General features: G+C 71.8%; 63 protein-coding genes, 1 pseudogene and 1 riboswitch (1 of these 65 only partly in view). Of the genes and pseudogenes, 28 read left to right on the top strand and 36 right to left on the bottom strand.

Translation table 11 applies throughout. The features are described 5' to 3' along the window. The 11 genes from cobA to OJ997_RS17160 form a co-directional block, all read left to right on the top strand. Window positions 1-817 (top strand): uroporphyrinogen-III C-methyltransferase (gene cobA, locus OJ997_RS17110; RefSeq protein ID WP_270026393.1); only part of this gene is annotated, 817 nt, incomplete at its 5' end. Beyond that, on the top strand, window positions 793-1,434 hold the full coding sequence (locus tag OJ997_RS17115) for an energy-coupling factor ABC transporter permease (RefSeq protein WP_270026394.1): 642 nt from the start codon (window positions 793-795) through the stop codon (window positions 1,432-1,434). The genes cobA and OJ997_RS17115, both read left to right, overlap by 25 nt. Continuing rightward, window positions 1,431-2,222 carry a precorrin-4 C(11)-methyltransferase gene (gene cobM / locus OJ997_RS17120; RefSeq protein ID WP_270026395.1) on the top strand — a complete coding sequence of 264 codons (792 nt, stop codon included), beginning with the start codon at window positions 1,431-1,433 and terminating at the stop codon, window positions 2,220-2,222. The genes OJ997_RS17115 and cobM overlap by 4 nt, the downstream gene beginning before the upstream one ends. Next, window positions 2,215-3,360, top strand: a complete 1,146-nt coding sequence (gene cbiE, locus OJ997_RS17125) for a precorrin-6y C5,15-methyltransferase (decarboxylating) subunit CbiE (protein WP_270026396.1) — start codon at window positions 2,215-2,217, stop codon at window positions 3,358-3,360. The genes cobM and cbiE overlap by 8 nt, the downstream gene beginning before the upstream one ends. Next, entirely contained in the window at window positions 3,357-3,764 is a 408-nt protein-coding gene (locus tag OJ997_RS17130; RefSeq protein ID WP_270026397.1) for a cobalamin biosynthesis protein, read from the top strand. Before cbiE ends, OJ997_RS17130 begins: the two co-directional genes overlap by 4 nt. Beyond that, entirely contained in the window at window positions 3,752-4,333 is a 582-nt protein-coding gene (locus tag OJ997_RS17135) for a precorrin-8X methylmutase (RefSeq protein WP_272599890.1), read from the top strand. The genes OJ997_RS17130 and OJ997_RS17135 overlap by 13 nt, the downstream gene beginning before the upstream one ends. Then, a complete protein-coding gene (locus OJ997_RS17140) occupies window positions 4,330-4,857 on the top strand; it encodes a bifunctional adenosylcobinamide kinase/adenosylcobinamide-phosphate guanylyltransferase (RefSeq protein ID WP_270026399.1) in 528 nt (175 codons plus the stop codon). Before OJ997_RS17135 ends, OJ997_RS17140 begins: the two co-directional genes overlap by 4 nt. Then, complete coding sequence (locus tag OJ997_RS17145; RefSeq protein ID WP_270026400.1) at window positions 4,854-5,810, top strand: aminotransferase class I/II-fold pyridoxal phosphate-dependent enzyme; 957 nt, start codon at window positions 4,854-4,856, stop codon at window positions 5,808-5,810. Before OJ997_RS17140 ends, OJ997_RS17145 begins: the two co-directional genes overlap by 4 nt. After that, window positions 5,807-6,520 carry an adenosylcobinamide-GDP ribazoletransferase gene (gene cobS, locus OJ997_RS17150; RefSeq protein WP_270026401.1) on the top strand — a complete coding sequence of 238 codons (714 nt, stop codon included), beginning with the start codon at window positions 5,807-5,809 and terminating at the stop codon, window positions 6,518-6,520. The genes OJ997_RS17145 and cobS overlap by 4 nt, the downstream gene beginning before the upstream one ends. Further along, window positions 6,504-6,645: riboswitch (cobalamin riboswitch) on the top strand. (Overlaps the previous gene by 17 nt.) 40 nt (window positions 6,646-6,685) lie before the next feature. Next, complete coding sequence (locus tag OJ997_RS17155) at window positions 6,686-6,904, top strand: CbtB domain-containing protein (protein ID WP_372517906.1); 219 nt, start codon at window positions 6,686-6,688, stop codon at window positions 6,902-6,904. Between the two features lie 8 nt (window positions 6,905-6,912). Beyond that, the gene (locus OJ997_RS17160; protein WP_270026403.1) at window positions 6,913-7,689 is read left to right on the top strand and encodes a CbtA family protein; all 777 of its coding nucleotides are present in this window, start codon (window positions 6,913-6,915) and stop codon (window positions 7,687-7,689) included. Here the strand turns inward: OJ997_RS17160 and cobF are convergent. After that, window positions 7,616-8,338 (bottom strand): precorrin-6A synthase (deacetylating), encoded by a 723-nt coding sequence (gene cobF / locus OJ997_RS17165; RefSeq protein ID WP_270026404.1) that lies wholly within the window; start codon window positions 8,336-8,338, stop codon window positions 7,616-7,618. The genes OJ997_RS17160 and cobF overlap by 74 nt on opposite strands. Here cobF and OJ997_RS17170 point away from each other — a divergent pair. From OJ997_RS17170 to OJ997_RS17185, 4 genes are read left to right on the top strand one after another with little or no spacing between them, the layout of a single operon-like run. Further along, on the top strand, window positions 8,337-8,984 hold the full coding sequence (locus tag OJ997_RS17170) for a precorrin-6A/cobalt-precorrin-6A reductase (protein WP_270026405.1): 648 nt from the start codon (window positions 8,337-8,339) through the stop codon (window positions 8,982-8,984). The two genes, cobF and OJ997_RS17170, sit on opposite strands and share 2 nt — an antisense overlap. Before the next feature lie 7 nt (window positions 8,985-8,991). Further along, a complete protein-coding gene (locus OJ997_RS17175; RefSeq protein ID WP_272599896.1) occupies window positions 8,992-9,723 on the top strand; it encodes a response regulator transcription factor in 732 nt (243 codons plus the stop codon). Then, on the top strand, window positions 9,720-10,007 hold the full coding sequence (locus tag OJ997_RS17180) for an Hpt domain-containing protein (RefSeq protein ID WP_270026406.1): 288 nt from the start codon (window positions 9,720-9,722) through the stop codon (window positions 10,005-10,007). Before OJ997_RS17175 ends, OJ997_RS17180 begins: the two co-directional genes overlap by 4 nt. Window positions 10,008-10,043: 36 nt before the next feature. Beyond that, window positions 10,044-11,561: a catalase gene (locus OJ997_RS17185; RefSeq protein ID WP_270026407.1), complete on the top strand. Its 1,518-nt coding sequence runs from the start codon at window positions 10,044-10,046 to the stop codon at window positions 11,559-11,561. Window positions 11,562-11,564: 3 nt separating this feature from the next. Here OJ997_RS17185 and OJ997_RS17190 read toward each other — a convergent pair whose 3' ends face one another. From OJ997_RS17190 to OJ997_RS17215, 6 genes are read right to left on the bottom strand one after another with little or no spacing between them, the layout of a single operon-like run. Further along, window positions 11,565-11,924 carry a response regulator gene (locus tag OJ997_RS17190; RefSeq protein WP_270026408.1) on the bottom strand — a complete coding sequence of 120 codons (360 nt, stop codon included), beginning with the start codon at window positions 11,922-11,924 and terminating at the stop codon, window positions 11,565-11,567. A 1-nt stretch (window position 11,925) separates the two neighbouring features. Further along, window positions 11,926-12,459, bottom strand: a complete 534-nt coding sequence (locus tag OJ997_RS17195; protein WP_270026409.1) for a chemotaxis protein CheD — start codon at window positions 12,457-12,459, stop codon at window positions 11,926-11,928. Beyond that, complete coding sequence (locus tag OJ997_RS17200) at window positions 12,456-13,046, bottom strand: chemotaxis protein CheC (RefSeq protein ID WP_270026410.1); 591 nt, start codon at window positions 13,044-13,046, stop codon at window positions 12,456-12,458. Before OJ997_RS17200 ends, OJ997_RS17195 begins: the two co-directional genes overlap by 4 nt. Continuing rightward, window positions 13,043-15,037: a chemotaxis protein CheA gene (locus OJ997_RS17205; protein ID WP_270026411.1), complete on the bottom strand. Its 1,995-nt coding sequence runs from the start codon at window positions 15,035-15,037 to the stop codon at window positions 13,043-13,045. Before OJ997_RS17205 ends, OJ997_RS17200 begins: the two co-directional genes overlap by 4 nt. A gap of 58 nt (window positions 15,038-15,095) precedes the next feature. Continuing rightward, complete coding sequence (locus OJ997_RS17210; RefSeq protein ID WP_270026412.1) at window positions 15,096-15,761, bottom strand: response regulator transcription factor; 666 nt, start codon at window positions 15,759-15,761, stop codon at window positions 15,096-15,098. Between the two features lie 9 nt (window positions 15,762-15,770). After that, the gene (locus OJ997_RS17215; protein WP_270026413.1) at window positions 15,771-16,331 is read right to left on the bottom strand and encodes a histidine kinase dimerization/phospho-acceptor domain-containing protein; all 561 of its coding nucleotides are present in this window, start codon (window positions 16,329-16,331) and stop codon (window positions 15,771-15,773) included. Window positions 16,332-16,348: 17 nt separating this feature from the next. Between OJ997_RS17215 and OJ997_RS17220 the strand changes: the two genes are divergently transcribed. Then, a complete protein-coding gene (locus OJ997_RS17220; RefSeq protein WP_270026414.1) occupies window positions 16,349-17,419 on the top strand; it encodes an ATP-binding protein in 1,071 nt (356 codons plus the stop codon). Here OJ997_RS17220 and OJ997_RS17225 read toward each other — a convergent pair. The 4 genes from OJ997_RS17225 to OJ997_RS17240 form a co-directional block, all read right to left on the bottom strand. Further along, complete coding sequence (locus OJ997_RS17225; protein ID WP_270026415.1) at window positions 17,370-20,174, bottom strand: EAL domain-containing protein; 2,805 nt, start codon at window positions 20,172-20,174, stop codon at window positions 17,370-17,372. The two genes, OJ997_RS17220 and OJ997_RS17225, sit on opposite strands and share 50 nt — an antisense overlap. A 71-nt stretch (window positions 20,175-20,245) precedes the next feature. After that, on the bottom strand, window positions 20,246-21,046 hold the full coding sequence (locus OJ997_RS17230; RefSeq protein ID WP_270026416.1) for a lytic transglycosylase domain-containing protein: 801 nt from the start codon (window positions 21,044-21,046) through the stop codon (window positions 20,246-20,248). Window positions 21,047-21,194: 148 nt separating this feature from the next. After that, a complete protein-coding gene (locus OJ997_RS17235; protein ID WP_270026417.1) occupies window positions 21,195-22,370 on the bottom strand; it encodes a glucose-1-phosphate adenylyltransferase family protein in 1,176 nt (391 codons plus the stop codon). Window positions 22,371-22,742: 372 nt separating this feature from the next. Continuing rightward, window positions 22,743-23,828: a GTP pyrophosphokinase gene (locus OJ997_RS17240; protein ID WP_270026418.1), complete on the bottom strand. Its 1,086-nt coding sequence runs from the start codon at window positions 23,826-23,828 to the stop codon at window positions 22,743-22,745. Between the two features lie 41 nt (window positions 23,829-23,869). Here OJ997_RS17240 and OJ997_RS17245 point away from each other — a divergent pair, with 41 nt between their 5' ends. Then, window positions 23,870-25,054 (top strand): low temperature requirement protein A, encoded by a 1,185-nt coding sequence (locus OJ997_RS17245; protein WP_270026419.1) that lies wholly within the window; start codon window positions 23,870-23,872, stop codon window positions 25,052-25,054. Between the two features lie 103 nt (window positions 25,055-25,157). Beyond that, a complete protein-coding gene (locus OJ997_RS17250; protein ID WP_270026420.1) occupies window positions 25,158-25,313 on the top strand; it encodes a hypothetical protein in 156 nt (51 codons plus the stop codon). Between the two features lie 4 nt (window positions 25,314-25,317). Here the strand turns inward: OJ997_RS17250 and OJ997_RS17255 are convergent, their stop codons facing one another. Both OJ997_RS17255 and OJ997_RS17260 read right to left on the bottom strand, forming a co-directional pair. Then, window positions 25,318-25,524, bottom strand: coding sequence for a DUF2188 domain-containing protein (locus tag OJ997_RS17255; RefSeq protein ID WP_270026421.1), 207 nt, complete (start codon window positions 25,522-25,524; stop codon window positions 25,318-25,320). Between the two features lie 41 nt (window positions 25,525-25,565). Beyond that, entirely contained in the window at window positions 25,566-26,405 is an 840-nt protein-coding gene (locus tag OJ997_RS17260; RefSeq protein ID WP_270026422.1) for a helix-turn-helix transcriptional regulator, read from the bottom strand. Between the two features lie 55 nt (window positions 26,406-26,460). Here OJ997_RS17260 and OJ997_RS17265 point away from each other — a divergent pair, with 55 nt between their 5' ends. Then, window positions 26,461-27,312, top strand: a complete 852-nt coding sequence (locus tag OJ997_RS17265; protein WP_270026423.1) for a VOC family protein — start codon at window positions 26,461-26,463, stop codon at window positions 27,310-27,312. Here OJ997_RS17265 and ypfJ read toward each other — a convergent pair. After that, window positions 27,296-28,147 carry a KPN_02809 family neutral zinc metallopeptidase gene (ypfJ, locus tag OJ997_RS17270; RefSeq protein WP_270026424.1) on the bottom strand — a complete coding sequence of 284 codons (852 nt, stop codon included), beginning with the start codon at window positions 28,145-28,147 and terminating at the stop codon, window positions 27,296-27,298. The genes OJ997_RS17265 and ypfJ overlap by 17 nt on opposite strands. Before the next feature lie 82 nt (window positions 28,148-28,229). Between ypfJ and OJ997_RS17275 the strand changes: the two genes are divergently transcribed. Beyond that, complete coding sequence (locus tag OJ997_RS17275; RefSeq protein WP_270026425.1) at window positions 28,230-28,448, top strand: CDGSH iron-sulfur domain-containing protein; 219 nt, start codon at window positions 28,230-28,232, stop codon at window positions 28,446-28,448. Here OJ997_RS17275 and OJ997_RS17280 read toward each other — a convergent pair. Both OJ997_RS17280 and OJ997_RS17285 read right to left on the bottom strand, forming a co-directional pair. Continuing rightward, window positions 28,402-29,481, bottom strand: a complete 1,080-nt coding sequence (locus OJ997_RS17280) for a carboxylate-amine ligase (protein WP_270026426.1) — start codon at window positions 29,479-29,481, stop codon at window positions 28,402-28,404. The two genes, OJ997_RS17275 and OJ997_RS17280, sit on opposite strands and share 47 nt — an antisense overlap. Beyond that, the gene (locus OJ997_RS17285; RefSeq protein ID WP_270026427.1) at window positions 29,478-30,473 is read right to left on the bottom strand and encodes an iron-containing redox enzyme family protein; all 996 of its coding nucleotides are present in this window, start codon (window positions 30,471-30,473) and stop codon (window positions 29,478-29,480) included. Before OJ997_RS17285 ends, OJ997_RS17280 begins: the two co-directional genes overlap by 4 nt. 106 nt (window positions 30,474-30,579) lie before the next feature. Here OJ997_RS17285 and OJ997_RS17290 point away from each other — a divergent pair, with 106 nt between their 5' ends. Continuing rightward, on the top strand, window positions 30,580-31,053 hold the full coding sequence (locus OJ997_RS17290) for an SIMPL domain-containing protein (RefSeq protein WP_270026428.1): 474 nt from the start codon (window positions 30,580-30,582) through the stop codon (window positions 31,051-31,053). A 27-nt stretch (window positions 31,054-31,080) separates the two neighbouring features. Here the strand turns inward: OJ997_RS17290 and OJ997_RS17295 are convergent, their stop codons facing one another. Beyond that, complete coding sequence (locus tag OJ997_RS17295; RefSeq protein WP_270026429.1) at window positions 31,081-31,479, bottom strand: hypothetical protein; 399 nt, start codon at window positions 31,477-31,479, stop codon at window positions 31,081-31,083. A 95-nt stretch (window positions 31,480-31,574) separates the two neighbouring features. Here OJ997_RS17295 and OJ997_RS17300 point away from each other — a divergent pair, with 95 nt between their 5' ends. After that, a complete protein-coding gene (locus OJ997_RS17300; RefSeq protein ID WP_270026430.1) occupies window positions 31,575-31,868 on the top strand; it encodes a low temperature requirement protein A in 294 nt (97 codons plus the stop codon). A 17-nt stretch (window positions 31,869-31,885) separates the two neighbouring features. Beyond that, entirely contained in the window at window positions 31,886-32,557 is a 672-nt protein-coding gene (locus tag OJ997_RS17305) for a low temperature requirement protein A (protein ID WP_270026431.1), read from the top strand. On the opposite strand, the pseudogene OJ997_RS38125 reads toward OJ997_RS17305, so the two are convergent. After that, window positions 32,475-32,879, bottom strand: a pseudogene (locus OJ997_RS38125) (NADAR domain-containing protein); the annotation flags it as partial. The gene OJ997_RS17305 and the pseudogene OJ997_RS38125 overlap by 83 nt on opposite strands. Then, window positions 32,879-33,904: an aldo/keto reductase gene (locus tag OJ997_RS17310; protein ID WP_270026432.1), complete on the bottom strand. Its 1,026-nt coding sequence runs from the start codon at window positions 33,902-33,904 to the stop codon at window positions 32,879-32,881. The gene OJ997_RS17310 and the pseudogene OJ997_RS38125, both read right to left, overlap by 1 nt. Before the next feature lie 94 nt (window positions 33,905-33,998). Between OJ997_RS17310 and OJ997_RS17315 the strand changes: the two genes are divergently transcribed. Continuing rightward, window positions 33,999-34,478 carry a hypothetical protein gene (locus OJ997_RS17315; RefSeq protein WP_270026433.1) on the top strand — a complete coding sequence of 160 codons (480 nt, stop codon included), beginning with the start codon at window positions 33,999-34,001 and terminating at the stop codon, window positions 34,476-34,478. A gap of 11 nt (window positions 34,479-34,489) precedes the next feature. Here OJ997_RS17315 and OJ997_RS17320 read toward each other — a convergent pair whose 3' ends face one another. Next, window positions 34,490-34,645 carry a hypothetical protein gene (locus OJ997_RS17320; RefSeq protein ID WP_270026434.1) on the bottom strand — a complete coding sequence of 52 codons (156 nt, stop codon included), beginning with the start codon at window positions 34,643-34,645 and terminating at the stop codon, window positions 34,490-34,492. A gap of 94 nt (window positions 34,646-34,739) precedes the next feature. Between OJ997_RS17320 and OJ997_RS17325 the strand changes: the two genes are divergently transcribed. Beyond that, window positions 34,740-35,498, top strand: a complete 759-nt coding sequence (locus OJ997_RS17325; RefSeq protein ID WP_270026435.1) for a 4-hydroxy-tetrahydrodipicolinate reductase — start codon at window positions 34,740-34,742, stop codon at window positions 35,496-35,498. Here OJ997_RS17325 and OJ997_RS17330 read toward each other — a convergent pair. Beyond that, complete coding sequence (locus tag OJ997_RS17330; protein ID WP_270026436.1) at window positions 35,464-35,946, bottom strand: hypothetical protein; 483 nt, start codon at window positions 35,944-35,946, stop codon at window positions 35,464-35,466. The two genes, OJ997_RS17325 and OJ997_RS17330, sit on opposite strands and share 35 nt — an antisense overlap. A gap of 118 nt (window positions 35,947-36,064) precedes the next feature. On the opposite strand from OJ997_RS17330, the gene OJ997_RS17335 reads away from it, so the two are divergent. After that, the gene (locus tag OJ997_RS17335) at window positions 36,065-36,640 is read left to right on the top strand and encodes a putative glycolipid-binding domain-containing protein (RefSeq protein ID WP_270026437.1); all 576 of its coding nucleotides are present in this window, start codon (window positions 36,065-36,067) and stop codon (window positions 36,638-36,640) included. 462 nt (window positions 36,641-37,102) lie between these two features. Here OJ997_RS17335 and OJ997_RS17340 read toward each other — a convergent pair whose 3' ends face one another. The 3 genes from OJ997_RS17340 to OJ997_RS17350 are packed head-to-tail and all read right to left on the bottom strand — an operon-like array spanning window position 37,103 to window position 39,386. Continuing rightward, the gene (locus OJ997_RS17340) at window positions 37,103-38,125 is read right to left on the bottom strand and encodes an ABC-2 membrane transporter-related protein (protein WP_270026438.1); all 1,023 of its coding nucleotides are present in this window, start codon (window positions 38,123-38,125) and stop codon (window positions 37,103-37,105) included. Continuing rightward, a complete protein-coding gene (locus tag OJ997_RS17345; RefSeq protein ID WP_270026439.1) occupies window positions 38,122-39,000 on the bottom strand; it encodes an ABC transporter ATP-binding protein in 879 nt (292 codons plus the stop codon). Before OJ997_RS17345 ends, OJ997_RS17340 begins: the two co-directional genes overlap by 4 nt. Then, the gene (locus OJ997_RS17350; RefSeq protein ID WP_270026440.1) at window positions 38,997-39,386 is read right to left on the bottom strand and encodes a GntR family transcriptional regulator; all 390 of its coding nucleotides are present in this window, start codon (window positions 39,384-39,386) and stop codon (window positions 38,997-38,999) included. Before OJ997_RS17350 ends, OJ997_RS17345 begins: the two co-directional genes overlap by 4 nt. A 109-nt stretch (window positions 39,387-39,495) precedes the next feature. Between OJ997_RS17350 and OJ997_RS17355 the strand changes: the two genes are divergently transcribed. After that, window positions 39,496-41,331, top strand: a complete 1,836-nt coding sequence (locus OJ997_RS17355; RefSeq protein ID WP_270026441.1) for a M1 family metallopeptidase — start codon at window positions 39,496-39,498, stop codon at window positions 41,329-41,331. On the opposite strand, the gene OJ997_RS17360 is transcribed toward OJ997_RS17355, so the two are convergent. The 5 genes from OJ997_RS17360 to OJ997_RS17380 are packed head-to-tail and all read right to left on the bottom strand — an operon-like array spanning window position 41,328 to window position 44,146. Next, window positions 41,328-41,696 (bottom strand): hypothetical protein, encoded by a 369-nt coding sequence (locus tag OJ997_RS17360; protein WP_270026442.1) that lies wholly within the window; start codon window positions 41,694-41,696, stop codon window positions 41,328-41,330. The genes OJ997_RS17355 and OJ997_RS17360 overlap by 4 nt on opposite strands. After that, window positions 41,693-42,010 (bottom strand): hypothetical protein, encoded by a 318-nt coding sequence (locus OJ997_RS17365; protein WP_270026443.1) that lies wholly within the window; start codon window positions 42,008-42,010, stop codon window positions 41,693-41,695. Before OJ997_RS17365 ends, OJ997_RS17360 begins: the two co-directional genes overlap by 4 nt. 23 nt (window positions 42,011-42,033) lie before the next feature. Then, window positions 42,034-42,540 carry a hypothetical protein gene (locus OJ997_RS17370; RefSeq protein WP_270026444.1) on the bottom strand — a complete coding sequence of 169 codons (507 nt, stop codon included), beginning with the start codon at window positions 42,538-42,540 and terminating at the stop codon, window positions 42,034-42,036. Further along, complete coding sequence (locus OJ997_RS17375) at window positions 42,537-43,028, bottom strand: methylated-DNA--[protein]-cysteine S-methyltransferase (RefSeq protein WP_270026445.1); 492 nt, start codon at window positions 43,026-43,028, stop codon at window positions 42,537-42,539. Before OJ997_RS17375 ends, OJ997_RS17370 begins: the two co-directional genes overlap by 4 nt. Window positions 43,029-43,042: 14 nt before the next feature. Continuing rightward, on the bottom strand, window positions 43,043-44,146 hold the full coding sequence (locus OJ997_RS17380) for a carboxylate-amine ligase (RefSeq protein WP_270026446.1): 1,104 nt from the start codon (window positions 44,144-44,146) through the stop codon (window positions 43,043-43,045). Window positions 44,147-44,218: 72 nt separating this feature from the next. On the opposite strand from OJ997_RS17380, the gene OJ997_RS17385 reads away from it, so the two are divergent. Further along, complete coding sequence (locus tag OJ997_RS17385) at window positions 44,219-45,352, top strand: AI-2E family transporter (RefSeq protein ID WP_270026447.1); 1,134 nt, start codon at window positions 44,219-44,221, stop codon at window positions 45,350-45,352. On the opposite strand, the gene OJ997_RS17390 is transcribed toward OJ997_RS17385, so the two are convergent. The 7 genes in view from OJ997_RS17390 to OJ997_RS17420 are tightly spaced (at most 37 nt apart) and all read right to left on the bottom strand, a layout consistent with a single transcriptional unit that may run on beyond the window. Then, window positions 45,333-46,433: a hypothetical protein gene (locus OJ997_RS17390; RefSeq protein ID WP_270026448.1), complete on the bottom strand. Its 1,101-nt coding sequence runs from the start codon at window positions 46,431-46,433 to the stop codon at window positions 45,333-45,335. The two genes, OJ997_RS17385 and OJ997_RS17390, sit on opposite strands and share 20 nt — an antisense overlap. After that, entirely contained in the window at window positions 46,430-46,960 is a 531-nt protein-coding gene (locus tag OJ997_RS17395) for an RNA polymerase sigma factor (protein ID WP_270026449.1), read from the bottom strand. The genes OJ997_RS17390 and OJ997_RS17395 overlap by 4 nt, the downstream gene beginning before the upstream one ends. Before the next feature lie 37 nt (window positions 46,961-46,997). Then, the gene (locus OJ997_RS17400) at window positions 46,998-47,978 is read right to left on the bottom strand and encodes a DUF4253 domain-containing protein (protein ID WP_270026450.1); all 981 of its coding nucleotides are present in this window, start codon (window positions 47,976-47,978) and stop codon (window positions 46,998-47,000) included. A 34-nt stretch (window positions 47,979-48,012) separates the two neighbouring features. Next, complete coding sequence (locus OJ997_RS17405) at window positions 48,013-49,170, bottom strand: FAD-binding protein (RefSeq protein WP_270026451.1); 1,158 nt, start codon at window positions 49,168-49,170, stop codon at window positions 48,013-48,015. Further along, entirely contained in the window at window positions 49,167-51,398 is a 2,232-nt protein-coding gene (locus tag OJ997_RS17410; RefSeq protein ID WP_270026452.1) for a glycoside hydrolase family 31 protein, read from the bottom strand. The genes OJ997_RS17405 and OJ997_RS17410 overlap by 4 nt, the downstream gene beginning before the upstream one ends. After that, window positions 51,395-53,395, bottom strand: a complete 2,001-nt coding sequence (locus tag OJ997_RS17415) for an NAD(+) synthase (RefSeq protein WP_270026453.1) — start codon at window positions 53,393-53,395, stop codon at window positions 51,395-51,397. The genes OJ997_RS17410 and OJ997_RS17415 overlap by 4 nt, the downstream gene beginning before the upstream one ends. Continuing rightward, window positions 53,396-53,895 carry the 3' portion of a haloacid dehalogenase type II gene (locus OJ997_RS17420; RefSeq protein ID WP_270026454.1) on the bottom strand. 202 nt of this gene lie beyond the right edge of the window, so the window shows 500 of its 702 coding nt (coding positions 203-702); the start codon falls outside the window, past its right edge; the stop codon is at window positions 53,396-53,398. It abuts the gene before it with no gap.

The following is a 53,895-nucleotide window of genomic DNA, read 5'->3' on the forward strand; positions in this document are numbered from 1 at the left end:
GGCCTCCGACTTCGCCAGCCGCCACGCCGCCCGCCGCCACGCCGCCCGCCGCCACGCCGCCCGCAGCCGGCCCGTCGCCCGAGGCGGCCGCGTGACCGTCCATCTCGTCGGCGCCGGTCCCGGCGATCCCTCGCTGCTCACGGTCGCGGCCGCGGAGCTCATCCGGCGCGCGCGCGTGGTCGTGTACGACCGGCCGTCGATGGACGCGATCGTGGCGCTCGCGCCCGCCGACGCCGAGCGGCACGTCGTCGGCCTCGCGCCCGGGCAGCGCGCGCTCTCGCAGCCCGAGGTCAACGCGCTGCTCGTGGAGCTCGGCCGCACCCATGACGAGGTCGTGCGGCTCAAGAGCGGCGACCCGTTCGTGGCGTCCCGCGGCGGCGAGGAGGCGCTCGCGCTGCAAACCGCGGGCGTGCCCGTCAACGTCATCCCCGGCGTGTCCTCCGCGCTCGCCGCGCCCGCCGCGGCCGGCATCCCGCTGATGATGCGGCAGAGCTCGGTGACGGCCACGTTCGTGTCCGGCGACGATGACGACGAGCACGCCGAGCCGCCCGACTGGCACGCCCTCGGCGCGCTCGGGGGCACGCTCGTGATCCTCACCGGCCGCGCGCGCATCCGGCGAATCGCGGCGAAGCTGATCGAGGGTGGCCGCGCGCCGGACACGCCGATCGCCGCCATCAGCGCCGCCTCACGTGACCGCCAGCGGATCCTGCGCGGCACGCTCACCGACCTACCCGCCCCGCTGCCGCCGCCGGTCACGTTCGTGGTCGGCCACGCGGCCGCCCTGGAGCTCACGTGCACATCCCCGAAGGCTTCCTGACCGGCGAGGCCGCCGCGCTCGGCTGGGCCACCGCGGTGGTCGGGGTCGGCGTGTGCCTGCGCGGCGCGTCCCGCACGGCCCGCGAGCGCGACCTGCCCGTCGCCGGCCTGGCGACGGCGTTCTTCGTCGTCGGCGAGGCGCCCGCGATCCCGATCACGATCGGCACCAACGCGCACCTGCTCGGCGGCGCGCTCGCGGTCGCCCTGCTCGGTCCGTGGCTCGGCGGGCTCACGATCACGACGGTCTGCATCCTGTCCGCGTTGCTGTTCGGCTCGGGCGGGATCACGACCCTCGGCGCCACGATCATGCTGCTCGCGCTCGTGCCCGCGTTCGTCGGCTACCCGCTGCTGGTCGCGCTGCGCAAGCCGCTGCCGCTGCCCGTCGCCGCCGGGATCACCGCGGTCGTGAGCGTGATGGTCAGCGCGGTGCTGTTCGTGGCGGTGATGACGCTCGGCGCCGACCACCAGATCGACCGCGGCACGCTCGCCGCGTCGATCCTCGGCCCGTACGCGGTCGTCGCGCTGATCGAAGGCGTGATCACGGCGCTGCTCGTCCGCGCCCTGCTGTCCATCCGTCCCGATCTCGTCCGTGCCCGCCGGAGGCCCGTTCCCGCATGAGCACTGTGTTCTTCGTCGGCGCCGGCCCAGGCGCGGCCGACCTCCTGACTCTGCGCGCCGCGCGCATCCTGGGCGAGGTCGACATCGTCATCTGGGCCCGTTCCCTGGTCGACCCCGAGGTGCTCACGCACGCGCCCCAGGCCGAGCAGATCCCGTCGGACGACAAGACGTTCGACGACGTGCTCGCGGTCTACAAGCGCGCCGCCGAGGAGGGCCTCGACGTCGCCCGCGTGCACTCCGGCGACCCGACGCTCTACGGCACCCTGCACGAGCAGCTCGGCGCCTGCCGCGCGCTCGGGCTGGACACCGTGATCGTCCCGGGCGTGTCATCGCTCTCGGCTGCCGCGGCGAGCCTCGGCCAGGAGCTGACGGTCCCCGACGTGAGCCAGTCGCTGATCATCACCCGCCGCGCGCAGCGCACGAACATGCCGGCCAACGAGCAGCTGCAGGCGATGGCCGCGCACGGCACGACGATGGCGCTGTTCCTCTCGGTGCGCCGCCCGCGCGAGCTCCAGCAGGACCTGCTCGACGGCGGCTACGCGCCCGACACGCCGACCGCCGTGGTCTACAAGGCGAGCTGGCCGGACGAGATCGTCTTCCGCTGCCGCCTGGACGAGCTCGGCGTGCGGATCCGCGAGGAGAAGATCACGACGCAGGCGCTCGTGCTGCTCGGCCCCGCCCTCGGCGACGGCGCGGGCGCGGGCCAGTCGCACGTCTACGACCCGGGGTATGGGCACCGCTACCGCCGCCTCGGCGCGCCGAGCCGGTACAAGAAGAAGCGTGCCTGAGCTCCACGTCCTGGGCGTGTCCGGCGGCGCCGTGCCGCCGGGTACCGAAGCGCTGCTCGCTGACGCCGCCGTCGTCGCGGGCGGCCGCGCCGTGCTGGAGCAGCTCGCGCCGGGCAAGGAGCACGTGGTGCTCGGCAAAGATCTCCTCCGCGCCCTGCCCGACCTGGTGACGCGCACCGGCGTGGTCGTGCTCGCGTCGGGTGATCCGGGCTTCTTCGGCATCGTCCGCACGCTTCGTAAGTTCACCCACGAGCTCGTCGTCCACCCCGCGCCGTCTTCCGTCGCGGTGGCGTTCGCGCGGCTCGGCCTCCCGTGGGACGACGCGCTCGTCGTCTCCGCCCACGGCCGTGACCCGCACCCGGCGATCAACGCCGCGCTGCGCCACCCGAAGGTCGCGATCCTCACCCAGCCCGGCAACACGGAGCTCGTCTTCGAAGCCCTAGCGGCGCGCAATCCGGTCGTGCTCGAGGCCCTCGGCACGCCGGACGAGCGGATCGCCACGGCGCCGCCGTTCAACGACCCGAACGTCGTGATCGTGCACGCGCCGACGGACGGCCGCCCGACGATCTGGCCGCCCCGCACCCCCACCCGCTGGGCGCTCCCCGAGGACGCCTTCGAGCACCGCGCGGGGATGATCACCAAGACCGAGGTGCGCGCGCTCGCCCTGGCCGCGCTCGGCCCGGGCACCGGCGACCACGTGTGGGACGTCGGCTGCGGCAGCGGCAGCGTCGCGGTCGAGTGCGCCCGTCTCGGCGCGGCCGTGACCGCGATCGACCATGACCCCGACGCCGTCGGCCTGACTGCCCGCAACGCCTTCGCCCACGGCGTCCCGATGACGACGGTCTGCGGAGCCGCTCCCGACGCGCTGCGCACCCTGCCCGAGCCCGACGCCGTCTTCGTCGGCGGCGGTGGCGCGGCGCTCCCGGACATCCTCGAGCTCGTGGCCGACACGGACTCCCGCGTGGTCGTCGTCACGCTCGCACTCGTGGACCGGATCGCGCCGACGCTCGCGCAGCTCGACGACGAGTTCGAGCACGTCAGCGCGACCACGCTCCAGGCCAACCGCGTCAAGCCGCTCGCGGGCGGCCACCGCCTCGCCGCCGAGAACCCGGTGACCGTGATCGTGGGCCGCCGATGACCGCGGCCGGGGAACCGCGGCCGCGCGCGGCCGACCGGCGCGGCGCCGCGCCGTGGCTCGTCGCCGGCGTCGGCTGCTCGCTCGGGTGCCCGCCTGAGGAGCTGCGCGCGCTGATCGAGACCACGCTGCCCGACGGGACGCTCCGCGCGCTCGCGACCGTCGACCGCCGCGCCGAGGAGCCCGCGATGCTCGAGGCGGCCGCGCACTTCGGCGTGCCGCTGCGCACGTTCCCCGCGCACGAGCTCGCGCGCGTCGACGTGCCCACGCCGAGCGCCGTCGTCGCGCGGCACGTCGGCACGCCGAGCGTCGCCGAGGCCGCGGCCCTGCTCTCCGGCACGCGGTTGCTCGTGCCCAAGACCCGTTCCGAACACGCAACTTGCGCGGTGGCCGAATGCCCAGAGTGATCCATCCGATCGAAGTCGAGAGCTACCGCATCCTGCGGTCGCGGATCGACCTCAGCCATCTCCCGCCGCTCTCGCGCGCGGTGGCTGAGCGCGTCATCCACGCGGCCGCCGACTTGAGCTTCGGCGACAGCCTCGTGCTGGACGAGGACGCGCTGGCCAAGGGCCGGGAAGCGCTGCTGAGCGGCGCGCCGATCTACTGCGACGCGCGCATGGCCGCCGCCGGGATCACGTCCCGGAAGCCGATCGTCCCGCTCGACGACCCGCGCGCGAAGACGCCCGAGCCCGGTCTCACACGCTCGGCGACCGCGATGCGCCTCGCCACGAAGGAAGCGCCCGCCGGCGCGATCTGGGTGATCGGCAACGCGCCCACCGCGCTGTTCGAGCTGCTCGAGCACCCGCCGACCGACCCGGCGCTGATCGTCGGCCTGCCGGTCGGCTTCGTCGGCGCGGCCGAGTCCAAGGCGGCGCTCGCCGCCACCGACCTGCCGTTCGTCACCAACCGGGGCGAGCGCGGCGGGTCGTCGGTGGCCGTGGCGGCCGTCAACGCGCTCCTGTATTACGAAGCATGAGCCTGACCCTCGTCCTGGGCGGCCGCCGCAGCGGCAAGAGCTCGTACGCGGAGTCGCTGATCCGCGGCGGAACCTACCTCGCCACGGCCGCCGCGAACGATGAGGAGATGCGCGAGCGCATCGCCGTGCACCAGGCGCGCCGCGGGCCCGAGTGGACCACGATCAACGTCGAGGACGACCTCGCCGGCGCCCTGGCGGAGGCCACGGGTCCGGTCCTGCTCGACGGCCTCGGCGTCTGGATCGCGGGCGTCATGTACCGTCACGGCGCGTTCGACGGCGGCGACTCGGACGCGATCGACCCGATCGTGAACGCCGGCATCGCGGCGCTCCAGGGCCACGCCGAGCCGGTGGTCGTCGTCGCCGAGGAGGCCGGGCTCGGCCCAGTCCCCCCGGACCCCACCACCCGCCGCTGGCTGGACCTGCTCGGTGACGCGAATCAGACGCTCGCCAAGACGGCCGACCGGGTGGTGCTTGTGGTCGCCGGACGAACCCTCAACCTAGATAAAGACCCAGGGCCTTTATGAAAGCGCCGCACGGGGACAAGATGGTCCGGCCGGGCGACGAGGACTTCGCGGTCAACGTCGTCGCCGGTCCGCCGCCGCGGTGGCTCACGGACGCCGTCCAGGCCGCGTGGGCCAACATCGGGCCGTATCCGGACGAGACGCACGCCCGGCAAGCCCTCGCGAACCGGCACGGCGTCACCCCCGAGCAGGTCCTCGTCCTCAACGGCGCCGCCGAGGGCTTCTGGCTGCTCGCGGCGACGGTCGAAGGCCGGGCCGGAATCGTCATGCCCGCGTTCGGGGAGCCGCGGGCGGCGCTCCGGGCCCACGGCCGCACGCCGACGTTGATCGACCGCCCGCCGCCGTTCACGCTGCCGGAGGTCGACGACGAGGTCGCGCTGGTGTTCGTCACCAACCCCTGCAACCCGACCGGAACGCTGCACCGCCGCGAAGCGATCCACTCGCTCGCCCGCCCCGACCGCACGCTCGTCGTCGACGAGAGCTTCATGGACTTCGTCGCGCACCCGCAACCAACTGTCGCCGGCGCGCCCCACACGGTCGTCCTGCGCAGCCTCACGAAGGCCTTCTCGATCGCCGGCCTGCGCGCGGGGTACCTGATCGCCGACCCCGACCTCGTAGAGCGCCTCGACGCGCGCCGCCAGGCCTGGCCCGTCAATGCGCTCGCGCTCGCCGCGATGACCGCCTGGGCCGAGCGCCCCCAGGACGACGGCGTGATCGAGCGCACCACGGCCCAGCGCGACCGGCTCACCCGCCAACTGCAAGCCGCCGGCCTGTACGTCCACCCCGGCGCCGCCAACTTCCTGCTCGTCAAGGTCCCGCCCGGCACGACCGAGCGCCTCCGCACGCACGGCATCGCCGTCCGCCCCACCGAGGACCTCGGCCTCGACGACGAGCACATCCGCGTCGCCGTCCGCGAGGACGCCGACCGCCTGATCGCCGCGCTCTCCAGCCCGTGAGGACCGCGCTCGCCTTCCTCACGCGGCTGCCGGTCCCGCTCCCCAGCGACCCGGACCTGAGCCGCGCCGCGTGGACGTTCCCGCTCGTCGGCCTCGTCGTCGGTGCCGCAGCGGCCGGCACGAGGGCCGTGGCCGACCAGGTCCTCCCGCCGCTCCCCGCGACCATCCTCGCGATCGCCGTCGCGGTGCTGATCACGGGCGCGCTGCACGAGGACGGCCTCGCCGACGTCGCCGACGCCACCGGCGCGCACGTGGACCGGACAAGACGCCTCGAGATCCTCAAGGACCCGCGCGTCGGCGCGTTCGGCGCCACGGCGCTGATCCTCGCCCTCCTGCTCACGGCAACCTCCGTCGCCGCGCTCGACACCACCGAAGCCGTCAAGACGCTGATCGTCGCCCACGTCCTGAGCCGCTGGGCGATCCTCCCCGTCGGCTTCCTCGAGCCCGCGAAGCCCGGCGGCGCCGGCAGCCTCCTGCGCCCCACCCCGACCCGCCTCGCCGCAGCGACCGTGATCGGCGCCGCGATCGCGCTCGGAGTGGCCGGCCCGGCCGCGGGCGCGGTCGCCTTGGCGGCGGCCGCGATCACCACCGCGGCGGTCGCGCTCTTCCTCCACCGGACCCTCGGCGGCATCACCGGCGACGGCTACGGGGCCAGCGCGAAGCTCACCGAAATCGTCGTGTGCGTGACCCTGGTCGCATTCTGGGTGTGACGTGCACTAGCATCCAGCCGTCAATAGCGAGGTGCGAGGAAAGCCGGTGCAAGTCCGGTGCGGTCGCGCCACTGTGACCGGGACCGCCCGGAAGCCAGGAACTTCACCGTCGCAACACGTCGCACTCTGCACCCGGGACGCACGATCCCGAGGGAGGACCACAACTTGTCGGACACCACTTTCACACCGGAACTCGAGGCCCCCAGCGTCCCGCTGATGCCGCTGAGCGACCTGATCCCCTACGCGCTGCTCACGGCGCTGCTGGCGATCATCCTCTTCTACTTCGTCGGCGCCGAAGAGGGCGCGACGTCGGTCTTCCCGGGCATGACCATGCACGAGTGGGTCCACGACGCCCGGCATCTGCTGGGCTTCCCCTGCCACTAGGCAGCCCCGTGGACAGCCAGAAGATCGTCCGCGGACTGCTGATCCGTGGGATGCTCGCCGGCCTCGCGGCCGGCGTGCTGATGTGGGCCTTCGGCTACCTGTTCGGGGAGCCGCACATCCGTGACGCGATCGCGTTCGAGGAGTCGATCAGCCCGCCCTCGAACGAGGCGCCGCTCGTCAGCCGCACGATGCAGGAGAGCCTCGGCCTCCTCACCGGCACGGTGGTCTACGCCATCGCCGCCGGCGGCGTGTTCGCGCTCGTCTTCGCCGCGGTCTTCGGCCGCGTCGGCCACGCCCGCCCGCGGGTCACCGCCGCGACGCTCGGCCTCGTCGCCTTCGTCGTGATCGTCTTCGTCCCGTTCCTGAAGTACCCGAGCAACCCGCCCGCGGTCAGCCTGGACGAGACGATCGGGTTCCGCACGCGGACCTACTTCGTGATGCTGCTGCTCTCGCTCGTGGCGGCGTTCGCCGCGCTGCGGATCGGTCGCGACGCGGTCAAGCGCCTCGGCACGTGGAACGGCACGCTGGTCGCCGTCGCGGGCTACGTCGTGCTGGCCGGCATCGCCTCGGTGCTGATGCCCGCCGTCAAGGAGATGCCCGAGGGCTTCAGCCCGGAGCTGCTCTACTCGTTCCGCCTCTCCACGCTCGGCACCCACGCGGTGCTCTACGCGACCCTCGGCCTGGGCTTCGGCGCCCTCGCCGAGCGCTGGATCAGCCAGGTGCGGCCCGCCGCAGCAGGTACGTATCGAACATCCAGCCTTTCCGCCGGCGCGCCTCACTCCTGACGCGCTCGATCTCGTCTGACACCTCGGCCACCACGCCGGACAGCAGCAGCTCGTCCGGCGTGCCGAGGTAGGCGCCCCAGTAGATCTCGGCCTCCGGGAAGCGCTTGAAGGTCAGGTCGGCGTCGAGCATCACGACGACGTCGCCCACACCGGTCGGCCAGCCCTCGGCCACCAGCCGCCGTCCGCTCGTGATCAGCACCGAGCCGCCGACGCGGTTCAGCGGGATCCCGAACTGCGCGCACAGCGCGGACACGGCCGAGATCCCCGGCACCACGCGCACGCCGAGCCCGGCCTCACGCAGCACGTCGATCAGCCCGTCGTACAGCGACGGATCGCCCCAGGCGAGGAACGCGGCCTCGCCCGCCTCCGCGGCGACGGCCTCCTGCACCAGCGCCACGCGCCGGGCCCGCCAGGCCGCGACCGCGGCCGCGCCCCGGCCCCGCGGCGGATCCTCGATGACCACCTCGCGCACGCCTTCCGGCAGCAGCGAGCGCCGCGCCAGCGCCAGCTCGTCGTCGTCACCCTTCTGGAAGACGAACACGACGTCCACCGTCTCCAGTGCCCGTACCGCGGCGAGCGTCATCCAGGCGGGATCCCCCGCCCCGATTCCGATCACCCAGACGCGTCGCGTGTCAGCATCGCCTTCCATGGCCGTGCTGATCTTAGGCGGGACGCAGGAAGCCCGGGAGCTGAAGGCGCTGCTGGGCGACGACGCGATCCTCGCGCTCGCCCGCACGACGCGCTTCGGCGGCGCGGAGGGCCTGGCCGCCTACGTCGAGCAACACGGCATCACGACGATCGTCGACGCCACCCACCCGTTCGCCACCCGCATCAGCGCCAACGCCCAGCACGCGGGCGTGCGCGTGATCCGGCTCGAGCGCCCCGGGTTCGTCCCGGAGCCCGGCGACGACTGGACCTACGTCGACACCCTCGCGCACGCCGAGCTGCCGGCCGACGCCCGCGTCTTCCTCACCACCGGCCACCACGAGGTCGAGGCGCTCGACGCGCATCCCGCGTTCTTCCTCGTCCGCGCCCTCAACCCACCGCCGACGCTCCCACCGCACCACGAGCTGATCCTCGCCAAGGGTCCGTTCGACCTCAGCACTGAGCTTGCCCTCATAGAACGTCACCAGCTGACCCATCTGGTGACCAAGGACAGCGGCGGCCCGGACGCGAAGCTGCAGGCCGCGCGCGCGAAGTCCCTGCGTGTGGTGTTGATTCGCCGACCGCTCAAGCCGCCCGTAGCGACCACCGCCGAAACGCCAGAAGCGGTCAGTCTCCTCCTATCGGACTAACGATTTCCTGACATCCGTCGATACTGGGGACGTGCCCGATCCGCGCCGTGCCCTTGTGGTGGAGGACACTCCCTCCGCCCGAATGCTGGTCACCGCCCTGCTGACCCAACAGGGTTTCGCCGTGGAGACGGCCGAGAACGGCGAGAGCGGGCTCGACGCCGCCCGGACGTTCGACCCCGAGCTGATCGTCCTCGACATCGGCCTGCCCGGCACCGACGGCTTCACCGCCTGCCGCTCCCTGCGCGAGTTCAGCGACGCCTACGTGCTGATGCTCACCGCCCAGGACTCCGAGCTCGACAAGGTGATCGGGTTCGACGCCGGCGCCGACGACTACATCACCAAGCCGTTCTCGACGCCGGAGTTCATCGCCCGCGTGCACGCGATGCTGCGCCGCCCACGGCGGATGCAGACCGAGCCGGCCCCGGAGCCCGAGCCGGTCCGCGCGTTCGGCGGGCTCGTCGTCGACCCGGGCGCCCGTGAAGCGCGGCTGGACGGCGCCGTGGTCAACCTCACGCGCCGCGAGTTCGACCTGCTCGACGTCCTCAGCGGCTCCCCGCGCGTCGCCTTCACCCGCTCCCAGCTGCTCGAGCGCGTCTGGGGCGAGAACTGGTTCGGCGACGACCACCTCGTCGGCGTCCACGTCTCCAACCTGCGGCGCAAGCTCGGCGACGACGGCCGCAACCCCCACTTCGTGCTCACCGTGCGCGGCATAGGCTTCCGGATGGGTCCGGGCCGGTGAACCTGGCCGACCTCGACGCCACGCTCGGCCGCGTCACCGTCGACGAGCTCCTCACCGTGTACCGCCAGGACCTCGCGACGCGCCTCGCCCAGCTGCGCGCCGCGACGACCCCCGACGAGGTCCGCCACCACGCGCACGGCCTGCGCTCGGGGGCGGCGAGCTTCGGCGCGATGGCGCTCGCCGACGCCGCACGCGACGTCGAGCGGGGCGACGGCTCGCTGGCCGCCGTCGAGCACGCCGCGTCCGCGCTGGACGCCGCCCTCGCCACGCGACTGCACCACTGAGGTTTGACCACCGGCCCGGCCGGTGACAGACCCTGCATGAGCGACGAGCGACGGCCCACGACGACCACCGACTCCGGCATCCCGGCGCCGAGCGACGAGTTCTCGCTCACCGTCGGCCCGCAGGGCCCGACCGTCCTTCACGACCACTACACGGTCCAGAAGATCCAGCACTTCAACCGTGAGCGCGTGCCCGAGCGGGTCGTGCACGCGAAGGGCAGCGGCGCGCACGGGTTCTTCGAGGTCACCAACGACGTCAGCCAGTTCACCAAGGCCGACCTGTTCCAGCCGGGCAAGCGCACGCCGATGTTCGCGCGCTTCTCGACCGTGGCCGGCGAGCAGGGCTTCGCCGACACCGTCCGCGACCCGCGCGGCTTCGCGCTGAAGTTCTACACCGAGCAGGGCAACTACGACCTGGTCGGCAACAACACGCCGGTGTTCTTCGTCCGCGACGCGTCCAAGTTCCAGGACTTCATCCACTCCCAGAAGCGCCTGCCCGACACCGGCATGCGCTCCAACGACATGCAGTGGGACTTCTGGACCCTGTCCCCGGAGTCGGCGCATCAGGTCCTGATCCTGATGAGCGACCGCGGCATCCCGCGCACCTACCGGCACATGCACGGCTTCGGCAGCCACACGTTCAGCTGGATGAACGCGGGCGGCGAGAAGTTCTTCATCAAGTACCACTTCAAGACGGCCCAGGGCATCGAGAACTTCACGCAGGCCGAGGGCGACGCCATGTCCGCCGAGGATCCGGACTTCCACCGCCGCGACCTGCGCACCGCGATCGACAGCGGCAACGCCCCTGAGTGGCGGCTCGAGGTCCAGGTCATGCCGTTCGAGGAGGCGGAGAACTACCGCTTCAACCCGTTCGACCTCACGAAGGTCTGGCCGCACGGCGACTACCCGGCGATCGAGGTCGGCCGGATGGTGCTCGACCGCAACCCGGCGAACTTCTTCGCCGAGGTCGAGCAGGCGGGCTTCTCCCCCGCGAACCTCGTGCCCGGCATCGGCCTGAGCCCGGACAAGATGCTGATGGGCCGGATCTTCTCCTACCACGACACGCATCTCCACCGGATCGGCGCCAACCACGAGCAGCTGCCGATCAACGCGCCGAAGGTCCCCGTGCACTCCTACAACAAGGACGGGCAGATGACCTACCGGCACGCGGGCGACCAGCCCGTGTACGCGCCGAACTCACACGGCGGGCCGGCGGCCGACCCGGCGGGCGCGGCCGACATCACCTGGTCCGTCGCCGGGGATGAGATCGGCCGCTACGCGAACGCCAAGCACGCCGAGGACGACGACTTCGGCCAGGCGGGCACGCTCTACCGCGAGGTCATGAGCGATGCCGATCGGGATCACCTGGTCGAGAACGTCGTCGGCCACGCGAGCGACGAGGTGGCGACCTCCACGCAGGAACGCGTCGTCGCCTACTGGAGCGCGGTCGACCCCGGGTTGGGCACTCGCATCGCGAGCGGCCTGGGGATCAATCAGCGCGAAGGACGATTCGCGCGCTCGAGCCAGACGGTGGCCGAGCACGCGAACCGAGCCTGAGAACTACGCGAGCGCCTTCTCGACGGCTTCCTGCACGCGGTCGGCCTTGAACGGCTTGACCACGAAGTCACGGGCGCCGAGCTTGATCGACTCCATGACCTTGGACTCCTGGCCCAGCGCCGAGCACATGATCACGCGGGCGCTGGGGTCCAGGGACATGATCTCCGCGAGGGCGGCGAGGCCGTCCTTCTCGGGCATGGTGATGTCGAGGGTCGCCAGATCAGGCTTGAGCGCCTGGAACTGATCGACGGCCTCCTGGCCGTTGGTGGCTTCGGCGATCACTTCGTGACCAGCCTTGACGAGGGCGTCCGACACCATCTTGCGCATGAACGCGGCATCGTCGACGACGAGAACGCGGGCCATCTCAGGCCACCTCCTGAAGTACACGGGAATGGGAAGAAGTCTTGGGAACTGCGGGGTACAGCTGCTCGTCCTTCGAGCCCGCCTTGCGGACCGTGACGATGCCGGTGATCGGGTCGACGCGCACGGTGCGGCCCTTGGTGCCGCCCGTGTCCTCCGCGTGGATCCGGATGCGCTCCTTGGCGAGCGCCTCCTTGACCGCGGCGGCGTTGCGGACGCCGACCTCGAGGGTCGAGCCCGCACCGGCGAACATGCTCGCGCCGCCGACGAGGATGGCCTCGAACATCGGCTTGCGACCACCGAGCGCCGTCACCTGACGGATCAGCTCGGGAACCGCCTTGTCGGCGAACTTGAGCGGGTTGAGCTCTTTGTTGTGCCCTTCGGCCGCCGGCAGCACGATGTGTGCGAGTCCGGCGACGCCCTTACGACGATCCAACAGGACCAGGCCGATGCAGGAGCCGAGGCCGAGCGCGACGAGTGAGTCCCCGGGGGTGCCCGAGGCGCACAGCTCGCCCATGCGTGCCATCAGATCGCTCATGCGAGACCAATGCGATCAAGCAGCTCCTCCGCCCCACCGTGGTCGGGGACGAGCAGGAAGACGATCGAGCAGTCCTCACCTTCGACGATGAGGCTCGAGTCCAACAACAGGGTGCGGTCGCTCGACGCGGCACGCACCGCGAGGATCGACTCCACGATCGCGCCGAGCATGTCGGTCACGGTCGTAGGCGGGGTGGGCTCGACGGCGATGCCGGTCATGCCGGCCAGCGCGTTGAGGTAGGACGTGCCGACGACGTTGCCGATCTCACCGAGCGCCGACGGCGCCAGCTCCGAGTCGGCTTCCAGGCCGAGCATCACGCAGATCTTCTCCGCGTTCTCGGGCGTCAGCAGCATCAGGACGGTGCCCGGGAGCTCACCTTCGACACCGAGCATGATGCCCGTGATGTCCTGCTCGGCCGGGCCAAGCTGGTCGACGGCGTCGGCCATCGGCAGGACGGAGACGTCCGGCACGGCCAGGTCGATCGAACGACCCAGCATCTCCGACAGGGCGGTCGAGGCCGTGCCGGCGCCGATGTTGGCCAGCTCGCGCAGCGCGTCAAGCTGCACCTCGTTGTACGAAGCGCTCATGCGACTCCTTCTGCGACGGCGTCGCAATCGACGATCAGGGCGATCTGCCCGTCGGACAGGACGGCGGCGCCCGAGAGGGCCGAGCCGTCGGAAACTTCCGGCGGCAGCGGCCGGGTGACCAGCTCGCGCTGGCCGTCCAGAGCGGACACCGCGAACGCGAGGCGCTGGCCGTTGCCGCGCACGATCACGGCGAACGCCGCCTCGCTGTCGCGCGAGCCGCCGAACTGCTCGGACGCGTCGACGAGCGGCATGACGCCGTCGCTCATGACCAGCATGCGCTTGCCCGCGACCGACCGCACGGTCTGGTCGGCGAGGCGCACGGTGCGCTCGATGCGGTCCAGCGGGATCGCGAACGCGCGCCCGTCGACCTGCACCAGCAGGGCGGCCATGATCGCCAGCGTCAGCGGCAGGCGGATCTCGGACGTCGTGCCCTGGCCCAGCACGGAGGTCATCGTGACCTCGCCGCCGAGGCCGCGGATGGCGACGCGCACGGCGTCCATGCCGACGCCGCGGCCGGAGATGTCGGACGTGACGTCGGACGTGGAGAAGCCGGGATGGAACAGCAGCTCGGTGGCGCGGGCCATGTCCATCGAGTCGACGGCCTCAGCGGTGATGAGGCCACGCTCGAAGGCCTTCTTGGCCACGCGCGTCGGGTCGACGCCGCGGCCGTCGTCCTTGACGGAGATGACCACGTTGCCGCCGGCGTGGCGCGCGGAGATCTCGAGCTTGCCGGTCTCGGGCTTGCCCGCGGCCTTGCGCTCCTCCGGGCCTTCCAGGCCGTGGTCGAGCGAGTTGCGGATGAGGTGCACCAGCGGGTCGCCGAGCGAGTCGACGACGCTGCGGTCGAGCTCGGTGTCCTTGCCGATGAGCTCGAGCTCGACCTGCTTGGAGAGCTTGACCGAGAGGTCGCGCACGAGCCGCGGGAAGCGCAGCAGCACGGCCTCGACGGGGATCATGCGGACCTGCATGACCATCGCCTGCAGGGCGTGCGAGGTGCGGGTCAGCGCCTGCAGGGCCTGCGGCAGGCCCGGCACGTCGGCGTGGGCGGCGAGGCCCTCGACGTGCGTGCGGTGCAGGACGAGCTCGCCCATGGCGTGCATGAGCTGGTCGAGGCGCTCGGCGTCGACGCGGACGGTCGACGAGCCGTGGTTGCCACGCGGCGCGGCGGCGGCAGCGGCCTTGGCGGGCTCGGCCGCGGCGGCGGCCTTGGGGGCCTCCGGGGAGGCGTCGTCCGGCGCGTCGACGGCGGCGTCCGGCACGGCCTCGGTGGCCTGGGCGTCGGCGACTTCGGCCACGGACGCGGCGGCCTCGGCCAGCTCCGCGTCGGTCCGGTCGCTCACGAGCCAGGCGACGATGTCGGTGCCCTTGAAGGTCTCCACGTCGTCCGGGGCGGGCCGGCAGGCCAGCGTCTCGCCGAGCTCGGCGAGGGTCGAGAGGATCATGTAGGCCCGCACGGAGGGGATCGAGGCGTCCTCGATCAGCTCGGCGTGCACCTGGACGACGCGCCGGCCCTGGGCCAGCTCGCTCAGGTTCTCCGGCTGCTCGATCACGGTCGCGAGGGCGGTCGGGGCCTCGGCGCCGGCGGCATCGCCGGCGTGCTCGGACTCGTCGTCGCGCACCAGGGTGCGCAGACGCACGATCAGCGGCTCGGGCTCGATCGACTCGGAGCCGGTGCTCTCGATCGCGTCGGTAGCGGCCTCGAGCGCATCGAGGCACTCGAGCAGCACGTCGACGGCGGAGCGCTCGAGCCCACCCGCGCGCTGGCGCAGGAGCTCGAACACGTCTTCCATCTCGTGCGTGAGCGCCGCCATGCCGGCGAAGCCCATGGTCGCGCTCATGCCCTTCATCGAGTGCGCGATCCGGAAGATCTCGTCGACGGTCGCCTGATCATCAGGCGTCTCCTCGATGCGCACCACGGCAAGGTTGAGCTCCTGCAGGTGCTCCCGGCCCTCGGCCAGGAACATCGGGAGATATTCGGCGGTCTCGTCCACGACCTTGGTGGTCGGCGGGAGCCGCGTTTTCTTTCACCCGGTTAAGGCAAAGGTTTCGTCAAACCTCGAAGCGGAGCCCTACACCGCGCACCGTGACGACGTATCTTGGCGCGCGCGCATCGTCCCCCAACTTCCGGCGCAACGCGACGACGTTCATGTCCAGCGTCTTGTTCGAGCCGAGCCACTCGCCGTCCCAGACCGCGTTCATGACCTCTTCACGCGTGACGGTGCGGCCGGCGTTCTGCACGAGAAACGTCAGCAGGTCGAACTCGCGCGGGCTCAGCGCGAGCTCGTCCTCGCCGTGCCAGACGCGGCGGGCGAGCTTGTCGACGCGGACGTCGCCGGCCGCGAGCAGGTCGGGATTGGATCTGCGCACGTGCGCGCGCACGCGCGCGAGCAGCTCCTGCAGCCGGAACGGCTTGGCCACGTAGTCATCGGCGCCGGCGTCGAGCCCGCGGATCGCGTCCAGCTCGGTGTCACGGCCCGTGAGCATCATGATCGGGACGCTCGGGCGCGCGGCGCGGATTCGCCGGCAGACCTCTACCCCGTCCAGCCCGGGCATCTCGACGTCGAGCAGCACGAGCGCGTGGTCGCCCTCGACGCCGAAGCGCTCGGCCTCGATCCCGTCACGCGCCTCGTCGACCTCGTAGCCCTCCACGCGCAGGACATGGGAGAGCGACAGCCGCGTCCCATCCTCGTCCTCCGCCACCAGCACGCGCACCACGCGATGATCCTAGGGAGTTGTGAACGGGATGGAGAGCAGTACCGGTTCGCCGGCGCCCGTGATCGTCAACCTGGCGCACCCGTCGTCGTGCGTGGTCGCGAAGCGCAGCTGTCCGCCTTCCGGGAGCGCGTCCCGGGCCGTCGCCACCACGTCGAGCAGGAACCACTGCAGGTGGGCGGGCTCGATCGCGACGAGCGTGAGGGCGGACGCGGGCTCGTCGATGAGCGTCAGCCGGGGGCCGGCGAGGCGCTCGCGGGCGGGTCGGCTCGCGGCGATCACCTCGTCCAGGTCGACGATCTGGACGGCGCCGGGCTGCAGGCGGCAGTAGGTCTGCAGCCGAGCGGTGAGCACGCCGGAACGCTGCGCGGCGAGCGAGATCTGCTCCACGTCGGCGCGGAGCGCGTCGGAGAGCGCCGGGTCGGCGGCGGTCAGGTCGGCGAAGCCCATGATCGCCGTCAGCTGCGTGTTGAGGTCGTGCGCGATTCCGCGCGCGAGCCGCTCGAGCAGCTGCAGCCGGCGCTCGGGCGGGAGCCCCTCGAACGGCGGATCGGGTATGTCTCCAGTACTCAAGGGCTATAACTCAACGGGTGGATACGGCGCCGGACGCGCATGACGCACTCGCGCGGGCCAACGCCGCCAGTCGGCTGGCCGGAGGTGTGGCTCACGACTTCAACAACGCGCTGACGAGCATCTCGGCCTACGCGCACCTCGCGCTCAGCCGCCTGGAGCCGCAGGACCCGGTGCACGCCGACGTGCGCGAGATCGTGCGGGCGGCCGAGCACGCCGGACGGCTCGTGAGCCAGCTGATGGCGTTCAGCCAGGGCGAGCAGGCGCAGGTCGAGGTCGTCGACGTCAACCGCTCGGTCCGCGACGTCGGGCGGCTGCTGACGGTCGTGCTCGGCGAGCAGGTCGAGCTGGACCTGCGGCTGGCGAACGCGCTCCCGGGCGTGCACGTCAACCTCGGCGCGCTCGAGCAGGCCGTGATGCAGCTCGCGCTCAACGCGCGCGACGCGATGAGCGGCGGCGGCCGGCTCGTGATCGAGTCGGCGGTCACGGACGGGCGGGTGCTGCTGGTGTTCGCCGACGACGGGCCGGGGATGGACGCCGAGACCGCGCTGCACGCGGTCGAGCCGTTCTTCTCCACCAAGGGCGCGGTCGGGCTCGGCCTGACGACGGTCAACGCGCTGTGCGAGCGGCTCGGCGGGGAGCTCGAGCTCGAGTCGGCGCCGGGCATCGGGACGACCGTGCGCCTGCACCTGCCCGCGGTCGAGCCGCCGCCCAGCCCGGTCGCCGGCCGCCGCCCGCACGCGGCGGGCACGGTGCTGATGGTCGAGGACGAGGAGACCGTGCGCACCGTCGTCGAGCGGCTGCTGTCCGCCGAGGGCTACCGGGTGCTCGTCGCGTCCTCGGGCGAGGAGGCGCTGGAGCTCGCGGCCGCCGAACCGGGGCCGATCGACCTGCTCGTGAGCGACGTCGTGCTCGGCGGAATCACCGGCCCGGAGCTCGCCGCCAAGCTCAAGACGCGCCGGCCCGCGCTCAAGACGCTGCTGATGTCCGGTTATGCCGGCACCCCCGTCGGGCCCGTCGACGACTTCCTGCCCAAGCCGTTCAGCCCTTTCGAGCTGGCTCGACGGGTGCGCCGGATCCTGCGTCCCTGAGGAAGCTGGGCCGCAGCTCCACGGGCTGCGGGCGGCCGACGTGGTAGCCCTGCGCGTAGTCGACGCCGAGCTCACCCAGCAGGCGCAGCGTGGCGTCGCGCTCGACGAACTCCGCGATCGTGGGCTTGCCGAGGCCGCGGGCGATGTGGACGATCGCCTGCACCGTGAGCCGGTCCGCGTGGCTGTGCTCGAGCTCGCGGATGAACTCGCCGTCGATCTTGACGACGTCGAACGGCAGGTGCTTGAGGTAGTAGAAGGAGCCGAAGCCCGAGCCGAAGTCGTCCAGCGCGAAGCGGCAGCCGAGGTCGGCGAGGCTGGTGGCGAGCGCGCGGGCGCGGTCGAGGTTGGTGATCGCGGCGGTCTCGGTGACCTCGATCGTGAGGCAGCGCGGGTCGATCGGCGCGTTGCGGACCTCGGCGACGATGAAGTCGATCACGCCCGGGTCACTGATCGAGCCGCCGGAGAGGTTGACCTCGACGTCCAAGTGCAGCCCGGCGGCGTGGCGGGCGGCGAGCAGCTCGAGCGCGCGGCCGAGCACCCAGCGGTCGATCGCCTGGATCTGGCCGAAGCGCTCCGCGATCTCCAGGAACGCGCCGGGCGCGATCAGGCCGCCGTCGTCGCCGCACATCCGCAGCAGCAGCTCCGAGCTCTCCACCTGGTCGTTGCCGATGTGCAGGATCGGTTGCTCGTGCAGCGCGAACCCGTCGTGGTGGAGCGCGTCGCGGATCCGGTCCGACCAGCCGATGCGCGCCCGTAGGCGGTCGGTCACGGCGCTGCCGTCGCCCGTGACCGACAGGCGGTCGCGGCCGCTCTCCTTGGCGTCGTACAGCGCGATGTCGGCGTCGGAGAGGATCTCCTCGGCGGTCTGCTCGGTCTCGGGGCCGATCAGCCGGACGCCGATCGACGCCGTGGCGCGGACCGTCCGCTCCCCCACCGGCACGCGCACGCCGTCGCGGACCGCCTCGAGCAGCGCCTGGGCGACGATGTCGGCCTCCTCCTTGCCGCTGTGGGGCAGGACGACGCCGAACTCGTCGCCGCCCAGCCGGCCGACGATGTCGGAGTTGCGGCAGCGGGCGCGGAGCGCCTCGGCGATCGCGACGAGCAGCGCGTCCCCGGTCGCGTGGCCGTAGGTGTCGTTGACGAACTTGAAGTTGTCGACGTCGACCGCGATCACCACCGACGGGCTGCGGTAGCGGCGGCTGTAGGCCAGGACCCAGTCGAGCTCCTCGGCGAAGCGGCGGCGGTTGTAGAGGCCGGTGAGCGCGTCGTGGTCGGCGAGGTACTGCAGCTGGCTCTCGTGCCGCTTGCGGTCCGTGATGTCCTGCACGAGCAGGACGACGTGGGCGCCGGCGGGCGCGACCCGCACCTGCACCCAGACGGTCTCGCCGTCGGGGCGGGCGAACGGGCGCTCGGTCTCCTCGGCGCCCACGTGGTTCGGGTCGTACAGCTCCGGCAGGCGCGCGCCGACGAGCTGCGCGAGACCGGTGATCTGGGCGAGCTCCGGGTTGGCCTCGGTGATCACGCCGGTCGCGTCCGCGAGCGCCATCCCGATCGGCGCGTGCTCGAACGCGGCGGTGAACCGCTCACGCGCCTGGGTGGACTGGGCGTGCAGGCGCGCGTTCTCGAGCGCCTGCCCCGCGCGGTCGGCGAGCGCGGTCATCAGCCGCAGCTCGCGCGCGTCCGGCTCCGGCCGGCGGTCGCTGCGACCCAGCACGAGCAGGCCCCAAACGCCACCGTTCGAGCGCAGCGGGAGCGCGGTGCGCCACACGTCGCCGAGCTTGGCGGCCACGACGGGCGGCTCGTCGGCCATGCTGCGGTGGCCGTGCAGGTACGGTCGCTGCCCGGTCACCAGCGCGCCCTCGACGTGCGCCTCCAGCGGGCGCTGCATGCCGATCGCGCGGCGCGAGAACTCCCGCACCTCGGCGTCCGCCGCCTCCGCGGCCCGCAACGTCAGCGTCTTCCCGTCGGGCTCGAGCGAGAAGATCACGCACAGGTCCGCGAGGTCGGGCACGAACGTCTCCGCGGCGCGCTTGAGGGTCGCGTCCAGGTCGAGCGACTCCGCGAGCGCGCGCGAGGTCCGCTCGATCTGCCGCGCCTCGCGCTCCTCGCGCTCACGCGCGGCCGCGGCGCCGCGCTGGGCGGTGACGTCGCTGAAGATCGCCGTGGCGCCGACGACCTCGCCGGTGTGATCACGCAGCGGCAGCGCGCTGATGAGCGTGAGCTGGCCCGGCGTCCGCGTCTGCTCGGTGTGGACGGGGTGCCCGCTGAGCACCTGCTCGGGGAGCGTCTCGTCTCCGAGCACCTCGGCGAGGGAACACCCGAGCGCGGACTTCAGCGTGCAGCCCAGCAGCCGCTCGGCGGCGGGGTTGAGCCCGATCACGTGCCCCGCGCGGTCGGCGCTCACCACCGCGTCGGTGGCGAACTCCCGCGCGGCGAGGTCGGCGCGCAGCACGGCCGGCTCACGCCGGTGCGCGACCTCGTGGGCGCGGCAGGCGAGCGTGCCGTCCTCGTCGGTGGCGGCGAAGCGCACGGCGAGGGCGATCCGCTCGCCGTCCGCACGGACCGCGACGGTCTCGACCGCCGTGTCCGGACGCAGCGGCGCGTCGGGCAGCAGCGCGCGCACGTGCCGGCCGACGATCTGATCCGCCTCGTGGCCGAAGAGCCGCGTCGCCGCGCGCGACCAGGTGCGGACCACGCCGTCCGCACCGATGTCGCAGGTCGAGAGCGCTCTCTCCTCCTTGGCACTGCGCAGCAAATCCAAACCAACCTACCCATGGGTCGGTCAGCCAAGGCCGAGCGTCCGGATTGGCCGGATTTCGGGAGGTTTCAGACGCCCGGGCCGGTGATCCGCCGCGCGCCTTGGGGCGTGCGGACGAAGACCTGCCAGGCGTAATACGTGCGGAAGACGCGTTCGTCGGCGCGCATGCGGGCCGCGTAGCGACGGACCGCGCGCACGTAGGCCGTGGAGTGGTTGTAGGCGTAGAGCGCGCGGTCGAGGTCCTTCGGGGCGCCGGCGGCCTGCAGGTAACGGGCGGCGGCGAGGATCGCGTCGTGCGGGTCCTCGATGTCGCCGCCCGCGCCGTACGCGTCCCAGGTCGCGGGCATGAACTGCATCGGGCCACGGGCGCCGGACTCGCTCGCGGAGCGGACTCGACCGAACGCCGACTCGACGAAGTTGATCGAGGCGAGCACGGTCCAGTGGATGCCGAAGCGGCGCTCAGCTTCGGCGTAGTGCTGCCTGAGGGTCGCGGCGGGCGCGGCAGACGCCACGCGGACCTTCGGCGGCTTGCCGCGCGGGATCGAGTCGAGCAGGCGGCGGGCCTGGACGGTGTCGCGGGCCTCGCCACGCACGTCGCTGGGCAGCGCGGCGAGGGTGGCGTCGCCGAGCGGGCGGCGTTCGGCCATCAGGCGCAGGATGCGCTGGTGGTGCAGCGCGTAGAGCGTGACGTCCGCGGGGACCGTCTCGCCGGTCCCGTCCCAGGGCGTCGCCCGCAGTTGACGCGTGGAGGCGGTGAAGGCCTCCGCGAGCTTGGCGGGCTCTCGCGGGAGGGGCGCGTCCGCCGCCGGGGGTGCCGGGGCGTGCGACGGCGCCGCCATCGCGAGGATCAGAGCCAGCAGGCCGCGCACGGAGTGCGCAGGCTAGCTAACGGCCCGGCTTGATTTCTTTTACTTGGGGGAGCTTGTACGAGTGCATGTGCTTAAGAAGAACCTTCCCAGGCGTCGTGCTCGCACACATCACCCGAAGGTATGAAGATTGCCCACCCCTTTTCGACGTTCAGTCGTCATCCACCTGCGGAAAGCGTGCGCCGCTGGGCAGATCGTCCTCCACGACCGCGTGCAGGCCGACCAGCGCGATGTCGCCGCCGTGCTCGCCGACGTTCGCGCGCACGTCCACGTGGTCGTCGATGATCGCGTTGCGGACGGTCGCGCCGGCGCGGACGATCGCGCCCGGCAGCAGCACCGAGTCCTCGACGGTCGCGCCCCGCTCGACGATCGCCCCGCGACCCAGCACGCTGCGGGTGACGGCGCCGGCGACGGTCGCCCCCGGCGCGACGATCGCGCAGTCGATCTGCGCGCCCTTGCCGATCCGCGCTGAGGCGCGATTGGCGATCGCGCGGGTGAGGACCGGCCAGCCGGGATCGTCGAGGTCGATCGGCGGCTCGTCCCCCAGCAGCTCCATGTGCGCGGCGTGGAAGGCGGGGATCGTGCCGACGTCGCGCCAGTAGTCCTCGAAGCGGTGCGCACGCACCTCGCCCGCGTCGGTCAGGCGCGGCAGCAGGAAGTGGCCGAGGTCCTGCAGGTCGTCCTGCCCCTTCTCCTCCACGAGCTCGTCCAGGACGGCGAGGACCGGCTCGGGCGTGAACACGAAGACCTCGTTGGAGATCAGGTTGCCCTTGGCCTCGTCGGGCTTGTAGACGTACTCGGTGACCTTGTCGCCCTTGACCTGCACCACGCCGTAGCGGTCCGCGTCGTCCGGGTCGACCTCGGTCGTGACCATCGTGACCGCCTTGCCGGACTCGCAGTGCTCCTCGGCGACCGCGCGATAGTCGAGCTTGTAGACGGCGTCGGCGCTGACCACCACGAGCGCGTCCGGAGCGAACTCGCGGATCAGGTCCGCTTGGCTCCAGAGCGCCTCCCCCGTGCCCTCCTGGAACCCGGTCCCGGCCTCGTTGCCCTGCCGCGGATGCAGCACCAGCAGCCCGCCGGACGTGCGGTCCAGGTCCCATGGCCGCCCGTTCGCGAGGTGGTCGCTGAGCGACACGGGGTTGAACTGCTGGGACACCCACACGTCGTCGATCTGCGCGTTGAAGCAGTTGCTGAGCGGGAAGTCGATCAACCGGTGGGTCCCGGCGAACGGCACGGCGGGCTTCGCGCGCGTGTGCGTGAGCAGCTCCAGGCGGCCGCCGGCGCCGCCGGCGAGGATCAGTACGAGGGTCTTGATTCGGGGCACGGACTCCCCCTACCCCGTGAGCGCGGGATGAGAGCCTGCGAGCACGGCGGGCACAGCGACGCACTCGCTGTATCAAGCTGCCGGCGACTCCAGGGTGACGTCGTCCGGAGCCTGCAGGCAACATGACCTACTCGCATCACGCAGTATGGGGCCGAATCGGACGACGCTGCACGCCTTGGAGAGCTGGGCGCCCTGGTCGCGACGGGATCTCGCATCGGCCCCTACCGTCGTCCACGTCGAGACGGGCACGCGCTCAGATGTCGTGCGAAGCGCTACGAAGCGGCCGCGAACCTTTCAGGCATCGCTCGCGTAAGTCAGCCATGGGGAACGAGCGACCGCCCGAGCGTCGATGCTTCACAACGACAACCGCGATTAGGTAACCGTCTCTTTTGACGCGTGCCGAGCCTCTCTGGCGGCTCGCAGACCCGCCTGTACTGGCGCGACGAACTGAGTGTCGTCGATGACGGCAGCTTCATCAGCGTCAATAAGCGCGATCGCAGCCAACGTGTCTGCTGCAACCGCGAAGAACTCTCCGCCGGCTTCGTGCGCCTCCCGAGCTGCCGTAGCCAGCGCATCGACGCCCCAGGAGTCGGCCGACGTCAACAGATCATCAAGCTGGTTCAGGGTCCGGATGTTCGACGCTCGGAGCAGAGATAGGAGTCGATCCATTGCAGTGTCATCAAAGATGTCGCCGTCCCAGGGTTCTAGGCCAGCTTCAAGAGCGCGTTGTTGCCAGATGCTCGCGGCGTCGGTGTCTTCGAGAAATGCGCGCAGTGACAGCGCATCGACCTCAGCGCTTAGATCCCCACGCGCCACGCGGTCTGCGTAAGCCTGCTGAATATCCGCACTGAGTGCACGTAAGGCGCTGAATTGATCGTCTGCGACCTCAAGCAAGGCACTCAGCGTGAACAATCTGCGCTGAAGATCGCGTGGCAAGTCTTCCTTCTTGTATCGGATCTTGTGGTCGACTGCTGCCCACGCATGCTGCATCGCGGTACGGACTTGGATCTCTGCGCACACGTCAGCGAAGCGTCGCCATTCGGGCAGGGCCGCTCGCGCCGCCGGCAGTCTGATCACGTAGTGGTCAGAGCGATAGCCGAACCGATCGGGGTCGCGATCTGCACCCTGACGAAGCGAATGGTTCCAGTCGACTGCAAACTCGCGCTCGATCAGCTTTCCGACATCTACGACATCGTCCGCGTAATACAAGATGATCCGTAGTCCCGTCAGGTCCGTGATGTCCTCAAGCGGGTCCGGGTACTTCGAGTTCTTGCGTTCGATCTTCTCTGTGAAGCTCGAGACTGTCTTCGTGCGTTTCTCCAGCTGAACGTAGTCGACATCTTCAATCTCCAACAGGCGCTCAAAGAGCCGCGCAAGTTCTGCGGTGAAGGCGATCCGCTGCGACCGGACCTCCGCGTATTGTTCACCCCATTCCGTGGCCGACGGGCGTTCTGGCACGAGCGCAGCATGCCAGATCCGCCTAGCCTAGGCTCCGGCTCGTGACCGCCAGCCAGGAGCCCCGCCGCCGCATCGTGCGGGCCGACCCGCGCGACGCGACCGTCTCCCCGCTTGAGCTGTTCTTCGACCTCGTGTTCGTGTTCGCGCTCACGCAGGTCACGGCCTTCCTCGCCGAGGACCCGACGTTCGCGCAGCTCGGTCGCGGGCTCGTGATCCTGGCGATCATCTGGTGGGCGTGGTCGGGGTACGCCTGGTTGACGAGCACGGTCGACCCGGAGCTGCTGCTGCCGCGGCTGGTGATGTTCGCGGCGATGGCGGCGATGCTCGTGATGACGCTCGCCACCCCGGGGGCGTTCGCGGACGACGGCGTGGTCTGGGGGCTCGGCTACCTGGCGGTGCGATTGCTGCACGCCGCGCTGTTCGCGCTCGCGGCGCGGGGGGACACGGCGCTGAGCAAGGCCGTGCTTAGCCTCGTCGGCTCGCTGATCCCCGGCGCGGGTCTGATCATCCTCGCGTCCGCGGCCTTCGAGCCGGGCACCACGCGCGACCTGCTGTGGATCGCGGCGCTGGTGCTCGACTACGGCATCGTGCTCAGCCGCGGCATCGGCGGCTGGCACGTGCACGCCGCGCACTTCGCCGAGCGGTTCGGGCTCGTGCTGATCATCGCGCTCGGGGAGTCGATCGTCGCCATCGGCGTCGGAGCCGAGGACATCGAGCTCACCGGGCAGGTCATCCTCGCTGGCGTGCTCGCGGTCGGCATCGCGTGCGTGCTGTGGTGGCTGTACTTCGACGTCGTCGCGGTGGTCGCGGAGCACCAGTTCGTCGAGGCGAAGGGGCTCGCGCAGCTGAAGATCGCGCGCGACTCCTACGCGCTGCTGCACCTGCCGATGATCGCCGGCATCGTGCTGTTCGCGCTCGGCGTGAAGAAGATCGTCGAGCACACCGCGGACCCGCTGAAGGACATGCCCTCGGTCGCCCTGTGCGGCGGGCTCGCCCTCTACCTGCTCGCGCACGTCGCGTTCCGGCTGCGCAACGTCGGCTCGGTCAACGTGCCCCGGATCGTCACCGCGCTCGTGTGCCTCGCGCTGATCCCGGTCGCGACGAGCGCGGCGGGCGTGGTCACGCTCGGCGTCCTGCTCGCCGTCTTCGCGGCGCTCACCGCGTTCGAGGTCGTCCGCTACGCCGAAGCCCGCGCGCGCATCCGCGCGGACCGCGTCGGGCGATAGCTCAGACGCGCCGCGTTCCCGCATAACGCGGACGTTCGCTGGGCAGGACTGGGCGGTCGGCCAGTTCCAACCGTCCTCACGCCCGCCTAGGATCGACCCAGTCTTGTTCGAACGCCGTACCCCACCGCCCCGCCTGAGCGTCTTGGAGCCGGGGCGGCAGGCCACGCGCCGGCGTCGAAGAGTCCCGCTGCTGGTGCTGGTCCCGGTGGTGCTCGCCGTCGCCCTGACGACGGCGGCCGTGCTGGGCTCGCTGGCCTAGCGAGCTATCCGCGGTCTGAGACCGCGATCTCGCGCGTGCGGCGGTAGCGGTCGTGAAGCACGACGCTGCTGCACGAGAACCGGCGGGCGGCGAGGCGCGCGGCGCGCTCGGCGTCCGTAGCCGTGTGGTGTTCCGAGACCCGCTCCGCTTCGTGGCGCACGAGCCACGATCCGCGCTGGTCAGGTTCGACGTGAATGGTGCTGGTGCTCATGAGGACGGGCTCTCCGCTGGACTCCGGGTGAGTCCACTGTGTCAGGCGTTCGAGGGATGACGGTGAAGATCGCGATACGACCGAGGCGCCACACCGTAGCGCCGTTTGAACGCGCGAGAAAAATAAAGTTGGTCCTCGAATCCGGTGCGATAGGAAACCTCGCCGACCGCTAGATCCGTGAACCGCAGCAATCGTGCCGCTTCCAGCATCACGCGTCCAGTTATGAGCTGTTTCGTCGTCTGCCCGGTGACGGTCGCGAGGGTACGTGAGAGCGCCGCGGCGGGCACGGCGAGCTCGTCCGCGTACCAGGCCGCGTCGTGGTGCGCCGCGAACGACCGCTCCAGCAGCGCGACGAAGCGGCGGTAGAGCGCGACGTCCGCGTCGTCGCCGCGCTCGGCGTGAGCGCCCTCGTACCAGCGCTCGATCCACAGCAGCAGCGCCGAGAGGAAGTGGCGCACCAGCTCGGCGCTGCGGACGTCGGCGGGCCGCGCGGCCTCCGCGCCGAGGATCGCGATCGTCGCCTCCAGCCCCGCCACGGACGACGGTGGCACCTCGACGGTCAGCGCTCCACGCCCGCCGACGAGCCACGCCGGCGCGTCCAGCACCAGCTCGCTCTCGAACCGCACGACCGCGCCCGAGAAGACCGCGCGCTCGAGCACGTGCACGCGCCCCTGGCCGATCACGGTGAGCGTCCCGGGCCGGATCGGGAACGCCTCGCCGTCGACCGCGTGGGTGCCCTCACCCCGGCGCGTCCACAGCAGCTCGTGGTAGCCGTGCCGGTGCGGAGCCCGCGCGCCCCGCTCGGCCGCCGCGCCCGCCGCGAAGTCCTCGAGCTGGACGACCTGCAGCGCGCCCGACAGGTGGTCGACGGGAAAGTCCATGTGTCCGCGAGGGGTTGCCATGTGAAAGTGACCCGCGCGACGCGATCCTAGTGGCATGACCGCGACTTCCCAGACCCCGACGCTCCCCGCCACGCTCACGCTCGGCGCGGTCCACCTGACGGTGTCCGACCTCGACCGCTCCGTCGCCTGGTACCAGCGCTCGCTCGGCTTCCGCGTGCACACGCACGAGCCCACCCATGCCACTCTCGGCGACGGCACGACCGTCACGCTCGAGCTGTTCGAGGATCCGGCCGCGAAGCCCGCCGGGCGCCACGCCGGCCTCTACCACTACGCGCTGCTGTACCCGACGCGCGAGGAGCTCGCCCGCGTCGCCGTGCGCCTGAGCATCACCGAGACCCCGATCGAGGGCGCTTCAGATCACCGCACGCACGAGGCGATCTACCTCCCCGACCCGGACGGCAACGGCATCGAGCTCGCCGCCGACCGCGCGAAGACCGAGTGGCCGACGGACCTCGGCTACAGCCGCGGCCCCGCGCCGCTGGACTTCCAGGCGCTCCTGGGCACGATCGCCGGCGAGACGCCCGAGGCGCACGTCCGCGAAGGCCTGAAGATGGGCCACCTGCACCTGCACGTCGGCGATGTCGACCAGGGCCTCGCCTTCTACCGCGACGTGCTCGGCTTCGAGGAGCAGGCGAACCTCGGCACGGCCGCGTTCGTGAGCGCGGGCGGCTACCACCATCACCTCGGCTTCAACGTCTGGCGCGGCCGCGGCGTCGGGCCCGCGCCCGAGCACACCGTCGGCCTGCGTCACTGGACGGTCGAGCTGGCCACGCCGGAGGACGTCGCGGACGTGCGCGCCCGCGTCGAGACCGCCGAGGAGATCGACGGCGGCTTCCTCACCCGCGACCCGTGGGGCACCGCGGTCGCGTTCACAGCGCGTTCGTAGCGAACGTGTCGCAGCGGCGCGCGTCGCCGCCGCGGAAGCCGGTGTTGAACCACTTCTGGCGCGAGGCGGCCGAGCCGTGGGTCCAGCTCTCACGGTCCACGCGCCCGGTCGCGCGCTCCTGGATGCGGTCGTCGCCGACGGCGGCCGCCGCGTCCAGCCCGTCGGCGATGTCCTGGTCCGTCAGCTCCTCGATGAACTCGGTCTCGACGGCGTTCGCCGCCCACACGCCGGCGTAGCAGTCGGCCTGCAGCTCCAGCCGGACCGAGCCGGAGGTCTCGCCCTCGCGATCACCGCCGACCTTCGCGTCCGTGCCGAGAAGGTGCTGGACGTGATGGCCGTACTCGTGCGCGATCACGTACGCCTCGGCGAACGGCCCACCCTGCGCGCCGAACCGCGAGCGCAGGTCGTCGTAGAAGTTCAGGTCGATGTAGATCTGCTGGTCGGCGGGGCAGTAGAACGGGCCGACCGCCGATGTCGCGCCGCCGCAACCCGTCTGCGTCTGCCCGCTGAAGAAGTTCGTGGGCGCCTCGCGGTAGCCCTCGACGGTGTCGCCCCAGTAGGCCTGCACGGAGTTGACGACGCCGACGATCCGGCAGTCCTCGTTCTGGTTGGCGTCCGCGCCGGTGCGGCAGCTCGACGAGAGCTGCTGGTTGTCCTCCAGCGACACCGAGTCCGTTCCGCCGCCGACCGGCACGTCGACGCCGAGCAGCGCGAGCACGACGACCACCACGATCGTCCCCACACCGCCACCGACGGCGACGCCACGGCCGCCGCCACCACCGCGCCGGTCACGGACCTGGCCGGTGTCGAGCTTGGATCCTGGACGAAAGCGCATGCGAACCGCGTCCTTCCCGGCCGCGAGGCGAACCACGCATCGGGTCTGGATGACCGCGCGCCGAGCGGGGTAGGGCCGGCATGTGACCGAACCTTCCATCACCGTCTATCGCGACGGCCCGTTGCTGCTCCGCGGGGACGTCCAGATCGTCGATCAGGACGGCAACGTGATCGAGCCCGGCCGTGAGAAGACCGTCGCGCTGTGTCGCTGCGGCAAGTCCCGGATGCGGCCGTTCTGCGACGGCACGCACAACGTCATCCGGTTTCGAGCGCCCGGCGCGCAGGAGCGCGGACGGGAGTGAGGAAGCGGTCGGCGAGATACGCCGCCGCGCCTTCCACGCCCACCGCGCGCTGTCGCAGCGCCCCGTTGCGGATGACCATGCGCGGGACCTGCGCGAGCTCGTCCGCGCAGCCGATCCGCTCGGCGACGGGCATGAGCGTCTCGACCCGCTCGAGCAGGACGTAGCGCACCGGGCGTTCCTCGCCGCTGTCGTAGTCCTTGAACGTCGCCTCGACGCCGTCGCGCAGCGCCGCCCAGCGGTTCTCGCCAATCTTCCACGACGGCACCACCGGCCGCTCCTCCTGCTCGGCCAGCCAGGCGACGAGCGCGTGCGCGTAGGCGGTCACCGCCGCGGTCTCCTCGAGCGTCGTCTGCGCGTCGCAGACGCGGATCTCGAGCGTGCCGAACGTCAAGTGCGGCCGCAGTTCCCACCACCAGGAGCCGGGCTCGGGCACGGCCCAGGCCAGCGCGTCCGCGTAGGCGTCCCAGGACTCGAAGGCGGGCGGGACGTTCTGGCGCGGGAGCAGCCCGTTGATGAGCGGGCGCACGGACGCGAAACCGGTGTCGCGCCCGGCGTGGAACGGCGCGTTGGCCGCGAGCGCCGCCAGCTCGGGCAGGTAGCCGCGCAGCGCGTTGTAGACCGCGAGCGAGCGCTCCGCGGTGCCGACGGCGACGTGCACCTGCAGCGCGCACACGAGCTGCGCGCGGGCGACGTCGCCGTAGCGCGCGAGGATGTGCTCGTAGCGCTCGTCCGTGTTGAGCTCGCCGAGCGGGGCGGCGAAGGGATGGACGCCCGCGACGCCGAGCCGCGCGATCCCGTCCGCGGCGTCCGCGGCCGCCTGGCGCGCGTCGGCGAGCGCGCTGATCGCCGCCCCCACGGTGGCCGTGGGCGGCGTGTTGAGCTCGAGCTGCGAAGCGGGCAGCTCCAGCTTGGCGTCGGGGATCCGTTGGGCCACCGGCGCCAGGTCGAGCGTCGCCGGATCCAGGAGCATGACCTCCTCCTCGAGCCCGACGGTCAGCGGCTCGTCCGTCTCGAACGCGTCGCGGAGCGTCACGGAAGCGCCAGCACGCTTCCGTCGTGCAGTGACGATTCGCCGGCCTGGAACCGCTCCATCACGTGCCGTGCCCAGCGCCCGTCGATCGCCGTGAGCGCGCGGGCGCCCCACAGCACGTCGGCGCCCAGCTGTCGGTCCTGCAAGGCGAGCCCGCCCGCGAGGTCGACGGCGGCGATGCTCTCGTGCACGGCGTCGGCGACCACGTGCACGTCGAAGAACACGACGGCGTCCTCGCGCTCCCAGCCGAGCCGGCGCAGGCCGCTGCCGTAGCGGCGGTTGGGCACCGAGGAGGTCATCTCGAACAGCGCGAGGTGGCCGACGATCGCGCCGCGGCGGGATCGATGCAGGCCCATCCACGACATCAGGTTCACGGTGGCGAGCGTCACGCCGGGGATCCGATCCAGGTAGGCGCCGTACGTCGAGTCGAGCCCGACGGCGTCCATCGTACGCGCGAACAGCTGCGCGTGAACCTGCTCGGGGCGGCCCTCGCCGTACTCGTCGGCCTGGATCTCGACCAGCGCGGCCTTCGGCGCGCCGTGCAGGCGCGGGATCGCCCAGGAGTGCGGATCGGCTTCCTTGAGCTGGTAGGCGGAGCGGTGGATCAGGAACTCGAGCACCTGCTCGCGCGTGGCGTCGCGCTCGATGAACGTGGAGACCGACGGCGCGTCGTCGGCCTGCATCAGCTCGCGCAGCTCGACGTCGATCTGCGCGGGGTCGGGCGGCTCGCCGGGCGTGCCCGCCAGCGCGCGCACGTCGGCCTCGAAGGCGGCTTCCAGGACGGCGCGGAACGCCAGCAGCCCCGGATTCCACTCCCAGGCGTCGTCGACGCCGTCGAACCCGCGGTAGTGCAGCTCGTAGCAGCAGTACAGGGCGAGCTGCAGGTCCTCGAAATCGATCGGGTCCGTGGGGAGCTCGATCGCGTCTGGTGGGTGCCGGAGGGCCGTCAGCAGCACCTCGCTCACGGGCCCGCGCGGCTGGGGAAGGGTGGCCATGCGGAGGCCCTACCCATCCCGCCGAGGTTTCCCCACGCCGCCGATCGGTCACAAAACCGCTTCCCCGCGACACCAATGATCAGGTATCGATCACTGAGGAGGAAGCATGCCCAAGTCCATGACGCTGGTCGCGGTGGTAGGTCTGTTGCTGCTCGCGGCGCCGGCCGCGCAGGCCCAGGCGCCGGCCACGTTGAGCGCGACGGGGCTCGCGCAGGAGCCGGTGACGCCGGAGGACAACAAGAGCGAGACGTCGATCCGCGAGGCGCTGGAGGCCGCGCGGGCGAAGGCGCTGCCGCGGGCGATCACGGACGCCAAGCGGCGGGCGCAGGAGCTCGCGACGGCCGGGAGCGTGACGCTCGGGACGCTGGTCGGGATCACCGACGGCGGCCAGGCCAGCGCGTTCGGTCCCTACGTCTACGGGTCCTTCGGACCGAACAAGTACTGCGGGAACGTGGCGAACTACAAGACCGTCACCCGCAACGGCCGGCGCCAGCGCGTGCGCGTGAAGGGCACGCACCGGGTGTGCCGCTACCCGCGGCAGGTCTACGCGAGCGCGACGGTGACGTTCACGATCAGCTAGAAGGTCGCTTGCCCCAGCGCACGCCGCTCACGGCCGCACCGCGGCGAGCGGGCCGTCGAGGTACTCGGCGCTGCGGCGCAGGGCGACGGCGGTCTCGTCGAACGCGCCGGTCTCCTGCACGGCGGACGCGGCGCTGACCATGGTCTGCTGGAGGCCGGCGATCGCGATCGCGGCGTCGGCCCGCTGGTCGCGGTCGAGGTCGGCCGTGTCGAGCTCCTCGACCAGCCACGCGACCTCGCCCGTCGCCGCGTCGGCGCCCTTGGCGAGCTCGGCGAGGCTGGCCTCGGCGCGCTGCGGATCGCCGTACGCGTCGTGGCGGCCGGCCTCCATGGCGGACTGGACGGCGAAGGCGGTCGTGAGCTCGGTCAGGGAGACGATCGCGTCAAGGACCTCGCTGGGGATTCGGATGGTGGACTTGAACGGCATGTCCCTGGTATCGGACCGCACCGTCAAGTTGGGGTGGGCGGTTCCTCAAGAACCAGTCAAGCTACGGCTGTGCACGAGGGTGGAAAGCGGGTCTCGTGGGTCGAGCTCTACCTCGACCTCGTGGGGGTGACCACGGCGACGACGACCGGCCGGAGCACCTGCTGTTCCTCGCCGGATCGATCCCGATCGGCGTTGCCGCGGTGGCGATCGAGCCCGCCGCGCACGGCGACCCCGCGGTGTTCGCGGGTGCGCTCGCCGCGGTGCGCGTGCTCCTGGCGCTGGCGCACGGCGGCGCCCGTCGCGAGCACCGGCTCGCGGCCTTCGCGCCCAAGGATCCACGCGAGGCGCTGGACCCGCACCACTTCGCCGAGCGCTTCGGCCTGTTCTGATCATCCTGCTCGGCGAGGTGCTGGTCGAGGCGGGGCAGGCGCCGGTCGAGGGCACGTCGGGCTGGGTCGCGCTCGCCGCCGCGATGGTGCTGGCCGGAGCGCTCTGGTGGCTGTACTTCGACTCGTCGGCGGCGATCAACCTGCGCGTGCTCGAGCTCGCCGGCGGGTCGCCGACGCTGGCGCGGGCGACGTTCGCCGTCGGGCACATGATCCCGGCCTTCGCGCTGATCGGGATCGCGGCGGGCGTCGGCCTGCTGCTCGAGGAGGAGCCGCCGGACTTCGCCTACTTCCTCGTGGCGACCGGCGCCGGGCTCTACATGCTCGGCACCCACGCGTTCCTGCGCGCCCGCCGCGGGCCGTTCGCCGCGCGCATCCTGATCGTGATCGCCACGTTCAACCTCGGCCGCCTGCACGAGGTGTTCTCGCCGCACGAGTACGTCGTGTTCGTCGCGGCGTGGGTGACCGTGTGCGCGGCCCTATCGACGCAGTTCGGCGCGGACGGCCATGTGGGCGCGGCCGAGAAGGTTGGTGCCGGCGAAGCGCCCCGTCGCGGGTGCGGATGCCCCAGATCGCGTCGGTGGGTGAGTCCTCGAGGATCAGCACGTCGCCGGTCGCGACGAGCCTGGCGGCGTAGTCGGGGTTGGCGGCGTACCAGTGGCGGAGGATCTCGACCATCACGCCGAGCTTGACCTCGTCCCAGTCGGGGCGCAGCTGGACCTTGCGTCCGCGCGCCTTCGCCGTCTTGGGCTCCTTGGCGGTGCGGATCGACTCGTGCTCGTCGTGGGTCACCGTCTTGTGCGCCATCAGCGCGTGCTCCTTCGACGGGTAGGTGGTCGTGCGGCCCGTGTGCGGGTCGGGCATCTTCACCGGGCCGCCCTCGAAGTTGCTCAGCCACGCCCACTCGGGCGCGCTGCGGCGGCCGTAGAAGACGACGGCGTCCTCCGGCAGCGCGTCCAGCTCGACCGCGGGCGGCGCGTCGAACGGCTCGAAGCTCAGCTCGGGCGCCGGCATCAGCCGAGCGTGCGGTCGCGCTGGTCGAGGCCGAGCTCGCCGTACGGGTAGTCGGGCGGCGCGGGGTCGCTCGCGGCGTCCAGCGCGGCCGTCTCCTCGGCGGTGAGGTGCACGTGGGCGGCCGCGAGGTTGGCCTCGAGCTGCTCGAGCGTGCGCGCGCCGAGGATCACGGAGGTGACCTGCGGGCGGTCGTGGACCCACGCGAGCGCAACCTGGGCCATGCTGATCCCGCGGTCCTCCGCGATCCGCTCGACCGTCTCGATCACGTCCCACGTGCGCTGCGCGCCGCCGCGCCGATCGTAGGCCTCCATGCCGCGGCCCGGGTCCTCCCCCAGCCGCGTCGTGCCGGACGGCCGCGCGTCGCGCTTGTACTTGCCGGTCAGCCAGCCGCCGCCGAGCGGCGACCACGGCAGCAGGCCGAGCCCGTTCTCCACGCACGCGGGCACGATCTCCCACTCGATCTCGCGCACGAGCAGGCTGTACTGCGGCTGCAGCGTGACGGGACGGGCGAGGTGGCGGTGCTCGGCGAGGCCGGCGACCTTCTGCACCTGCCAGCCCGCGTAGTTGGAGAGCCCGAGGTAGTGCACCTTGCCCGCGCGGACCGCGTCGTCCAGGAACGCCCACGTCTCCTCGAGCGGCGTGAGCGGGTCCCACGCGTGCACCTGGTAGAGGTCGATCTGGTCGACCTGCAGGCGCTTCAGCGACGCGTCGAGCGCCTGGCTGAGGTGGCGGCGCGAGAGGCCGACGTCGTTCGGCGCGTCGCCCATCGGGAAGCGGCCCTTCGTGGCGAGCACGAGCCGGGCGCGGGTCTCGGCGCTCTGGCGGGCGAGCCAGCGACCGATGATCGCCTCGGACGCGCCGCGGGTGTACACGTCGGCGGTGTCGATCAGCGTGCCGCCGGCGGCGACGAACGCGTCGAGCTGCGCGTGCGATCCGGCCTCGTCGGTCTCGTTGCCGAACGTCATCGTGCCCAGCGCGAAGCTCGAGACCGCGCAGCCGCTGCGGCCCAGGGTGCGGTGCTCCATGCCCGCGATCATCGCACCGACGTCCGCGTGCAGACGTCGCACCGCCGACGGTGCGGGTGGACGCGGCGCCGGCGGCGAGCGAGGCTGCGCGCTCATGCACCCCGCCGCCGGACGCATCCTCACCGAGCTCCAGCGCGCGCTGACCGCGCCGGAGCCGCTCGAAGCCCTCGCCGCGCTCACGCAGCTGCGCGGCGCGCTCGACGCCTACGAGCACGAGCAGGTGCGCCGCGCGCTCCGGCAGGGCGAGAGCTTCGCCGCGATCGCCCGCGAGGTCGGCATCTCCCGCCAGGCGGCGCATCGTCGCTACCGCGGGCTCACCACCGCCGAGCCCGTCTACACGCCGCGGATGCTGCGCGTGCTCCAGCTGGCGCGAGGCGAGGCCGCGCGGATGCACGCGGAGTTCGTCGAGGTCGAGCACGTGGCCCGGGTCCTCGCCGGACGGGCGCGACCGCTCAGCGCCGGCATCGGGCCGACCCGCGTCGGTCCGGAGCTGCGCGCGCTGCTACGCGAACTGGAACGACCGATCGAGGTCGAAGACCTACGACGTGCCATTCACGCCGCCGCGGCGGCGTGACCCGTCTCTCGCTAGCCGCGACCGGGGCAGGCGAGCAAGGACATCGCGACCAGCTCACGCTGTGTGAGCGGACGACGCTGCTCGTCTTCCGGCTTGACCGGCGATGCGACTTCGCGCACCTGCGGGACGTTGTACTGATGAGGCGAGGTGGACAGCCCTGCGTTCATATTGCGGCGAAGTTAGCCGCACTCCTGCTGCTGGTCAAGCGAAAGTTGGTCACCTTGCGTACGACAAACGTCCAAAAGGGGTGTGCTTAACGCCATGTCCATAAGAGTGCTCATCGCGGGAGCGACCGGATGGACGGGCGGGCCGCTCGTCGAGGCGGTCGTGGCGGCGGACGATCTGGAGCTGGCCGGCGGTGTCGCGCGGAGCGGCGGCGCGACGTTCCGCTCGGTTGACGAGGCGCTCGCCGCGGGTGGCGCGGACGTCTTCGTCGACTACACGAGTGCTGCCGTTGTGCGGGGAAATGTCGATGCGGCGCTGGCCGCGGGGCTCCACGTCGTGGTCGGCTCGTCGGGGCTGACCGAGGACGACTTCGCCGAGCTCGATGCCGCCGCGCGGGCGGCGGGCCGGGGCGTGATCGCGGCCGGCAACTTCTCCGTGCTGGCCGCGACGTTGTTGCACGCGGCAACACTCGCCGCCCAGCACGTCGAGCATTGGGAGGTGCTCGACTACGGGTCCTTCAGCAAGCCCGACGTACCGAGCGGTACGTCCCGTGAGCTGGCCGAGCGGCTCGCCGGGGTGCGCGCGCCGCAGCCCGCCGCGCACGACCACGACGTGATCGGGCCGCCCGAGGCGCGAGGCGCCGACGTCGCCGGCACACGGGTGCATTCGCTGCGGCTGCCGAGCTACGCGCTCTCGACCGAGGTCGTGCTGGCCACGCCCGACGAGCGCCTGCACATCCGCCACGAGGCGGGCGCGTCCGCGGCGCCCTACATCGCCGGGACGCTACTCGCGATCCGGCGCGTGCCGGAGGTCACGGGCGTCATTCGGGGTCTGGATCGCCTGCTGTTCGGCTGACTTCGAGCGAGTCCTCGAGCGCTCGCGCGACCTGCTCGCGCGAGCGTGCCTTGACCGCGCCGGCGATCGCGGCGCGCCAGCTGTCCTCGTCCACGTCGGCGGCCGGCTCGAGCCCGAGGTCCTTCAGCACCCGCGCCTGGTCGACGTGCGGCGCGATCTCCTCCGCCCGCCGCTGGGCCGCGAGGTGCTGCGCGCGGTGCAGCGGCGTCCGGCCCTCGGCGCCCGAGAGCGAGAGCAGGTCCGCGGCGACGAGCGGGATCGCACGCCGAGCGCACTTCTCCCATGGCGTCGCGTCGGCCGCGGAGTCGACGACGACCTGCCGCACCACCCGCCAGCCCGCATGGTGCGACTCGCACCGTGCCACCAGGAACCGCGCGAGCGCATCCGCCAACACCGGTGCCTCCGGGCTCGATCCGTAGTTGTCGAGATGCCGCAGCGCCTCCCCCACGGACCGCCCGCTCTCCACGGCACGAGCGAGCTCACGCGCGCTCTTCCGGGGTGGCCGGTGCCCGGCGATTCGCGTCAAGCGGTGATCACGTTCTGCTGCATCAACCGTTCATGGAAGCATGGATGGCCTCATGTCGACGTTCGCCGATCCGCCCAGGCAGGTCGCCTGGCGCCACAAGGACCTCCGCGAAGGCTTCGAGGTCGTCTTCATCGAACCGCGCTGGACCGTCGAGGGCGCGACCACCGCGGTCGAGGACGGCGCGGCCTTCGCCGTCCAGTACGCGATCGACCTCACTCCGGACTGGGTCACCCGCGGCGCCCGCGTGGCGTCGTTCGGGCGCGAGGTGCAGCTGCTCGCCGACGGCGACGGAAGGTGGTTGGTCGACGGGGTCGCGGTGCCGTCGTTGGACGGTGTGTTCGACGTCGACCTGGAGTCGTCCTCGTTCACCAACGCGTTCCCGGTGCACAGGTTGGCTCTGGCCGTCGGCGAGACGGCCGACGCGCCCGCGGCGTGGGTGCGCCGTGACACGCTCGCTGTGGAACGTCTGGAGCAGCGGTACACGCGGCTCCCGGATGACGCGGACGGGCGTTCGCGGTTCGACTACTGGTCGCCGGACCTATCGTGCGAGCTGCTGTACGACGAGTTCGGGCTGGTTCTGGACTACCCGGGAATCGCAGAGCGCGCGGCGGTCTGAAAAACGGCCATCGAGGGGGAAGGGAGCTGGAGCGCCGCCCGCGCCGGCTTCGGTGGGCGTCCGCTCGGGCTCCGCGCGGTGTTCCCTCGTGCCCGGGTGCCGGGATACCGTCAAGTTACGGGCACCGGAGAATCCGAGGAGCGTTCGTGGTCACATTGATCCGCTACACGTCCGGTCGACCAAGGCCGCGCACGACCGCGCTTCGAACAAAGGGGGTGCCGCAATCTACTTCCGCCAGGTGGAAGTAGATTGCGGCACCCCCCTCCCCGCGCCCGTTCATCGACCGGAAATCGATCACGCCGAGCCCAGGAGCGACGGACGAGGGACGATCTTCGATGACCGTAACTTGACGGTAGGCCTGCACGCCAACCCGACCATGCCGCGCGGAGCCCGAGCGGGCGCCAACCGGAGCCGCGCGAGTGAAACGCAGCTCCCTTCCCCCTCGATGGCCGTTGTTCGTCCCTAAGCCACTCGGCGTCGCACCCAGAAGAACGTCAGGCCCAGCAACGCACCCGAGACCAGCACGAACCCGATCGTCTCCACCGCCTGCAGCGTCCAGTAGCGACCCGCCGGCTGGTACACGACCCGCTGCCGGTACCCGAGATCGGCGAAGCGCTTGAAGCACGCCGGGTCGGCGAGCGGCGCCATCCGCTCCGGGTCCGGCTGCACGCACGAGGCCAGCCACGACGGGTACTCACCGACCGCGTTCCCATCCTTGTCGACCGTCTCGTTGGCGATCATCCAGGCGCCCGGCTGGGCGCTCTGCACGCGGACCTCCTTCACGACGCCGCCGGCCTCGGGCGGGCCGTCGAGGAGGAAGCCGCCGAGGTTCTCACCCGTGACGGTCATGGTCTCGGTCACCGGGCTCAAGTGCGCGCGGATCAGCGGCGGCACGGTCAGCTGGACGGCGGCGAACACGGCCGCGGTGATCGCCATCGCGGGCACGGTGCGGCGCAGGACGGTGCCGAGGAGCACGCCCAGCGTGAACGCGAACGCCGCGTACCCGGCGGGCACGATCCCTCTTGAGGCGTACAGCACCGGAGACATGCGCGGCTGGCCGGCGATGCCCTGGCCGTCGGCGCCGGCGATGAGCGCGTCGTCGATCACGTGCGTCCACCAGGTGAGGACGAGGCCGAGCGCGACGGTCGCGGCCATCGCGGCGCCGCCGATCAGGAGCACCTTGGTCAGCAGCCAGCGGGTGCGGGTCACGCTCTGGTTCCAGACGAGCCGGTGGGTGCCGGCCTCGAGCTCGCGCGCGACGAGCGGGGCGCCCCAGAACATGCCGATGACCGCGGGCAGCAGGAGCATCGCGATCGTCACGAACGTGTAGGCGTTCACGCGCGTCTTGTCGGCCATCAGCAGCTCGACGGCCTGCTGACCGGCGGCGGGCGCGCCGACCACGAGCAGCAGGAGCGCGAGCAGCGCGGCGGCCGCGCCGACGACCGCCGCCGGGAACCGGAACTGGCGCCAGGTGAGCCAGATCATCGGGCCACCTCCAGGGCGCGCGGGGCGGGTTCGGTGCGACGTTCCATGTAGGCCAGGACGATGTCCTCCAGGCTCAGCTGCCCGACGGTCCAGCTCGGATCGGCGATCGGGCCGCTGTACCGCACGACGTAGGTCGACTGCACGTCGGTGTGGCGGGCGGTGACGAGCTCGCCCGGGTGCCCGGCGTCGCGCGGACCGGACAGCCGCACGTGCGAGCTCACGATGTCCTCGAGGTCGCCCGCGAGGCGCACGCGCGAGTCCACGAGCACGACCAGGTAGTCGCACGTGCGCTCGAGGTCCGACACGAGGTGCGAGGACAGGATCACGCTCAGCTCGTGCTCGGCGACCGCCTCCATCAGGTCCTGCAGGAACTCGCGGCGGGCGAGCGGGTCCAGCGACGCGACCGGCTCGTCCAGGATCAGCAGCTCCGGCCGCTTCGCGACGCCGAGGGTGAGCGCGAGCTGCGCGCGCTGGCCGCCGGAGAGCTTGCGGGCCTTCTGGTCGAGCGACAGGCCGAGCCGCGCCACGCGGCGCTCCGCGAGCTCCGTGTCCCACGCCGGGTTCAGCCGCGCGCCGAGCTCCAGGTGCTCGCCGACCGTGAGGTGCGCGTACGTCGGCGTGTCCTGCGCGACGTAGCCGACCTTCGCCAGCTGTGCGGGCGAGGACGCGGGCTCGCCGCCGAGGACCGAGATCGTGCCGGTCGTCGGCGCGAGCATGCCGACCGCGAGGTTGAGCAACGTGCTCTTGCCCGCCCCGTTCGGGCCGACCAGCCCGACGACGCGGCCCGCCGGCACCTCCAGCGTGCAGTCCTCGAGCGCGAACCGCTTGCCGTAGCGCTTGCCCAGCCCATCCGCCCGCAACGCGACCGTGCTCATGCCACGCTCCTCATCTCCGTACGAAAGGTGTCCTGGAAGAGCGCCTCGATGCTCTCCTCGTCGAGGCCGGCGCCGCGGGCCTTGCCGAGCCAGCGGCGCAGATCGGCGCGCAACGGCCCGTGGGCGGCGAGCGTCGTGTCGGCGAGCGTGCGCGTGACGAACGTGCCGACCCCCGGCCGCGCCGCCACGAGCCCTTCGTGCTCGAGCTCGCGATAGGCCTTCAGGACCGTGTTCGGGTTGATGGCGAGCGCGGCCACGACGTCCTTGACCGTCGGGAGCTGCTCCCCCTCGTTCAGCAGGCCCAGGCGCAACGCGTGCCGGACCTGCCGGACGATCTGCTGGTACGGCGAAAGCCCGGAGCCGCCGTCGAGGTGGAACTCAATCATTGTGCTAGCAAGCTAGCACAATAGTTCGCTGTCTTGACGCGCGTGAAATGCTCGCGGCAACGAGGTTCCACGCCTGGAGGGGGTCGGGATGAGTCGGGGGTTGGTGGCTTTGGCTAGACGCCAGAGCGGTTGGGTCGTCGCGGCGGCGTCGCTCGCGGCGGTCGGCGGCATGTGGATCGCGGGGTACGGCGCCGAAGGTGCACCGCCGCCCGCAAAGGTCGCGGCGGTCGCGTCCGCGCCGCCCGGGCCGTGCCTACAAGGCTCGGGTGACCTGGGCGAGACCTACTACCCGGGGATCGGGAACAGCGGCTACGACGTCAGCCACTACGACCTGAACCTCAAGTACGACCCGGCCACCAAGTGGCTGGACGGCAAGGCGACGATCACCGCCTCCGCGACGCAGCACCTGTGCCGCTTCAACCTCGACCTGCGCGGGCTGAAGGTGAACTCGGTCAAGGTCGACGGCGTCAGCGCGACGTTCGTGCGCGACGGCCGTGAGCTGATCATCACGCCGGCCACGCCGCTGCTGCCCTCGACGGGCTTCGCGGTCGAGGTGCTCTACGAGGGCGAGCCCGGCCCCGCGCCGCGCGACCCCGACGGCTTCCTCGACGGCTGGAACTACACCGAGCACGGCGCGTACACGTCGACGCCGCCGCAGGGCGCCGACACCTGGTACCCGAACAACAACACGACCACCGACAAGGCCGCGTTCACCTTCACGGTGACCGTCCCGGCCGACCGCCAGGTGATGTCCAACGGCATCCTGATCTCCAACACGATCAACGAGGCCGCGGGCACGTCGACCTGGGTCTGGGACGCGCCCGACCCGATGGTCACCTACCTCGCGACGCTCCAGATCGGCAAGTACACGATCCAGAAGTACACGACGCCGTCCGGGCTGCCGATCATCAACGGCATCCGCCCGGACCAGCTGACCGCGCAGGCGCAGCAGCGGCTGGACACGATCCCGGCGATCCTGGACTTCTTCGGCTCCAAGTTCGGCCCGTACCCGTTCTCGGCCTCCGGCGCGATCGTCGACCTCGTCAACGCCGGCTACCAGATGGAGCAGCAGACGCGGCCGATCTTCACCAGCGCGAACGGCCTCTCCGCGCTCGCCCACGAGCTCGCCCACCAGTGGTTCGGCGACAGCGTGGCCTGGCGCCGTGCGCGTGACGTCTGGTTGAGCGAGGGCTTCGCGACGTTCGCCGCCTGGATGTGGACCGAGAACACCGGCGGCATCACCGCGCGCCAGGCGTTCCTGAACGCCTGGAACCGCGCCTCGCTCTCGTGGGCGAACACGGTCGTCGACCCGGGCGTCGTCAACCAGTACCAGAACGCCACGGTCTACACCCGCGGCGGCATGACCCTGCAGGCGCTGCGGATGAAGATCGGCGACGACGCGTTCTTCCGCACCCTGCGCGCCTACCACGAGACCTACAAGGGCTCGACAGCCGAGACGCAGGACTTCATCGCGGTCGCCCAGCGCGAGTCCGGCCAGGACCTGCGCGACTTCTTCAAGGTCTGGCTCTACCAGCCGGGCAAGCCGAGCGAGGCCTACTGCTCCTGCCTCACCCCGCCCGCGACGCCGGGCAACGTGAGCGGCACGGTCCCCGCGACGCTGTCGCTCACGCTCGACGGGCCGGCGTCGTTCGCGCCGTTCACGCCCGGCGTGGAGAAGGACTACACCGCGACCACGAAGGCGACCGTGACCTCGAGCGCCGCCGACGCGACGCTGTCGGTCTCCGAGCCCGGCTTCATGACCAACGGCCCGTTCTCGCTGGCGGAGCCGCTGCGGATCGAGCTCTCCAAGTCGGCCTGGACCGGACCGGTCTCCAACGACGAGGTGACCGTCACGGCCAAGCAGCTCGTGAAGGCCAAGGACCCGTTGCGGACCGGCAGCTACTCCAAGACGGTGACGTTCACGCTGAGCACCACGTCGCCCTAGCCGCTGACGGTGCGGCCGGCCACGCCTGGCGTGGCCGGTCGCCGCGGGCGCTCGCGGTACTTGCTGATCCCGATCCCTACGGCGAGCGGGATCGCGAACAGCAGCGAGAACACCAGGCTGAGGATGCCGTAGAAGAGCGGGTCGGCCTCGCCACTGGTGTCGTCGGACACCGCGCCGGTGATGAGCCAGAAGACGCCGAGCCCGACCGGCGCGGCCAGCGCCCACCAGCGCCCGATCAGCGCACCCGCGAGGATCGAGACGGCCACGGCCGCGACCCACGCGACGGCGGAGGTGCTCGCGAGCAGGATCGCGAACACGGCGACGACCCAGGCGATCACTCCGACGATCCGCAGCAGCGTGCTCATCGTGCGGGTGTACCCACTTTCGGCTCTCCAGGTCGCGCCAGACGGGCGAGCTTGCCGAGCCCGATCCCGAGCACGAGCACGATCCCGAAGACGAGCGTGATCGTCCCCACGCCGACCTCGGTCTCGTCGCGCTCGACGACGAAGGCGACGGCCGCGATGCCGATCGGGGCGAGCAGCGCCCACCACCGCGCGATCAGCGCGCCGACGACAAGCGTGAACGCGAGCACGGCGACCCACGTCGCGGTCGACCCGTCGATCAGCGCGACGGCGCCCACCACCGCGACCAGTCCGGCGATCCGCAGCGCTACGGCCATGTCCGGCATCCTGCCCGCTCGGGTCAGCGCGTATGCCAGGTCATCTCGAGCGTGCCGCCCTCGGGGACCTGGTTCCAGCGTGCGGCCGAGTTGCGCAGCTGCCCGCCCATGAGCTCCAGCTGCTCACGCGTGACGGGCACCGCCCAGCGCTCGCCCATGTGCCCGGCGAGGGAGGAGCCGGCGGTGCCGGCCAGCGCGTCGGCGACCGCGCGCACGACGACCTCCGCCTGGCGCAGCGTCTCCCCCGCGGCGTCGGTGATCGCCCACGAGCGCTGCTCGGCGTGCGCCGGCTTCTTGCCGCCGACGTACTCGAGGTTCATGACGAGCCCGCCGGCCGCGATCACGCCCCACAGCCCGCCGCGCAGCGCGAGCGTCTGCTCGACGATCAGGTGCGCGATGTCGTGCGGGACGCGCACGCCGCCGCCGAGCTTGTTGTAGGAGCCGCCCTGGAGCTTCAGGACCGCGCCGTCGGGGCGGGTGAAGATCGAGTGGTAGCGGCCGCGGGGTTCTCTGTGAAAGGCGATGATCAAGCGAAGAGCGACTGCTGGGTGAAACCGGGCGCGCGCTCGATCTCCAGCATCCGCCGCTTCGTGACGATCCCGCCGGGCGCCGAGAAGCCGTGCAGCGCGCCGGTCGATGACAGCACACGGTGGCACGGCACGACGATCGGGAACGGGTTCGAACCCATGGCCCGCCCGACGGCCTGCGCACCGTTCGGCGCGTCCACCGCCCGCGCCAGGTCGCCGTACGTGCACAGCTCGCCCGGCCCGACCTCGCGCAACGCCGCGTAGACACGCGCGTGGAACTCCGGCACTGCCGAGCAGTCCAGCACCACCTCGCGCAGGTCGCGCGGCTCGCCGTCGAACAGCGCGGCGATGGCCTTCACCGCCTCACGCACGAACGCCGGCGGTTCTCCCGCCGGCGCCTCCGACGGCATCCGCGGGAGGTACACGCGAGTGATCCCCGCTTCGCTCCAGCGGAGCCCGCACTCGCCGATCGCCGTCTCGAACCGCAGCACCTACCGAAGGCTACTCAGCCCACCGGCGTCAGCTCACCGCGCGTCGCGCCGACGTTCGCCGTCTCGTTCGCCAGGCGCCGCAGCATCAGCTCCAACCCGCCCTCCTGCGCGTTCATCCGCTGGCGCGCGGCGCCGTTGCCGCGCTCGAGCAGCCGGTGCACGAGCATCAGCTCCTCCCAGCAGCCGAGGTCGGCGGCGTACGCGCTCGCGATCCCGACCGCGTTGTAGGCCACCTCGCGCACGGGCCGGAGCGAGCCGTCGAGCGCGAGCTTCGCGTCCAGGCCGTCGCGGGTCGCGCGGAAGCTCAGCTCGCGCAGCACCTCGGGGCCGGGGACGCGGCTCGGCGGCGAGCTCGCCTCGTGCACCGCCAGGCAGTGGACGAGCGCGACGAGCGCGACCAGGTCCTCGAGCGAGGACTGCGCGTCGAGCGCGCGGATCTCGAGCGTGCCGAGCCGCGGGTGCGGGCGCAGGTCCCACCACAGGTAGGAGTCGTCCGGGCACTCGCCGAGCGCGCGCAGGTCCTCGACCGTGGCCGCGTAGTCGGCATAGTCGGCGAACGCGCGCGGGATGCCGGACCGCGGCAGCGAGTTGCAGATCACCGAGCGCGCGCTCGCGAGGCCGGAGTCTCGCCCGTACCAGTAGGGCGAGTTCGCGCCGAGCGCCTGCAGCAGCGGCACCCACGCGCGCATGCCGTTGGCGGCGCGCACCGCGGTCTCGCCGTCGGGCATGCCGACGTGCACGTGGACGCCGCAGTGCGCGGTCTGGCGCATGAGCGAGCGCAGGGAGTCGCCGATCAGCTCGTAGCGCTCCCCGCCGCGCAGCTCGACGTCCGCGAAGCGCGCGAGCGGGTGCACGCCCGCGCCGACCAGCGGCGTGACCTCGACCAGCTCGGTGCGCAGCGCGCCGAGGATGCCGACCGCCTCGCCGGCGTCGTCGCACACCGGCGTCCGCAGCTCCAGCACGCCGTCCGTCATCTCGCCGGTCACGTGCTCGGGCGCGAGCGCGGCTCGCTCCAGCAGGGTCTCCGTCCCGCCGCACGGCAGCAGCGTGCGGGGGTGGACCGCGATCAGCTCTTCCTCGACCCCGAGGCTGTAACGAGCGGATCCCTTGAAGCTCAATGGCGAAGTCACGGCGGAAGTAATCGGCATGCGCGGCGCCAGCTCTACCCGTGGTTCCGAGATTTCACTCCCGTGGCTTATGCTCCGGCCATCGACGTCTCAGATGAGCGACCGGACGGCGATCCGCTGCCCCAGTGGTACCGGACCGCGGCCGCGGCGAGCTGGCGCTTCCTCGTCATCGTCGCCGCCGCCGGAGCGCTCGTGTACGTCCTCGTGCACCTGCGGATCGTCGTGCTGCCGATCATCCTCGCGCTGCTCATCAGCACGCTGCTGTTGCCGGTGGTGCGCTGGCTGAAAGCCAAAGGCGCGCCGGACGCGCTCGCCGCGGCGGGCGCGCTGCTCGGCGCGCTCCTGCTGATCGTCGCCATCGGCACCGCGATCGCCCCGTCGATCGGCGACCAGTTCGACGAGCTGCGCCCGCGCGCCGAGGACGGCCTGCGCGAGGCGACCGACTACCTCGCCGACCCGCCGTTCAACCTGAGCGAGCGTGACATCCGCGACACCGTGGACGAGGGCCTCGCGCGGCTGCGCGAGAACAGCGGCCCGCTCGCCCGCGGACTGTCCAGCGGCGCGGTGATCCTCGGCGAGGTCCTCACCGGCCTGATCGTCACGATCCTGCTGACGTTCTTCTTCCTGAAGGACGGCGCGCGCATGTGGGGCTACCTGCTGGCCTTCACCGGCAAGCGCAGCCGCGAGCACGCCGACGCGATCGGCACCCGCATCTACGCCGCGCTGTCGGGCTACGTGCGCGGGATCGCGTTCATCGGCCTCGTCGACGCGATCCTGATCGGGCTCGCGCTGCTGATCATCGGCGTTCCGCTGGTCGTGCCGATCATGGTCATCACGTTCTTCGCGGCGTTCGTGCCGCTCATCGGCGCCTTCCTCGCCGGACTGGTCGCGGTGCTGATCGCGCTCGTCTCCGGCGGTCTGCTCGACGCCGCGCTCGTGCTCGGCGCGATCATCCTCGTCCAGCAGGTCGAAGGCCACCTGCTGTACCCGATCCTGATGGGCCGCACGGTCCACCTGCACCCGGCGGTGATCGTGATCGCGCTGGCCGCGGGCGGCATCCTCGGCGGGATCGTCGGCGTCTTCCTCGCCGTGCCGCTCGCGGGCGTGCTGTCCGTCGTGCTCGAGTACGTGCGCGAGGAGCCACCGCCCGAGTCACCACTGGTCGAAGCGTCCGCGGTCAGCGCACCCGAAAGCTGAACGTCCCGGCCGGCTTGAGCGCTCGTGGCGCGCGCACGATCCCGCGGTAGACGCCAGGACACCAGGACGCGTTGCTCAGGTCCCCGAACATCGGCGTGACCGGCATCCGGTACTCGTCCGAGCTCCCGCCGGCGAACTCCCGCACGCGGCGCTTGCCGGCACAGGCGGGGCGCTGGAGCACGACGTAGTAGCCGTGCTCACGCATGCGCAACCGCAGCTCGTACTGGGCGGCGCGCCCGGAGCCGCGGACGCCGACGCGCTCGACGACGCCGCTGTGTCGCGCGCCGAGCGCCGGCGCCGGGGGCGGTGGCACCGTGCCGCCGCCGGTCGGGCGCTCGATCACGCGCACGGACCTGCCGTCCGCGTCCAGCCAGACCGTGCGGCGTTCGTCGACGCGGCCCTCGGGCGCGGTGAAGATCGCGGCGTTGTCGCGCACGGCGGCGACGACCGGGTCACGGTCGCCGTACTCCGTGCGCACGGACGCGACGCCGTCGGGGACGATCCACAGCGACCGGTGGCCGAGCATCCCCCACGCGCGGCCTTCCTTGACGTCCGCGCTCGAGTAACACGCGACGCCGGCCCCGTCGACCGAGTCGAGGTGATAGATGCAGAGCGCGTCGTCGATCGTCCGCTCCACGCGCTTGCGCAACTCCTCCGGGATCTCGCCGGGCAGCCGGTGCTCGTAGCGCTCGACGGGCACCAGCACGACGCCCCGATCCTCCTTCGACTGGGCGAGCAGGCGGATGCTGTCCGTGCGCACGCCCTTCAGGCCCGGGCTGTCGACGAACTTCAGCGCGTAGCGCGTGGCGACGCCGCGGTCGGCCTCGGTCTGCTCGCGCCGGAGCACGCCGAGCAGCGCGAGCTGGTCGGGCGGCGGCGCGTCGGCGGAGATCGCGGGCGCCGGCCCTTCGCCGTCACCGAGCGTCGGCTGCCACACGCCGGTCGCGGCGAGCGCGGGCGGCGTGACGAGCACGACGAGCGCCGCGCACACCGCACCGCGCCGGCGGGCCCTTCGGCGCCGGGCGCGCGAGAGCTCGCGACTGGCCTGGACAAGCCGCTGCTGCAGGGTGTCGAGGCTCATCGTTGCTTCTCCAGGTCGGTCCGCAGTCGGCGCAGCGCGCGGGAGACGCGCTGACGCACCGCGGGCTCGGCCGTGTCCATGTCGCGCGCGATGTCCTCGTACGGCTGCTCGTCCAGCACCCGCGCGCGCAGCGCCGCGCGGTCCGCCGGCGGCAGCGTGCTGAGCGCCGCCTCGACGTCCATGCCCACCGCCTCGAGCTCCTCGTAGTCGGGCTCCACGCGCTCGAGCGCGAGCCGGCGGCGTGCGCTGTCCTCCACGCGCCCGCGCCGGTGCGCGTCGAAGCGCTTGTTCCGCGCGATCGTGAGCAGCCACGGCGCGGCCGTCGCACCGCGCGGCGCGCGCCCGTCGTGGACCGCGATCAGCGCCGCCGCAAACGTCTCGGCGAGCAGGTCGGCGGCGTCCTCCCGCGTGCAGCGCCGCACGAGGTAGGCGAGCACGAGCGCGCGATGGCGGGCGAACAGCTCACCGAAGGCCTCCGCCTCGCCGCGCCGGGTGGCGGCCATGAGCTGCTCGTCGGTTCGGGCCATCTGCCCTACCTAACGCGGTCCCTCCGCGTTTGTGACATCAGTCGGGCCAACCGAAGAACCAGAGCGGGTCGCTCGGCAGCGACGCCTCCTCGTCCGGCGCGACCAGCGACAGCTCGGCCTCCAGACGGCGGGCCTCGGCTCCCCTCGGTCGCCCAGCGGGCGCCAGGGTGGCGATGCCCGGTCCGACCTCGACCAGCATCGCGCCGTAGCGGTCCTCCCACGAGCGCATGACCGCCGTGATCATCGACGGCGGGTGGATCTCGCTCCAGGTGAAGCCGGTCACGGTGAGCGCGTCCGCCGGCCGGTGGACGGGCACCAGTACGAGCACCCTCGGGGACGGGCCGTCGTCTGAGTGGTCAGCCAGCCGGCCGAACGGGTCGAACGCCGCGTCGAGCGCCACACCACGCGCGAGGCGGTCGAGCCGCACCTGCCAAGCCTTCGCGCGTTCGCGCAAGTCGGCCTCGACGTCGATGTCGTCGGCGCGGGCCGGGTTGCCCGGCGTGTAGTAGTTGTCCGGGCCTTCGTCGGCCCAGTTCCAGAGCACCGGCCAAAGGCCCGTGTCGGGGAACTTGGCCGCGAGCCGCCGCGCGAGGTCGATCGCGTCCTTGGCCGGCAAGTCGGTCGCCCAGTAGGCCTCGCACTTGCTGCCCTGCGGCAGCTGAACGCCGGCGACGATCGGCTTGCCGGTCTCCGGCAGCGTCCCGCGCACGCGCGCGAGGAACGGGCCTTCACGCGTCGGCGGGCGGACGGTACGCCGCGTCACCGGCTCCACCGGCTCCCCGGGTTCGGCGCAGCCGGGCTGCGCGACCGGGCTCGGCGTCGGCACTTCAGGCACGCGGTGCCACCCGCGGCAGACCTCCTCGGAGAGCCGCCGGCGCCCTTCCTCGGGGAAGTCGCGCGGGAGCTGCTCGACGGCGGCGCGCAGAGCCGCGCAGTCCCGCGGGTAGAGCTCGTCGTCGCGCCGGTCGAGCATGATCGCCAGCCCCGCGAACGCGACGACCGCGACTGTCAACAGCATCCCCTTCACCGATCAGGGGATCGGCACGCGCCCCTCAGGCTTGAGCGACGAACGCGCCGCGCGGGTCCAGCCGGGCCGCGAGCGTCTCGAAGTCGTCCGCGCGCTCGTAGGTGCCGGGCTTCAGGTGCAGCTTGCCGGGATGCGGGCGCGGGTCGAACGGGGCGAGCGCCGCCTCGATCGCGCGCAGCACGCCGTCGACCGGCACCCGCTCGAGCGTGAAGTGCAGGCCGACCGAGTCGCGCCCGTAGGCCGGGCTCATCCACAGCGCGTCGGCGGCGATCGTGCGGATCTCGCTCACGAGCAGGTGCGGGAGGGTGAGCGCACGGAGCGCCTGGATCGCGGCGACGGCGTGCTCGCGCGGGATCAGGTACTCGGCCTGCACCTCCGCGCCGTGGCTCGGCGTGAAGCCCATCCGGAAGTGCGGCAGCCGGTCCCACCACGGGCCGGGCCGGCCGAGCTGGGCCGTGCAGTTGACGGGGTCGAGCTCGATGATCGGGTGACGCTCGACGGTGGCCGGCGTCGCGTCGTAGAGCGTCTCCGGGAGCGCGTCGCGCCCTTTGAGCCAGACCATGTCGACGTCCTTCCAGCGCGTGAAGACGCTCACGCTGTACGCGGCGGAGAACAGCGCGTCGAAGTGCTCGGACAGCGCTTCCCAGCTCAGGCCTTCGAAGACGCGCTGGGCGACCGCGAACGGCGGTTCGGTGTCGAGCGTCAGGCGGGTGAGCACGCCGAGCCGGCCGAGGTGGACGACCATGCCGTCGAAGTCCGGGTCGCCGCGCCGCGCGGTCACGACCTCGCCGTCGCTCGTCACGAGCTCGAGCGCCCGTACCGCCGTGGCGAGGTTGCCGGTGCCGGACCCGTGCGTGCCGGTTCCGATCGCGCCCGCGACGGAGATGTGCGGGAGCGAGGCGAGGTTGTGCAGCGCCGCCCGGCCCTCCAGGTGCTCCGCCAGCTCGCCGTACGTGAGCCCCGCGTTGAACGACACCGTGTCCCCGTCCAACATCACATCCGCCGGGAGCCCGTCCAGCACGACCTGCTCACCGGCGTCGGCGATCGCGGTGAACGCGTGCCGCGAGCCGAGCGCGCGCAGCGACGGCGCGGCGGCCACGACCGCGCGCAGCTCGTCGAGCGTCGTGGGCCGGTGCAGACGCGCCGCCCGGTACGCGTGGTTGCCGGCCCAGTTCGTCCTCACAGCGTCACGCGCAGTCCGGTGCCGGCGTTCTCGACCGTCTGCCGCGTGCCCTCGCACACGAGCACGAACCGCCGCCGCGCGAACTCGGGGTAGCCGTCACCCGTCACCTCCGCGGACAGCTCGCGCCCGCGCAGCGTGAACGTCGTCCGCAGATGCCCGCCGTCGAACGTGAGCCCGTCGTCCTCGTGCAGGAACGACTCGCCGTCGCCGGGGAACACGCGCAGCTCGAGCTCCTCCGGGTGGTAGCCCGCGGTCGAGGGCGGCGCCTCCGGCCACAGCGGGATGACCGACCCGGCGCGCGCGTACAGCGGGATCCGCTCCATCGGCGTCGCGGCGACGATCCAGCGCCCGCCCTCCAGCCGCTCGCCCGTGTGCCAGTCGTGCCAGTCGCCGGCGGGCAGGTAGACGTGGCGCGCGGTCATCCCCGGCTGCGTGACCGGCGCGACGAGCAGGTCCGGGCCGAGCAGGTACTGGTCGTCGAGGTCGCGCACGGTGACGTCGTCCTGGAAGTCGAACACCAGCGGGCGCTGCACGGGCGCGCCGGTCTCGCACGCGCGCAGGAACGCGGCGTACAGGTACGGCAGCAGCCGGTAGCGGAACCGGATCGCCTCGCGCGCGAGCTCCAGCGTGGCCTCGCCCCACGCCCACGCGTACTGGTCGACGCTGCCCATCATCGAGTGATTGCGGCAGAACGGCGTGAGCGCGCCGTACTGCATCCAGCGCACGAACAGCTCGCCGCTCGAGTCGCCCTGGAAGCCGCCGACGTCCGCGCCCACGAACGGCTGCCCGGACACGCCGAAGCCGTTCGCCATCGGGATGCTCACCCACAGGTGGTCCCAGCGCGCCTGGTTGTCCCCCATCCAGTTCGCGGCGTACCGCTGGATGCCGGCGGACCCCGCACGGCTGAGCACGAACGTCCGCAGCGACGGCATCGCCGAACGCAGCCCTTCCACCGTCCCCATCGCCATCAGCAGCGCGTACTGGTTGTGGAAGCGCTCGTGGCTCTGCGTGCCGTGGTCGAACCGCATCCGGCCGGGCGGGATCGAGCCCGTCGCTGGCTCGTTCATGTCGTTCCAGATGCCCGCGAGCCCTGACTGCACGTGCGCGGCGTTCAACTCGCCCCACCACGCGCGGCCCTCCTCGGTGGCGAAGTCCGGGAACGCGGTGTCGCCCGGCCAGACCTCGCCGACGTAGACGTCGCCGCCCTCGGTCCGGCACAGCACGTCGCGCTCGAGCCCTTCGTCGAACACCGCGTAGCCGGGCTCGTGCTTGACGCCCGGGTCGATGATCGTGATCACCTTGAAGCCGGCGTCGTCGAGCCGCGCCAGCATGCCGGGCGCGTCCGGGAACCGCTCCGTGTTCCAGGTGAAGACGCGGTAGCCGTCCATGTACTCGATGTCGAGCCACAGGGCGTCGCACGGCACGCCGAGCTCGCGGTGGCGCGCGCCCAGCGCCTCGACCGCGTCCTGCATGTAGTCGAACCAGCGGCACTGGTGGTAGCCGAGCGCCCACAGCGGCGGCGGGGCGGCGCGGCCGGTCAGCCACGTGTACGCCTCGAGGATCTCCGGCATCGAAGGCCCCGCGAACACGTACTCCGTGTACTGACCGCCCTCGAAGCGGATCGCGATCTCCTCGCCGAAGTCGTACGCGGCGCGGTAGCCGTTGTCGACGAACGAGCCGCTCATCCGCCCGCCCGTGGCGTGGTGGTAGAAGAACGGGATCGAGACGTAGTACGGGTCGAACTCGATGTCGTCGCCGCCTCCACCGAACTCGGCGGCCGCGGTCGGGTTCAGGATGTCCGTGTTCCAGAGCGTGTACGAGCGCCCGCGCCGGTTCCCCGGGCCACCCTTCTCCCCCAGCCCGTAGATCGCGTCGCCGGGCGCGCACGTGCGGCGCAGCTCGAACGCGTCGTTGAGCGTCGCGTACGCGCGCGTGGTCTCGAGCACGGGCGAGCCATCGGAGCGATGGACGTCGATCCCGAACGGGTCGAGCCGCAGCGTGACGGTCAGCGCGGCGGTGCGCAGCACGTTGCCCTCGACGGTGAACGCGGCACCGCCGTCCGCGATCACGGCGTGCGTCGGCGCGTCGTCGAACACGCCGCCGCGGCTGAGCTTGATCCGCACCACGTCCTCGCGCACCGGCTCGATCCGCAGCTGCTCGCCGTGCAGCGAGGCGAGCAGCCCGCGCTCGGTCACCTCCACCGAGTCCACACGCGTGAAGGCGATCACGGCACGTTCCGGCGCAGCTCCTCGAGCCAGGCGGCACCCGTGGCGTCGCTCGGCGCGCGCCAGTCCCCGCGCGGAGACAGCGAGCCGCCCGAGCCGACCTTCGGCGCGTTCGGGATCGCCGTGCGCTTGAACTGGCTCAGGCGGAAGAAGCGGTCCAGGAAGACCTCGAGCCAGTGCTTGATGTCGGCGCGCGAGTACTTCTCGCCCCACGCGTGCTCGGCCATGAACGCCACCTTGCTCGGCCGGTACCCGAAGCGCAGGATGTAGAACAGGAAGAAGTCCTGCAGCTCGTACGGGCCGACCTTGCTCTCGCTGTCGGCGGTCGGCTTGTCGCCGTCGCCCGGGATCAACTCCGGCGAGATCTCCGTGTCCAGCACGGACTGCAGCACGACGTTGACGTCGTCGCCGAACTGGTGCGTGTCGATCGCCCAGCGCAGCATGAAGCTGATCAGCGTCTTCGGGACGGACGCGTTGACCGCGTAGTGGGACATCTGGTCGCCGACGCCGTACGTGCTCCAGCCCAGCGCCAGCTCGCTCAGGTCACCCGTGCCGATCACGAGCCCGCCCTGGTAGTTCGCCAGCCGGAACAGGTGCGAGGTGCGCTCGCCGGCCTGCACGTTCTCGAACGTGATGTCGTAGACCTTCTCGCCGCGGCTGTACGGGTGCTCGAGGTCGGCGAGCATCTGCTGCGCCGAGGCCGTGATGTCGATCTCCTTGGCCGTGACGCCGAGCGCCTCCATCAGCTTCCAGGCGTTGCCCTTGGTGTGGTCGGAGGTGGCGAACCCCGGCATCGTGTAGGCGAGGATGTTCTCGCGCGGGAGGCCGAGGCGGTCCATCGCGCGGGCGATCACGATCAGCGCGTGCGTGGAGTCCAGCCCGCCGCTGACGCCGATCACCGCCTTCTTGATCCCGGTCGCGCGCAGCCGCTGCTCGAGCCCGTGGACCTGGATGTTGTAGACCTCGTAGCAGCGCTCGTCGCGCGTCTTGGCGTCGGCCGGCACGTACGGGAAGCGCTCGATCGTGCGCTCCAGCGCGAGCTGCTCCGGCCGCGCGCCGAGCTCGAAGCGCACGTGCCGGAAGGCCGCGATCCGCTCACGGTGGTCGTGGATCGAGTCGCCGTAGCTGTTCGTGCTCGAGCGGTCCGACAGCATCCGGTGCAGGTCCAGGTCGGCGAACAGCAGCTGCTCGTCCTCCGCGAAGCGCTCGGCCTCCGCCACGTTGTCGCCGTTCTCGAAGATCATCGCCTGCCCGTCCCAGGCGAGGTCGTTGGTCGACTCGCCCTGACCGGCGGCGGTGTAGATGTAGGACGCGATGCAGCGGCCGGACTGCGCGGCGCACAGCGTGCGGCGGAAGTCGGCCTTGCCGATCGTGATGTTGCTCGCCGACAGGTTGGCGAGGATCGTCGCGCCCGCGAGCGCGCCGAACGTGGACGGCGGCACCGGCACCCACACGTCCTCGCACACCTCTGCGTGGATGGCGAAGCCCACCAGGTCGGACGCCTCGAACACGAGGTCGTTGCCGAACGGCACGGTCTGGCCGAGGATCTCCACGTCGGCGCCGACGAACTCGCGCGCCGCGCGGAACTGGCGCTCCTCGTAGTACTCGCGGTACTCGGGCAGGTAGCTCTTGGGCACCGCGCCGAGGATGCGGCCGCGGTGAATCACGAAGCCCGTGTTGAACAGCCCGCCCTGCGCGCGCAGCGGACCGCCGACGATGATCACCGGCGCGAGCTCCCGGCTCGCCGCGACGATCTCGCCCAGCGCGAGCTCCACCGCGTCGTTGAGCGCGTCCTGCTGGAGCAGGTCGTCGATCGCGTAGCCGGACAGGCCGAGCTCGGGGAACACGACGAGCGCGGCGTGACGCTCGGCCGCCCGGCGGATCAGCCCGAGGGTGCGCTCGCCGTTGAACGTCGGATCGGCGGGCTTGAGGTGCGGGACCGCCGCGGCCACGCGCGCGAACCCGTGCGTGTAGAGGGACTCGTACGCCACAGCGCTCATCTACGCCGTGGCCAGCTCTGCGAAACGCTCGAGGGTCGGCACGGTCAGATCGGGCACGGCCGCGGCCGGCGGGGTCGCGCCGCCGCCGTCCCTGCCGGCGCGACGGTCGATCCACACGGTCGTCATCCCGAGCGCCTTCGCGGGCACGTGGTCGTGGAACAGCGACTGCGCGACGTGCAGGATCCGGTCCCGCGGCACGTCGATGCGCGCGAACGCGAACTCGAAGTTCTCCAGGCGCGGCTTGTAGCCCTCCGCCTGCTGCGCGGTGATCACGTAGTCGAACTCGACGCCCAGCTTCGCGTTGGACGCCGCGAACAGGTCGTCGTCGCAGTTGGTGATCACGCCGAGCTTGAACCGCTCCTTGAGCTGGGCGAGCGCGGCCGCGCTGTCGTCGAACGCCGGCCAGTCGCTGACCGAGCCGCCGAACGTCTCCTGCTCCTCCACGGTCGGCTCGAACCCGATGTCCTTGCCGATGCCGCGCAGCGCGCCCGCCAGCACCT

The sequence above is a fragment of the Solirubrobacter phytolaccae genome (genome assembly GCF_027587195.1).
GTDB lineage: Bacteria > Actinomycetota > Thermoleophilia > Solirubrobacterales > Solirubrobacteraceae > Solirubrobacter > Solirubrobacter phytolaccae.

Bases quoted from the DNA above. Each gene is read 5' to 3' on its own strand.
- OJ997_RS17315 (WP_270026433.1), top strand. From the start codon at position 33,999: ATGCACCCCGCCGCCGGACGCATCCTCACCGAGCTCCAGCGCGCGCTG.
- OJ997_RS17170 (WP_270026405.1), top strand. From the start codon at position 8,337: ATGGCCGTGCTGATCTTAGGCGGGACGCAGGAAGCCCGGGAGCTGAAG.
- OJ997_RS17390 (WP_270026448.1), bottom strand. From the start codon at position 46,433: ATGAGCCTCGACACCCTGCAGCAGCGGCTTGTCCAGGCCAGTCGCGAG.
- OJ997_RS17400 (WP_270026450.1), bottom strand. From the start codon at position 47,978: ATGCTGTTGACAGTCGCGGTCGTCGCGTTCGCGGGGCTGGCGATCATG.
- OJ997_RS17350 (WP_270026440.1), bottom strand. From the start codon at position 39,386: ATGATTGAGTTCCACCTCGACGGCGGCTCCGGGCTTTCGCCGTACCAG.
- OJ997_RS17135 (WP_272599890.1), top strand. From the start codon at position 3,752: ATGCCCAGAGTGATCCATCCGATCGAAGTCGAGAGCTACCGCATCCTG.
- OJ997_RS17295 (WP_270026429.1), bottom strand. From the start codon at position 31,479: ATGCCGTTCAAGTCCACCATCCGAATCCCCAGCGAGGTCCTTGACGCG.
- OJ997_RS17260 (WP_270026422.1), bottom strand. From the start codon at position 26,405: ATGGACTTTCCCGTCGACCACCTGTCGGGCGCGCTGCAGGTCGTCCAG.
- OJ997_RS17320 (WP_270026434.1), bottom strand. From the start codon at position 34,645: ATGAACGCAGGGCTGTCCACCTCGCCTCATCAGTACAACGTCCCGCAG.
- OJ997_RS17290 (WP_270026428.1), top strand. From the start codon at position 30,580: ATGCCCAAGTCCATGACGCTGGTCGCGGTGGTAGGTCTGTTGCTGCTC.
- OJ997_RS17130 (WP_270026397.1), top strand. From the start codon at position 3,357: ATGACCGCGGCCGGGGAACCGCGGCCGCGCGCGGCCGACCGGCGCGGC.
- cobF (WP_270026404.1), bottom strand. From the start codon at position 8,338: ATGGAAGGCGATGCTGACACGCGACGCGTCTGGGTGATCGGAATCGGG.
- OJ997_RS17360 (WP_270026442.1), bottom strand. From the start codon at position 41,696: ATGAGCACGCTGCTGCGGATCGTCGGAGTGATCGCCTGGGTCGTCGCC.
- OJ997_RS17395 (WP_270026449.1), bottom strand. From the start codon at position 46,960: ATGGCCCGAACCGACGAGCAGCTCATGGCCGCCACCCGGCGCGGCGAG.
- OJ997_RS17140 (WP_270026399.1), top strand. From the start codon at position 4,330: ATGAGCCTGACCCTCGTCCTGGGCGGCCGCCGCAGCGGCAAGAGCTCG.
- OJ997_RS17345 (WP_270026439.1), bottom strand. From the start codon at position 39,000: ATGAGCACGGTCGCGTTGCGGGCGGATGGGCTGGGCAAGCGCTACGGC.
- OJ997_RS17285 (WP_270026427.1), bottom strand. From the start codon at position 30,473: ATGGCCACCCTTCCCCAGCCGCGCGGGCCCGTGAGCGAGGTGCTGCTG.
- OJ997_RS17255 (WP_270026421.1), bottom strand. From the start codon at position 25,524: ATGAGCACCAGCACCATTCACGTCGAACCTGACCAGCGCGGATCGTGG.
- ypfJ (WP_270026424.1), bottom strand. From the start codon at position 28,147: ATGCGCTTTCGTCCAGGATCCAAGCTCGACACCGGCCAGGTCCGTGAC.
- OJ997_RS17195 (WP_270026409.1), bottom strand. From the start codon at position 12,459: ATGAGCGATCTGATGGCACGCATGGGCGAGCTGTGCGCCTCGGGCACC.
- OJ997_RS17325 (WP_270026435.1), top strand. From the start codon at position 34,740: ATGTCCATAAGAGTGCTCATCGCGGGAGCGACCGGATGGACGGGCGGG.
- OJ997_RS17265 (WP_270026423.1), top strand. From the start codon at position 26,461: ATGACCGCGACTTCCCAGACCCCGACGCTCCCCGCCACGCTCACGCTC.
- cobM (WP_270026395.1), top strand. From the start codon at position 1,431: ATGAGCACTGTGTTCTTCGTCGGCGCCGGCCCAGGCGCGGCCGACCTC.
- OJ997_RS17340 (WP_270026438.1), bottom strand. From the start codon at position 38,125: ATGATCTGGCTCACCTGGCGCCAGTTCCGGTTCCCGGCGGCGGTCGTC.
- OJ997_RS17415 (WP_270026453.1), bottom strand. From the start codon at position 53,395: ATGAGCGCTGTGGCGTACGAGTCCCTCTACACGCACGGGTTCGCGCGC.
- OJ997_RS17145 (WP_270026400.1), top strand. From the start codon at position 4,854: ATGAAAGCGCCGCACGGGGACAAGATGGTCCGGCCGGGCGACGAGGAC.
- OJ997_RS17190 (WP_270026408.1), bottom strand. From the start codon at position 11,924: ATGGCCCGCGTTCTCGTCGTCGACGATGCCGCGTTCATGCGCAAGATG.
- OJ997_RS17200 (WP_270026410.1), bottom strand. From the start codon at position 13,046: ATGAGCGCTTCGTACAACGAGGTGCAGCTTGACGCGCTGCGCGAGCTG.
- OJ997_RS17335 (WP_270026437.1), top strand. From the start codon at position 36,065: ATGGATGGCCTCATGTCGACGTTCGCCGATCCGCCCAGGCAGGTCGCC.
- OJ997_RS17365 (WP_270026443.1), bottom strand. From the start codon at position 42,010: ATGGCCGTAGCGCTGCGGATCGCCGGACTGGTCGCGGTGGTGGGCGCC.
- OJ997_RS17185 (WP_270026407.1), top strand. From the start codon at position 10,044: ATGAGCGACGAGCGACGGCCCACGACGACCACCGACTCCGGCATCCCG.
- OJ997_RS17310 (WP_270026432.1), bottom strand. From the start codon at position 33,904: ATGGAGCACCGCACCCTGGGCCGCAGCGGCTGCGCGGTCTCGAGCTTC.